This window comes from Photorhabdus caribbeanensis (assembly GCF_018448885.1).
In the GTDB taxonomy this organism is placed as follows: Bacteria; Pseudomonadota; Gammaproteobacteria; order Enterobacterales; family Enterobacteriaceae; genus Photorhabdus; species Photorhabdus caribbeanensis.
Genome location: NZ_RCWB01000014.1, coordinates 1 through 57,671, shown reverse-complemented (window position 1 = coordinate 57,671; position 57,671 = coordinate 1). Strand labels below are relative to the sequence as shown.

Genomic DNA, 57,671 nt, shown 5'->3' with positions numbered 1-57,671 from the left:
CGTGGGGATGGTTTATCTTTTGGTTTATTTAACGATCAACCTAATCCTAACAACCCAAGTGTTAGAAATTTCTGTACCTATTCAGCTCAATCTTTTGGTCTTTTTGCCAAGATGTTAAAAACCCCTTATATATTAAGTGGTCAAAAGGATTTTTCAACCGGCTTAACGGTTTTGGCGGCCGAAAATAAATTAGGTAATAAAATTAATATCCTCGCGGCAAATTATAAAGTGGATAAGGGCTTTTCTGATGGTAGTGTACCACCAGTTCCGGCGGATTTATATCGACAATACTATTTGGATACCAGCCGAACATTAGATCAATTAACGGATACCTGTAGTAGGCATAAATGGTTTGGTGGTGTTGATCCGACAGCCATTCAATCTAATAATGCGGTATTGCAAAAAGATCCGGTACAGCAACTTCCTGAAGATTCTCTTTTGAGACCTAAAACTCGCGATTATACTCATAGTGACCAAGGAGTTACCGTGGTGATTGATCATATAGGCTGCAAGAAAGTTAAAGTTAAAGCATATCGTATTCAAGAAGGCGGATCGCTGGCACAAATAACACCGCCAGAGGTGACTAACCAGATTAATGTGTCTATAGATAATAATAAATTAACGTTGGTAGATAAAGGTGCGAAACCTTCAACGGTAACATTGTATTCATTAGAGCTAATTCATCATTAATTTTATATGCAAAGAAAATATTAGAATGGATTATTTTCTCTTCCCGTTAATAATTGGAGAGTAAAGTTAAACAGGCTCTTATAAGGGCCTGTTTAATCATGGTGAATAATTTATTGGAATAAGGTTGATTCGGAATTAATAGTAATTGTTTTTGCTTGGTTGTAAGGTGATATATATTTTTAATATGTATTATGATTTTATTGAATTAAACTATTTAATAAATACGGCTAAAATTAAGGTGTATTATTAAATTCGGCTTTACTCAGCGTTAATAATTCGTGTATTCAATAAATTTATAAGATTATTCTGGATAAAAAGATTGTTCGGGATACACCCGAGGTTATCTGAGCCCGTGAACGTCTCTATGTACCAAACAAACTGGAGAATATCAGATAAGTAATGTTTGAAAGTAATCATTGTTGATTGCTTTGTTTTGATAGAGTAAAGTCATCGTATATGATTACAAGGATGCTGATATGAAATTTACCGTAACGGTAATTGGCGCCGCCCGTAAGGAGTTAGGAAGACTTCCTGTAGGGTTACAGGTCGCGCTTGTTGATGCAATGGAGGAACTCGAAAATTCAGGACCGGAGCTCAGGGAACCAAGAGTGAGGGATGTAGGCAATGGACTGAAAGAGTTGAGAGTGAGTGCCCGTGAAGGTATTGCTCGTGGATTTTTCTTCTTTCATACGGGCAGATAAATTTTTGTAGTACATGTTTTGCAGAAAAAGACCCAGAAGACACCTAAAACGTCACTGGAACTGTCCCGGGAACGAATGAAAGTGGTAAAGAGGATGCTGGAATGAAAATGAACAGTGATGATTACGATTTCGTTACGCTGTCTGATGTTAAGGCAGAGCTCCTGGCAACAACTGAAGGGCTGGAGGCATGGGATGATCTTCAGGCTCGCAAGGCTCTTGTCCAGCAACTCAAACTGGCGCGCAAAGCCTGCAAAATGACTCAGGAAGATGTTGCCTGTCGGATGGGAACCCAGAAACAGAATATCAGCCGACTGGAAAGAGGGGAGGTTGATCCTCAGTTGGGAACACTCAATCGCTATGCTGCTGTTTTAGGCGGACGATTTGTTTTTCAGGCCGGTTGAATTCACTCACATGCTGGTAAGAGCAACCTGGTGGTTGCTCTCAGATTATTGACAAAATGCTGATTTTTTATCCGGTACTTTGTTTTAATGAAGTTCCGTTCGCCAGAGGGAGCTTGCCGCCATGTTAAGGACACCGGCTCTCCAAACTTTCCTGCCAGAAACCCTCTCGCTTGACGAGCTGGGTATTGCGACCAACTCGTTTTAAATCACGTAATATAGCTTTAATTCTGTTATTTAGTTTTGGAATGCGTCGGTATTATCGCCAGTAAGGTGATACTGAGCAACAGACTGGCGATTGTTACGAGGGTTGTCTGATTATTTCCCTGCCAGCACACCATACATTAATGGCATACGAGGCATTCCTTCCGGCTGTACCATTTTTCCGCCACCGATATTACGCATGCCTTCAAATCCACTCCATCCATTTGAGTAAGGGTATTCATTGAACTGTTCAATTCGTAATCCTGCTTGTATCAGAGCATTGAGTACTTCATTGATTCCCCAGTAAAATTCATAAGTATAGTGAGGGTTCTGGAAATCTTTAACACCTTCTTCTATCACTTCACCTGGATAGAGGGTTTCGACGGATTTAGCGACATAATCGTGAACTCCGCCTTCATCAATGACTGCGCCTTCCCTGAAATAGTCATAATGAGGCTTCCATTGAGCATTAAAATAGAGGGAGAACGGATGAAATTCAATCAATACAAATTTTCCCTCTGGTGTTAATAATTGTGAAATAAGTCGGGCCCAGTTTTTTAGGTCAGAAATCCAAACTAATACACCATAAGAACAGAAAATCCGATCAAATTTCAAATTTTCTGTAATGGCTTGTTCCATCCAATCAAAAATATCAGCTCGGTGGAATAGGGCCGGAATGCCACTATCGCTGGATAGCTGACGGGCGAAATTAATTGCTTCATCAGAAATATCAACCCCAGTTACATTGGCGCCATATTTCACCAGACTTAAAGTATCCTGACCAGAATTACATTGCAGGTGTAAGATATTTAGATCTTTTATATCACCTAGTAGTGATAGTTCCTCTGGATAGAGTGTGTTGCCGCCTTGCCTGAAAAAAGCGGCTTGATCACCTTTATGACTATTATGGGCAACAGTAGCGGCATTCCACGATAAACGATTTGCCTCATGAAATTTTTTATTCATCTGTTTTTACCTGTGTCAGATTGAGGATAAACTCAAGTTTTTCGTCAAGATATCCTGCCTGTGTTAGATGAGGGAGAATTAAGACGTTTTTGACTAAAATGAGAGTTGTATTTCGATATATAATAGTAATGTAACTTCATGTAATTATTTATTTTTATATTAAAGTTTGTTTATTGTCAAAACAATATTGCCATAAAAAAATTAAAATTGTTGTATATATTTTAATAACAATTAAAAAAACTACTTTTGATAAATTATCGGTGAATAATATAACTTTAGTTGCATGTTACATTTAATAATATTGTTTACTATAATTTTTTATAGAGATAAGCGTGGTTAAACGGATAAATCAATATGGAGTTATGGAGGATATACGCTTGGCATGGGAACATAGATCTTAGCTGATAAAGGTTAATTTTTGCGGTAGCTTCGTATTGTACTAGGATGGATGGCGTTTTTTGCTGAAATAACGTTACGTGCTTCCTTTATTTCGTTGATTAGTGCGATGGCTTACTTTCCAATTTTGAATTGATTGTTCTCCAAATGATTTTTTCAGAGTAAATTAAAGAAGATATTGCTGGTAGTATGAAAAGGGGATCTTTTTAAAAAATATCTGGCCTTGAATTGAGGAAGGCATAAAATACCGCTTTGAAAAATAGTTCAAAGCGGCAAATAGCATTAAAGGTTGAGGTTATTTTTCTGCTTCGCCGCCTAGTGCTTCAATGGTGCTTTTAATCAATGCACTTAATTCGCCGGTCATTAGAATAAAGTCAGCATCAAACCGTTGGGCAAAATCTTCCCGATCAATGTCATCATTTTGTTCACGCAGAGTATCACTGAATTTTATGCGTTTGAAAGCGCCATCATCGGACAGCATAAATTGAATACGTTCTTCCCAATCGAGCGCTAGTTTAGTGACGCATTTGCCAGCTTCTATATGGGTGGCGATTTCGTCAGAAACCAAATCTTGTTTTTTACAACGGATCACGCCGCCTTCTTCCAGAATAGCTTTTAATTCAGCTTCATCCATTAAAGCAAAACCTGTCGGTAAATCACCGGAACGCACCCATTCTGTCAGGGTTAATTCTATTGGATCTTTAAATGTCAGGGGAACAACAGGTAAAGAACCCAGGCTTTTTCTCAATAATGCCAAATTATCTTCGGCCCGTTTAGCACTGGCAGCGTCAACAACGATCAGATTATTGGCGATATCGATCCAAATATAAGTTTGGCTGAATCGGCTAAATGCCCGTGGTAGCAGAGTATGCAATATTTCATCTTTCAGAGAGTCTTTCTCTGTTTTTTTAAGTTTGCGATGTTGTTCTCCTTCCAGTTTTTCAATTTTTGCCTGGAGTGCTTGTTTGATAACGGGTGAAGGCAACATCTTTTCTTCTTTACGGGCGCAAATCAGAATTTGATTATTCGCGGCATGGGTGAAGGCGTCACTGTGTGAACCCATTGGCGGCACCCAACCTGTTTTCGCCATATCTTGGCTACCACATGGGGTGAATGCTAACGGACTCAATTGTTTTTCCAGTTCATCCGCAGAAAGTGAAATTTCCCGGTTTAAACGGTAAATCATTAAATTTTTGAACCACAACATAAAATTACCCCATATTTTTGCTCAATGAATCGGTGAGCATGACCAACATAAGGTAGCATGATAGCGAATCACAGGGATAAGCCCTAGTATATTGTGTCAATTATCTTGATTGATGGTTTCGTGATTATATTAAGCGCTAGCTAAGACACGCCGTGCTTATTTGTGGAAAGTACGGCGCTGTCAGGTCATCCGTTGAAGTGAGGACTTACCGGAGTAGTTTAAATTCCAGCTTGAACGCAGTGGCGTTTTTTACCCTTTGGTGTGGGAAGGGGATCAAAAGGTTCAATTAAATAGTGGTATATATCACGCTGTGGCAACGTACTGCCGTTAATCCGATTACCTTCATACCAAAGGCATGAAGCCGCCGGGCCTTGACCACCATAGGGAAGATAACCGTGTTCTTCCAGATGTAAGTCAGTATTATTAAGAATACTATCTGGCAGGTGAAGGCGTTCACTGAGTTGATGATGGATATAGTCACTGGTGCCAAACAAAGATATATACATGGCATTAGCAGAATACAAAGGATCAGAAAAATAATGGATTAGATCTTGATCCTGATAATATCTTTGTAAGAAGAAAACAGGAGCAAAAAATTCTTTATAATTGCCGCCCAACGATAATTCTTTCTCGAAAACCGTCGGTTTTATCATGCCATTAATGGGATTAACTTCTCCTCCATAGGTGCAATAAGGTCTATTTGCTTTAAATACTGAGGCAATTTTTATACTGTGATCGATATCGCTATTGGGACCGACGATATTCTTATAGTCATTATAAGGCCCGACTCTATCTTCAATCTTCTTCAAATCAGAGATTAATCGTTGCTTGAATAAATCGTATATCTCATTGTGTACTAATATGGCGTTTGGACCAGCACAATCCTGCCCTTGATTGTAAAGAACAACTCGTTTTGCACTTTCAACGGCCAGATTAATATCTGCATCTTTTGAGATAATAAGTGGATTATGACCGGCGCCATTAAGAATAAATAGGGTGTTTTTCCTGAAATGTTTACGTACCTTGAGCGCATTCTCCGGTGTTCCCGTAAAGATTACCGCGTCAGTTATTTTTACTCGTTGACTTAAAAATAACTCTTTATCTTCATAAGAAATAGATAATGTCGGAGAAAATTCGGATAAATTAATCACCTCCTCAAGTTTTTTGTAATGTATGTGCATTGCTGTTGGGGGGCGTATGCACACATTTTCTGCCATCAGTGAAGGGATAAAACCAAAACATATCGAAGCATAAATAGGCTGGTTAAGCGGGAGGAATGATGTGACGCCATAAATTTTCTTTTTGAAATATTCTCTGTTGTTCTCAATATTATTCAAGACATCCATTGAACGGAGAATTTCATCTTCGGTGACGTTTTTACATTGATAGCCAGAGAGCGCTTCAACTAGTGCCGCACGATTCTTCTGTAAAGCTGAGCAAAGTTCGTCACATTTTTTCCTGATTTCGGTGAAGTTAATTTTACTGTATAACTTAGTCATATGTATTTTGTCTTCCTCGATGTTATTGTTTATTAATCTCTCTTTTTGAGATCTATTAATTTCATTGTTAACGATATTCTCCTCATTTTTTTGGGATGAGTTTTTATATAGGTTCTTATATGGATTGTTAAAATGGGTTAAAATATGCTGCATACAATTTACATCTAACCATGTTTTAATTCGTGGGCCTTTGGTATCGCCAAATAATCCTCGATAGAGCAGAGACCATATTTGGGATGATTCATCATCTGAAAAATGGTCTTCATATGTACTGATTATACGCTGGAAAAGCTGATCTTTAGCGGATATTTCTCCTGAGCTTATTAAGTTAGCAATGGCTGAGAAATATTTTTCTTCTTTAATGTTTTGCAATCCTTGATTTTCGTTTTTGCATGTCCTGATATAATAATTATAACTTATTTCCAATTCCTGTTCTGAAATGGATTCCCCCGGTTTTTTATAGCGATTTAGAAAATTTTCAGCAGCAAATTTACTCGCCGGTTTTGAAGCGTGTAATATTCTTGCGATCTTCGAAAAAGATAATCGTTTTCTATCTTTTTGCGAAATATTAACTTGATCATTGAGATGTGGCGCCAGCGCGACATAAAATTTAGACGATCTCTGTGGCTCTTTTGAGAGATAAGTGCGAATTGCATCTCGTGTAAGCAGATGGCGAATATCATCCAAAGAGAAACTATTTCCTTTCGACTTCGATATTTTTTTACCTGAATCATCAAGGAAAAGCCCATATTTGTAAAAACGAGGAATTGACCTGTTTAATGTTCTCGCGATCTGGCGAACAACAGCGGCAGAAGCTAGCAAATCTTCACCATGCATTTCAAAATGAATGTTTTTGGCAAGGAGGCGCATACCCCAGTCTGCTTTCCATTGAAGTTTAGATTTACCGTTTAGTACCGAAATAGTTTGCTCTTGATCTAATATCTCATGTTTATAGAATTCCCGAATTTCTACTCCATATTCATAACCGGGTTTATTAATGACTTCATCACCAGGTATGTAATAGGTTATTTCACCTAATGCAGGGTTTACGCCGGTGACTATAATATGTTCGAGTACGGCGCCAGTTCTTTCAGAAATGGGCATGATCATGCTGTAGGTTCTTTGTCTTAAAGATCCCGTCGATTCCTTGCATATTTGGTTTAGCGCTGAGAAATTTTGCAGGAATAGTTTGATTTCGTCATTGTAATCGCCATTTTGATAGGCTAAAGAGTTTCGGACTAGCTGACACTCTATTTCATACTCGGTGGCGAGCTTCATGAGTTGATATTCCGCCATTTCAGAGAATGACGGGAAATTTCCGAAAGGGTCCGGCACCTTACTTATTGGTTGGCCTAGGTAAGGCGTTAATTTTTCAGCATTTGGAATATTCAAAGGTACTTTTCTGAAAGGGTCCAAATCATCTGAAATGAGATAAAAATTAACTGTTCTGCCTGCTTTCTCCAATTCAGTTTTGATGAGATTGGCACGGAGGATTTCACAAAGGGTTCCTATGTGTGGCAGCCCTGTTGGTCCAAAACCCGCTTCGATATTGATTGATTCCTTGTATGGTATAGCCTGATTAATTTCTAGGGCTTCCTTGACATACCATTTCATTTGCAGTTACCTCCATCATAATGTTTTGATTATTTTAGGGTTAATGGTGATGAATAAAGACGGTAGAGGTGTTATCAACTTGTCAGGAAATCCTCAGTAATCCTGATGAGAAAAAATGCTTCAAAATGTTAGATTATTTTATATTTTTTGTTTTGATATCAGCGATTAACCTTAAAACTTCTTTAAGATGAATGGACAGTTAACACTGGCTCTTGCTAATTACTTATTACTATAAACTTATTCTAAGTTCTTTCGGCTCTACTGGAGTGCTGAAATGATAAAGTTTAATGATGTTCTTTATAATGTTAAATAAAATTAATGTAATTGTTGTTTCTGGTCAAGTGGCTAACATAAATTTTTTTATTTTGTCTTCATTGCTGGATTGAGTGAGTAATCGGGCCATTGATGAATGTGTCATGTTGATTGGGAAAATCATTTATAGGAATTATAGTGGCGTCAATTTTATTGAAAATAATTACAATTTTAAAAATATATTTAATATTATTTTTTCTTTTTTATCAATGACATGATTAGGTTTTATGTTTGTTTTTAATTGTGTTTTGTTAAGTTTTTATTTTAATGGTGAAAATAAGTTTTTTTACTTTACATAATATCTTTAATATATGGTGATATTTTATAAATAATAATCTAAATTAAATTTCAAAATTAATTTCATGTAAAATAAATATCATTGTTTTTTTATTATTTTAATATTTTTCTATTTTATTTGTTAAGATAAATTTATATTAAAACTAATTATTAAGGTTTTAATCTGCTAAATAATTATTTTCATAAGTAAGATAATTAATAAAATTCAATTAAAAAGATCAAATTACCTGACAATGTGATTATTATCACAAATAATTGTAATTATCTGTGTATTTAACGATATAATTGTGCATTTTCTCACGAAAATAATTTTTGTTTTATTTATTATATAGTTGCAATAGATTGTATGGCTAAAAATCACATCGAAAAATTGAAATGTTAATAAAGTAACTTTTTTAACTAAAAATTTTCGGTTATTTTGATTATGATTAACAATTATTTTACAATTAAATGCCGTAAGAATTTATATAAGTAGACCTAATATGGATAATAATTAATTGCTTAAAAATATTTTCAATTTGTTAGTAATCTTATTTTATACAGTAATATTATGGGGGTATTTATTAGCATGAATATTTTACCTGGCTAAACAGAATAGCGAGATTTTTGTTCAGAAATAAAGCTAATAATTAAATATAAAGCATTATAGATATTTTATTCTGACTTAATTGAAATAGAACACTATTACAAGTGGCCGGAGGGCAGATTTTATCGTGTTAGTGACAAAAAGGAGGAGTGAGATCCTAGCAAAGTGGTATGCGCGGGTAACTCTCCGCGTGTTAAAAATGAAAAGGCCCTAACTATAAAAAAACAGATTTATCTTGTTGGTTGAGATAAACGTTTAACAATTTCTCAGTACAATAGCCTGCGTTTGTTCGTTGAAACCGCATATGATGATGTGCACAGCGGCAATCCAGCTTATGAAAATAAAAAACAGATGGTTCTGGAAACGGGAGCTTGTCTGTACTTATAAGTTGACAGTGATAAGAGAGCTGATTTTAGTCTCTCTAAACTAGCCTAAAAAAGAGGTGTGAAATGGTTAACGATGTGTTGAAAGTCTCCACATTAACCTTATTGGTCGCATGCAATGTCCATGCTGCAACAGTTGATTTGCGGGTAATGGAAACATCTGATGTCCACAGTAACCTGATTGATTTTGATTATTTTAAGAATAAGCCTACAGAACAATTTGGTTTGGTACGCACTGCGAGCTTAATTAAAGCAGCCAAAGCAGAAGCCTCCAACACCATTTTGGTTGATAACGGTGACTTGATTCAAGGTAGCCCATTGGCGGATTACGTGGCAGCAAAGGGCCTTAAAAAAGGGGAGTCTCATCCAGCACATCAGTTAATGAATACAATGGGTTATACCGTAGGTAACTTTGGTAATCACGAGTTTAACTTTGGTTTGGATTATCTGAAAAAAGCCATTGCCGGTGCGAAGTTCCCCTATATCAATGCCAACATCATGGATGCGAAAACCGGTAAAAACTATTTCACCCCCTATATTATTGTTGATACACCGGTGAAAGACCGGGAGGGTAAAAATCATACCATTAAGATCGGCTATATCGGCTTTGTACCGCCACAGATTGTTATCTGGGATAAGGTCAATCTGGATGGAAAAGTTGTCGTTAACGATATTACTGAAACTGCGAAAAAATTTGTTCCTCAAATGAAACAAGCGGGGGCAGATTTGATTATTGCTATCCCTCACTCCGGCTTTTCCAAGGAGCCTTATAAGGCAATGGCTGAGAATTCGGTTTATTACCTGAGTGAAGTGAAGGGCATTGATGCGATTATGTTTGGTCACTCGCACGGGGTATTCCCCAGTCAGGAATTTGCAGACATTAAAGGCGTTGATGTTGCTAAAGGTACGGTTAACGGTATTCCGGCTGTTATGCCCGGCCAATGGGGTGATCATTTAGGTGTTGTTGATATGGTTATCGACAACGAGGGCGGGACATGGAAAGTGACGCAGGCAACAGCGGAAGCACGCCCGATTTATGACAAAGTGAATAAAAAGGCTCTGGTTGAGCGCGACAGTGAGTTGGCGCACATTGTCGATCAGGCTCATCAGGGAACACAGAGTTTTGTCGGTAAATTTATTGGCAGAGCTTCCGCCAATATGTATAGCTATTTGGCGTTGATTCAAAGTGATCCGACAGTGCAAATCGTGAATGATGCACAAATAGATTACGCGCGGCGTTTTATTCAAGGTGATCCTGATTTAGCGGATATTCCTGTTTTAGCCGCAGCAGCGCCATTCAAAGTTGGTGGACGTAAAAATGCGCCGGCAGAGTTTGTTGAAGTTGAAAAAGGCGATTTAACCTTCCGCAATGCAGCAGATTTGTATCTCTATTCCAATACACTGGCGGTCGTGAAAGTCACCGGCGCTGATGTGATTGAATGGCTGGAGTGTTCGGCTGGCATGTATAACCAGATTGATCCCAATTCAACTCAACCGCAGTATCTGTTGAACTGGAGTGGTTTCCGTACTTATAACTTCGACATGATCAGTGGTGTGAATTATAAGATTGATCTGACTCAACCGGCTAAATATGACGTTGATTGCCAGCTCATCAATCAAGGGGCGAACCGTATCAAAGAACTGACTTACCAGGGTAAACCGATCGATCCTCAAGCTAAATTTCTTATTGCTACCAATAACTACCGTGCCTATGGCGGTAAATTTTCCGGTACAGGCGAAGGGCATATCGCATTCGCTTCACCGGATGAGAACCGCGCTATTTTGGCTGCTTACATTATCAAAATGTCTAAACAGAAAGGGATGGTAGCGACCAAAGCTGAGAATAACTGGTCGATTATGCCAATCAAAACTGACAAGAAACTGGATATCCGTTTTGAAACGTCTCCAAGTGAGAAAGCGGCGAAGTTTATCAAAGCATTTTCTCAATACCCGATGAGATATTTGGAAAACGATGATATTGGTTTTGCGGTATATCAAATTGATCTGACTGAAAAAAAATAATTTTAATAGTCGCCTGCTCTGATTTGGGCAGGTTTTTGTTTGTTTACCATCAACAGGGAAATGATTTCCCATAAGGAATTAAGATGCGTTTTTTTAATTTATTATCAGCAATATTCGTTTTGCTGGTTGTTGGCTGTGCGAAACAACCAGAAGTAACAGCAGTGACTGACTCGTTAGAGTTTCGAACAACATTGGAAGAGGGAGCATCTTGTATCTTACCGGCTACTCCGCCGAAAGATTATGACTTCGTTGCCAAAAATGACCGTTATGGTCAGAATGCAACTGCATCGACAGATTACTTCAAATTGGCTATTAGTTATTCTCCAGCATTTTGTAAGAGCAAAGCAAAAAATATTGAGCGTCTGAAAAGTAGTAACAAACTTGCTGAGGCGCAGCGTGAATATGAAAAATTCGAATTACAATGCTTCTCCGAAAACAAATTTAATTGGGTAATTCACGGCTTATGGGCGCAAACCTGTAACGGTAAATCAATAGCGCAATGCCGTGATTGGTCTGATGTTCGCAAACATCCACGTCTTTGCAAAGGGGATTTGCCACAATTGGATTATCAGGTAATTAAACCTTATCTGTGTGCTTCTCCCGGGGCAGATCTGTTGCAAGCCGAGTGGGAAAAGCATGGTGTTTGCGCGTTTGCAACGCCAGATCAGTTTTTCAGTAAACAACAGGACCTGTTCGATGAGTTGGTATTGCCGAGTAATCGTCCTTCTAATGAACAGTTAATTAAATTCCTCCAGAAAAATAACCCATCGTTAAAGGGAAAAACCATTCAGATCAATCGTGATGAATTGTACATTTGCTACAGCAAAAATTTCGATGTGATTGATTGTCCAAAGCGTGAGTAGTGATGGTTTTCTTTTCTATAAAGGGAAAATCACAGTGATATGCCTGACCTACGGTAGCGTGGGTCAGGTTTACCCTCTCTTTAATAGTCGATATATCCCTTTCAGGAGATATTTTCTTTCTTATCCTTTATAGGGGATAAACTTGAATTTATCCGTCATAGGGGATAATTATGAAGATCACATCACCAGCAATGCTCGCACTTGCAATGAGAGAGGCCCGCAAAAAAGCAAGTTGACTCAACGGGAAACGGCTGATCGGGTCGGTATTAAACAGAGCACTGTATCGGGGTTCGAGAAGTATCCAGAGGGCAGTAAGATGGAGACGTTGTTTAATTTACTCTCTGCGCTGGAACTGGAGCTCCATGTATCAGAGCGCGGGGGTTCACAAAGAACGAGCACTGGTTGGAAAGAGGAGTGGTAATCGATGAAGGCTTTGACGGTTGCGCTTAATGGTTTTGAGGTAGGAACGCTATTTCGTGATGGCACTGGTGCGATGTCATTTCAGTACAAAGATGAGTGGCTGCTCCTAGATGGTGCTCGCGCCATGAAGCTGTTGCTCGGTTCTCTACAACCAACTCAGGACAGAGAAATGTTCTTCAAGTCTCAGATCCTGTTCTGGCTGTTGGCGGCGGTTGATGGTCATGGCAAAAATTTCAGTATATTCATTCAGCCTGAATCAGCGTACAAGATGACACCACTTTACGATGTGTTGTCGGCTTACCCTATTTTTGCGACTAAGGGGATAGCACCGAAAAAGGCCAAGATGGCAATGGCGCTACGAGGAAAGAATCGTCAATATAACTGGGCGTATATCTAGCCACGTCATTTTTCATCTACCGCTCAGCACGTTGGATTTTCTACTGAGACCGCAGAAAGTCTGATGACGCGGATGGGAGAAATGTCAGGAGCTGTAATCGACCAAGTTGCGCGTGAATTGCCCAAAGACTTCCCTAGTCACATTAGCGGTTCGATCTTTGAGGGGCTTGATAAACAGGCTAAAAAACTCCGTGCTGGATAAATCAGTTATTGGAAAGATGGTGTGCTCACCGTAAGATAACGAACAATTTCCCTCTTAGGGGATTGTTTTGAATTTGTATGTAATTCTTACTCTTTCTAGAGGGTGCAATATTAATCTTTTAATGCTAAGGTCATGATTCTACAACCTAAGTTAGGTATACAGCGCGGCTTAGGTAATTTTAACAAAAAGCTAAGATGGTAATTACTTATGTCACATATGATTTATTTGTCGTTAAATGGTAAAAAACAAGGTTTAATTTCTGCTGGTTGTTCAACTCTTGACTCTATAGGAAATCGGTATCAAAAAGGTCACGAAGATTAAATACAAGTATTGAGTTTAAGTCATACTATAACTCGCGAGCAGCATGTAGATCATCATCCAATTCAATTCATAAAACCTGTAGATAAATCATCCCCATTGTTAGGAATGGCAATATCTTCAAACGAACTAATGACTGCGATTTTTTTCTTTTACAGAATAAATCCCGCTGGACAATTAGAGCTTTTTTATGAAATTAAATTTACAGAAGCAAGCATTGTTGATATTTCATGCACATACCCGAACTCAATAAATAACAATAGCATGATGCCATATGAAAAAATTCTTCTCAAATACAAATCTATATCTTGGAATCATAAAATAGCCGGTACATCCGGCTATAGCATATGGGATGATAGAGTTTATTAAAAAACAAGCTAAGCATATATAAATAAATATATATATGCTTAGCTTTTCCTTCTCTCACTTATATACGCAAAGACTATAAAACAAACAACAACAACAATAACGCCAAATAATGTTAACCAACCCCACATATTTGGAAAAAAGAATAAAGCAATAGATGACCATACAACAATAACTACCAAAGGAGCATACGACCACAAAAGATCCTTAAGAAATATAAAAAAAATCTCCTTAAACCACTCCTTACTAAAAAGTTTTTTACTCATATTCATACTCAAATATTAATTATATCCGCAATTGCATGAACAATATCATCTTCACTGCACTGTTTCCCGATAAGGCTAACTCCTCTCGATAACATAGGCTCAACTATAAAATACAACATTTCCAACTCTTTGCTATATAAAGCCCAATAAAAAGGTGGACATTCTCTTTTTAGCTTATTTGATGATACAGCTGCGTTCTCAACGTAACCATATGATTGAAAAGCTACTAAACCGGCATTTATAAATTTTCTCGCAATATTCTTTATAACCACATTCCTTATTAAAGATTGATATATCATTTCTGCTACAGAAATAGATATAGCAAATTTTGTAGCTCTAGATGCTGAGAAGTCGGATGAAACCTTCAATAATTTAATATATATTCTTTCTCTTGCTTCATCATTTTTTTCTTTTAATAATTCTTCGGTAAATATTTCTGCTATTTGTTTATGAAATTCCTTTCTTCTATTACGCTCCGCAGAGCTAAAATCATTCTCCAATCTTCTCTATTTATATTATGATTTACATCACGATAGCCATCGAAGAAATATGATGTTCTCCAGAGTGCTCGTTTTAACCCTAGTCCGATTGTACTTACAGTGTCTTCTGTTACTTCTTTTAATCCACCACCTATTTTCTCCGCATATAACTCTAGAATCCGGTCGGGCTCCATCTTCATTTTCATATAATATTCAATATAGTTTGTCATATTTTATCTACCTAATTACAGGATAATGGAAAGAAACTCATACATTAATGCTTTATATAAAAAATAGTCATATTGACCACATAATAGCAATATTCTCAATCGCATGTCCATTAGAACTACAAGGAACACATGTGAACAAACTACCCAAAATGCTTCAGTGGAAAATGATATTCCTCATTACCCTACAAGTGTAGTGGCTCACAAAATCATGACACTTGCATAGCCTTTTCCCATTAGCTTTTCGTATTCAGTCGGTGAAATTCTCCCATTATAACTATTATGGCGCTGATATCCCGAAATGAACGGCATCTGATGCAGAAAACCGCCCAGAAAAAAATATTGCTTGCAGGCTTATAGCAATTCACGTCAAGCTTCTCTGTTCTCTGTTCTCTGTTCTCTGTTCTCTGTTCTCTGTTCTCTGTTCTCTGTTCTCTGTTCTCTGTTCTCTGTTCTCTGCCACACCTAAGCAACGAATTGATAAAGGGTTTCAAGATCTGATGTTATAGAATATCATCAAATTCAGATCTGAAATTGACCAATTTAGCCGTAACGAGTAACTAACTTAACCAATTTAAACGTGGATCTATCATGACAAATAGAAATGTTATCTGGTTAGTACGGCCTGTAGGCTATCAGGCCATTTTGAAACGTTGCCCTGGCTGTGAAGTAAAAAAGGAGTTTTATCCAGCCGGCACTTTTAGGGTTAATGCGCAAAAAAAAGTTTTAGATGTTTGGAGTATCTATAAATGTGAAAAGTGTGATTACACTTGGAATATTGATATTTTTTCCAGGATTCATGTCAACAAATTGGAAAGCAATTTGTATGAACGGTTTTTGCATAATGATCAAGATGAAATACGGCGGTATGCGTTTGATTATCGCGTATTGGCAAAAAATAGAGCTGAACTCGGCGCTGCGCCTGACTTTATCATCGAAGGTAAAGAGCTTCAGGACATTGCTCAAATTCCAGCGGCAGAGATCACAATCCAGCTTGAATATCCCATTCCTATCAGATTGATCTCAATCTTGACTAAAAAGCTTGCATTGTCACGTAGTCGAGTGGCTAAACTCGTTGATCAAGGTACCATTCAGGGGGTAACAGAAACGGAATTAAACAAGAAGTTGAAACGTGATATCACTCTTAGCATCAACGTTAACGATTTATTGCAAGAGTATGATAACCATTGCGTATAAATGACACCGGATTTCCTGGAGATGACATATATACCCTATGGATTTCAAGATGGATTGCGGCGGCAAGGGAATGAATCCCCAGGAGCATAGATAACTCTGTTACCGGGGGGAGTGAGTGCAGCCAACAAAGAGCCAACTTGGAAGATGACGGGTATAAAAATGGATGAATGAAATGAATATAATAAAGAAATGGTGGGTGCTCACTGCTGTTTCAGTCGCGTTATCGCTGGTTGCTATCGATATGACAGTGTTATATACCGCGTTACCGAGTCTGACCCACAGTTTGGGGGCGAATACAACGGAAAAGTTATGGATAGTGAATATCTATCCTCTTATCGTCTCTGGGTTGTTGCTAGGTGCGGGTACCTTGGGAGATCGCATCGGGCATAAGCGGTTGTTTGTTTACGGTCTCATCATCTTTGGCTTCTCATCCCTGGCGGCGGCCTACTCTTATTCGCCGGAGATGTTGGTTGTTGCTCGGGCGTTGTTAGGGGTTGGGGCGGCAATCATGATGCCTGCCACACTGTCGATTATCGCTTTGACATTCGAAGATGAAGATGAGAAATCATTTGCTATTGGGATCTGGACGGCGGTTGCCTCTGGCGGCGCGGCGATAGGTCCCCTGATTGGCGGCTTATTGCTTGAATATTTTTGGTGGGGATCAGTGTTTCTGATCAACGTTCCTTTGGTGATTTTGACACTCATTCTGTCGTGGTTGTTTGTCCCAACGGCGAAAACAGGTTCGTCTCATCCGTGGGATCTTATTGGCTCATTGCAGATCATGGTTGTCTTGATAAGCTTCGCCTATGCCATCAAGGAATTTGCCAAACGGCAGCCTTCCTATATCGGGATATTGATAACTGCCACCCTGACGATAGGTTTTCTGACGTTGTTCATTCGACGGCAAAAACGCAGTGTGCATCCGTTGATTGATTTTGACCTGTTCAAAAGCCCGGCTTTCTCATCCGCGGTTATTGCCGGGCTGGTGGCTTCCGCCTGTTTGATGGGACTTAATCTGGTGTTAAGCCAGCGTTTGCAACTGGTATTGTCATTAACGCCTTTGCAATCCGGGCTCTATTTTCTGCCATTCTCATTGGGCGCGATTGTTGCAAGTCCGGTGAGTGGTTGGGTTCTTCCTCGTTTGGGCAGTGCACGATTCCTCATAACCTCGTTGTTGATGTACGCCATTGCCATACTGGCGCTCATGGCGAGTTTTTCAGCGCCTCTGCCTGTGCAGGTAGTTTGCTTTTTTGCGCTCGGTATGTGTCTTGGAGCAACAATGACCGCTGCATCCAGTACTATTATGCAGGCTGCACCGCCAAATCGGGCGGGCATGGCGGCGTCCGTTGAAGAGGTTTCCTATGAATTGGGCGGTGGATTGGGCATTGCGATCATGGGGAGCATTATGTCATTCATCTATAGCTACTTCATTGACATTCCGGTGGATTCCCCAATCTACGATGTGGCTAAAGATGGTATTGATGGCGCGTTGATTGCGGCAAAAGATATGGCGCCGGATGCGGGGCAGGCTTTGGTTAGCCTTGCTAAGTCAGCGTTCGACGATGCTGTTTTTTCTGTGATGGGCGCTGCGTCGCTGTTTCTCCTGATAATGGCGGCGTTGGTGTGGTTCAATTTTCGCCGCTCCTCACTGAGTGATGCATCTCATGCCGTGATTCATCGTCAGTGAAATAAATGAGCTGGATTGATTGCACCCGTCGTTTCGTAATCGGAAGTTAATAGTTGAATAAGGGAACCGCATTTTTGCGGGTTCCCTTCCTCATTTAGTTTCATGGGTACGCTTGGGTTTCGCCTTGATATTCAACCCAGTGACCCTTTTTACCAGTGCCCGGATAAAACCCTAAATTGAGATGTTAAAGACGCACTCGAAAGTCGTAAAACCGTTCTAAACTTTCAGGATGTGTTTGATCTTAAAATCACTCATGGGTGTTTTTAACGTACCTAACGGGTATTTTTAGTGTCTAAAATCGTCCGTTTAACATAATGGGTCATGGATATCTGAATTTATAGATAAGATAATTTTTTTATTTTTAATGTTTTATTTGAGTTATTTTTGTAATGTTATTATTTTTCTAAGGAAATTATATGGGGTATAGTGATGGCGAATATTATTTATCTTAAGTTACAAGGAAAGAAGCAGGGCTTAATCTCTGGCGGATGTTCTATTATAGAGTTTATAGGTAATAAATATCAAAAAGGTCATGAAGATGAAATATTAGTTAATGAATTATCTTCTAATTTATCAATGCATCAAAATGTGAATTTTTCTTTTATCGAACTTCGATGAGTGGTGGGCTTGAATTATATTATAAAGTTAAATTAACCGAGGCATCTTTGGTTAATATAAATTTCTTTTGTCCAAACTATATAACACATAATTACGCACAACCAGAAGAATCTCTATCCATTAAATTTAAATCTATTACGTGGGAACATGTGACTGCCGGGACTAGCTCCTATAGTATATGGGAAGAGAGGGTGTACTAATGATAATGCCGTCAATGAAACAGTTTGATTATTATGGTGATGAATTAATTAAAATATCCAGATATTCAGCAGCTTATTTGTTGGAATATGTTGATCTTAAAAATAACTATTTACGTGAAATTAGTCAGGTGGTTAGATTGATAAGGAGTGATTTTCAAATTGCCTTATATAATTATAATCAAGGGCGCCAGGAATACTGGGCTGATATAAAAAGATGCATAGCCGAAATAAAAATGGAATTGGATGCGGAAAGATATGGTTATGAACAAGGAAGAAAAAAAGATAGGAAAACATATTTAAAGACTCAAGAATATTCAGGAAAAGGATTTCTATTTTATGGTAAAAATGGGTTAAAAGTTATTGGCGGTTTTGTACAGTTCGGAGCTGGAATTATAGCTTTTGGCACGAGGGGGGGATGGGTAAGAGGCATGGAGTCTAGAGGCATGGGAGTTCTAGAGATAGCTACAGAGGTTGGCGACGCAGTGGAAGGGGCAAGCGATATCATGTATAAATGGACAGATGGCTATATAAATCCAGGTAATCCAATTAAATTCTTGACAGAAAAGGGGTTTTCTTCTTTTGGTGCTGATGAGGGTTCTGGGGAATTAGCGTATGATACTGTAAACTTTGGCGTTGGTATTTATTTTGGGTTTGCAGCGTTTACTAAATTTAATCCTTCTAAAAGAATTATAAACTTACCTGTGGAAACAAAAAGTGGTCTTGAAAAAGTACCACTTTTACATAGATTGTTCACTGAAAAAGGGGGGGGGGTAGGTTATTCAAATATATGGAAACTGATTATAACAGAAAAATGTTTACCAGTGATAAAGCGATGCTTACTTATAAAACTGGGAATACGGCAATTAAAGCATACTTGCTGTTAGATAAATATCTTTTTAATGAGAAAGATGAAAATAACTGAAAAGGTAAATTATTTTTGCCTTTAAGTATAAAAGGAAACTAATTTTTTTATCTAATGATATTACTATGGGTATATGGATTATAGCAACGAAATATATTGGTGCAAAAATGTAAAACATTACATATGGGTTGTTATTACTTGCGTATATGCTTACGAAATAAAGTAATATGGTTATGGAGTTGAGTGTGATTATTGTGGGTAGATCCCAACGAAACAAATCACTAAGCCACTCATCATATTTATCTGTTGATTTGATTTGTTGCTCATATGCCTCGTTGGAAAGTTTTATTTCCTGCTCATATGAATCGTTTAAATATTGAACTTCCTGCTCATATGCCTCGTTTAACGATTTGATTTTTTCCTCATGATGTTCATCGTTTAACGATGTGATTTTTTTTTCTTGTTTATCTCTTAAAGATTTAATTTTTTTCTCATATTTATTTCTTAAAGATTTATTTACTTTTTCAATCTCATCCCTTATGTATTTCATTTCTCTTTCATAGGCATCTCTTAAGGATTTATTTTCCTTTTGTGATAATTTATTTAATAGGTAAATGTTGTTATTTTTCATTTTCATAATCTTCTTTCTTTTTTATGGGCGATGGTATTTTTTGTCGCCCATCACTAATGTTAGTTATCGGGCTATTTTTATTTGTATTTTTTCATAAGGAGAACTGTCGTTTAAAAACTTAGTATCTATTCTCTCTATAAACACATTTTTAAATTCAAATTTATGTGTTATTTCTCCATTAATATACTGGGATATTGTTAATTCTAAACTTTCATTTTTATCGATAGCATTAAATAATAAGGGGGATGCCCCATCCAAGCTTTTCTCTAAGATTATTTTTTCTATAGCCTTTTAGTCATTAATTCCTTTTGACAACTCTAGGCTTTTAACCTGTATTTTATCCTTTTGGATATCATCATTTGAACAGTTTTTAGACAATAATCCTTGAGCTACTCCTGTAATTTCCATGTAAGTGGTATACTGCATAGCATTTCCTCCTTTGTTACTTATTCCTAAGTAAGCCTTTATTTGAAAATAGTCAATAAAAACTGATGCATCGTTAGATATATCATGTATGACATAAATATTAATGTCTAGATTTATTTAAATAATGCTGACCTGAGTACTAAGCCAAGGATGATAACTTAACACATTAGAAAAACTTGCAATAGGAGCATAAAAACAAAAAAGATCAGTCTGAGATTCTTTTTGGTGTTGGTCGCAAAACAAACAAAAGTAAGAATTTTGTGTAAAAAAGCCTAATGCCCCAATGTGGTATAACCCTGAGAGGAGCGAAGCGACATCATCATCGGGTCCTGTGGAAGTCCCCCCTCCAGATCGATAAACCTTGAGGTAAAACCCTGATCAGTTATCCCGCCAAAAATGCTGTTTCAGGTGAGACTCCAATATCCTCGCCATCGCTTCTACATCGATTTTCCCGTTATTTCTCTTAAAGTTGTATCGCCCCGTGATGGCCTGCCTGGCCAGCAGTATTTCTTTGCTCAGGGTGCGATGTCTTTTGATGTTCCAGGTACAAAACCGGGCACAACCCTCTGGCATCTGGTACGGGAAGCGGCAAGTATGTGGGAATAACAGATTTCCACTGCCTCATAGTTCATGGAGGATAATGATGGAAATTGTAGATGACTTTGCCCAGTTGAAATCACAACTGACCTCTTTTCTTTTTCTCAATGGCGATGGACTTACCGTTTCTCGCTTGGGTCTCTCAATTACCCTGTTTTTTAAACGGGGCTACACTCAGGAGAAAAAACAGCGCATTCTGGCCTGTTACCGGCGCTTTCGGGAGGAGTTCGGCACTCACCTGCGTTTTCACCGTCATGAATTTAAAGGGTTAAGAAAATATTCACCGGAAAATAAGGTGATACCACAACAATCGGAGGCGAGGTTTTAAATGGTTCCGATTTGGTAAACCAACAACTATCGGTTGCCTGTAAAGGCGACTTGGTGTTTTGTCCTGCCTGTAAACAGACCGGCGCGATTGCGGAAGGTTCTAACTTATTCAATATACAAGGAATACCTGTCGCGCTGGAGGGACACTTGGTTAATTGTGGTTGCCCGACAGGCGCTTGTCGATTAAAGGTACGGTCATAAATATCAAAACCCTTAATTAAAATACCCACAACACTGTGATTAAAAGTTATTTTTTTAACTTATCACCCTGTTAAAGGAAATGAATTTCCAATGTCGCCATGCAGAAAGTATCACGTTGATTTTATATAACGTTGATTTGAGATAACTATGGCATTCATAAAAGCCGGAAAGTGAGGATATGGTTAAAGCAAAACGTTAACCAGATTACTTATTTAATAGTAATAATGGATTAATTATTTTGGTCCAGCTCAAATATCTGGATTGATTCGTGGAGGTTTCTTTTTTTATTGCTACTTTTAAAATCGTCACTTTGTTTTTAGTACCTTAATAAATGACGCTAATTATCATTCCATGCGGGGTGGCCGGGCTATCAATTCCCGTTTTTTTACTCTGCATGTTCGCTTTCTCTGGTAGTCAAAAGTAAACGCTGTGTTATTCGACTAGTTGGTATGCAGAAGAGTATGGAGTCTGCACAACGTCTTAATTTCGTTTCTGCCCGCAGGGCTTGCAATGGAAAGGTGAATATTATGCGTGTTCAATTAGGGCAATTATATGATTTGCGATATTCGCTGAACGTTGATCAGTTATGTGTCGGTGAAGTATTAATGCCTTTGGAGCGACTGGAATCGGCACACCTCAAGGTAGCGATTGAATATCTATTAAATAAGTATTCTGTTCTGAGAGCACGGTTTGTTGGTAGCGGGATGGATATGAAGATGGATTTCGTACCGCCTTGCAGCGAATTATTGCATCAGGCTTTTGAAGTCAGAGAGCAAACCGATAGCCCATGTGATCGCCGACGGTTAATATCAAACTACATTGCTGAGGTTAGGGCTGCCATGAATTTGGCAAATCCGCCGTTATTGCGTTACTGCCTGTTTGATGGCAATTGCGCCCGTGATCAAAGATTAGTATTGATATTTAATCACCTGGTTTGTGACGGTATTTCCAGCAGGATCTTATGGCGAGATCTTTCCAAGGCATACCGAATGTCAATGAGTGGTCAACCCCTGGCCCTTGAGAATGCCACAAATTATGAGCAATTTTGTGCTGAGTTGTATGATCGACATCGGCAAATCGTAAAAGCTGTTATCCCTGATGATGAACAACAAGTTGAACAGCCTACCTTGAATATTCTCGGTGGGCGGAGTGTTGAATCACTACCTATTAGCAGATTGTCTGAGGCCGTCACAGAAGTCAGGCAGCTTGATGGCGACGCCTTAAATAGGATACGCCTTTTAGCTAAGCGACATCGTGTCAGTGTTGCGGATTTGTTGTTAGGTAGTTGGTTGAAAGCGCTGGCGGCTGTTTTTGGGAAGGGCAGCCTGAATATGCTGTTGTGGGTCAGTCCCCATTTTGTGGGATATTGGGAAACCTCGGTGGCTCATCTGGTCGGGTCAGTATCATTTCCAATCACAGTTAAGTTTAATATTGATCCAGGATCATCGTTGGATAGCACTCTCCAGCACGCGGTACAAGAATCTAATAACGCGATGGAAAAAGCGGCGGATTATGCTGCGACTTACTTTGTGCCTAATTCCGTCTTTGGATGGCCTGAACTGCCTGCAATTTCTTTCAATTTCGTTGGTGATCAACGACGGTCTCCCAATGTTATTGGTTATGAACTGTCGCCTGAAAAAATACGTATTGGGAAACCTGATCAAGATGCGCAAGAGATACCATTGAGCATGGATATAGAGATCTATGCTGATACGATGGAGGTTACTATTTCTTCCAGACCAGATTGCCATCTACAGATTTTACCACCTCGTTTAATGGATCTTTGGTTAGAAATGATTGGAGAACTTGGAATTGAACAGCCATTTTTCTCTGGTTATTAATAGCATATCTCACCGTTTTTTCGCCTTTTATAGGCATAAAATTTGACGCATAGGGGACGAAAGCCCGATGCGTCTTGATAATGTGCAGCTTAAAGCGGGCTACACGTGTGATGTTTTGTTTCGTGATTTGGAGAAGAGTGGCATGCAACTATTCAATCTGGATTGGGTGAAACGTAATATCGTATTGTCCAATGCTCCGTTATTAACTCAATGTACTGTCATTAGTAGAAACGCCGATTTTACTCACCATGTGAAGGAATTACTTGAAGCGAAGGGAATTGATGTTGTTGGTATTGATTTTGTTGCAGATCCTGCTTCTCAAATTGACTCAATAGGGAACACGGACATCCTGATCTATTTAGCTCGCCACGAGGAATTCTTGAATGCTGCGGATATTGTGGCTAATGAATTACGTGAGCTAGAAAGTTTACGTCTTATTGCTAACCGAATTGCTGAACGTCATCACGAAGCAAAAACGCAACTTTGGGTTCTTACTCAAGGAGTGCAGACGCCCGGCGAGCAATTTAATACGGTAGGTTTGTCTGGTAGTAGTTTATGGGGATTAGGCCGAGTCATTGCCAAAGAGTACCCCTCTATTGAAGTTGGCTTGATTGATTTGCCGGTTAAACAGGTTGGGAACGAAGAGATAACATCGGTTCTTGCCATCATGGCAAATCAGCATGAACAGAGGGAGTTTCTCGTTCGTGATCAATGTACCTGGCAGCGTCAGGTTGGATCGTTAGCGGTTAGCCAAGAAAAGACGGAGATAAAACAGAATGCGAACTATCTTATCACCGGCGGTTTTGGCGATACCGGGCGTATGCTGGCTGAGAATCTGTTTGCCGCCGGGGCGAGGCACGTCACGTTAATGGGGCACTCCGCTCCATCGGCTAATTTAATTACTGAGTCTGAACAGCGAAAAGCGCAGGGTTGCCATCTCCGTTTGTTCCAAGGTGATGTAGCCGATATTGAGGACGTCAAAGCGGTGCTGAGACGTATTGATAGAACGGGTCCCCCTTTACGAGGGATCTACCATTTGGCAAACGTTGTTAAAGACGTCCCGCTTACCACATTAAGCAGCCGTTCGGTTGAAAAAGTTTTCCGCCAGAAAATAGCGGGAATCTGGAACCTACATCTGGCAACTCAAGAGTTAAGTCTGGATGGATTCATTACATTTTCTCCACTGTCAGAGATGATTGGCGTTGCAGGTCAGGGGGCAGATGCTGCCGCGAACGCATTCGTGGATGCTTTGATGAGATATCGGGCCTCGACTGGGTTATCAGGAACGGCGATCGCATGGGAGCTTGAGGGTGATATTAACAATGTCATGGATACCGTCATCAGAGCGGATATTCCTCATTATACCGGGCTGATTGCAGGCAACTTTAGTCAGGTTGCGCTGGAGCGGATGATTTACCAGCAAAAGCCGATGAATGATAGAGAGCCTGCTGCTTTCGGTGCTAAGCAAAGTGATGATGTTATGGTCACGTCTGAGAAACCTTCCCATGAAGAGCAACGTCAGGCAATGACTGAAATCGTGATAGCAGAGCTGAAAAAATTGGTTGCAGGAGGAAACGTGACTGCCGACACGAAGTTGAGTGAGATTGATATGGACTCCATGTCAGCCGTGACGATTGCTCAGCGGCTGCGTGGGATCATTGGGAAATTAGTCCCCATATCGGTCTTTTTTGACGACTGTAGCATTTCTGAGCTGGTTGAAAAGTTGAAACGCTATTTCTGACGGGCCGTTGATTGATGGAGTAACACCAAGCACAAACTTTGCCCTCTCCGTAACGAGGCTGGTTTAGCCAGAGGGTAGGGATACTGTTTAAGTATTTATGGAGCTTGACACGTTATGTATAAAGATTACCCACAGACTGGTGATGAAGAATTGCTGTCCATGCAGCAAAAAGCTTTATGGTTCATTGACAATTATACCCCTGGCGATTCCAAATATAATATTTCCATGGCATTTCGTATTCACGGATCGTTTCAAATCGATGCTTTTCGCTATGCGGTCAACCGGCTTGTTTCCAAGAATGCCACCCTGAGAAGCACTTTCGTTAATGTAAATGGCAATCCAAGGTTGGTCATTAACGAACACTTGCCGCCAACATTGGAGGTTTTCGACGCAACGAACTTGAGCCAGGAGGCGCTTGAGGATGCAGTTCAGAACTTTCATTCCATCCCTTTTCAATTAGAAAAAGCGTCGTGTTTGCGTTTTGGTATCTACGTCGTCAGTGCGGAAGAATACGTTTTACATATGTGTGTTCACCATATTGTGTCGGATTTTACTTCTATGGGGCTGATGTGGGATCAGCTTGAACACTATTATCTGGCTGAACTTGGTGAAGATGAGGATTCCTGGTTGCCGCCTGCTGAGGATTTCAAGGACTATGCCGTCAAAGAACGAGAGTATTACCAAAGTGAAGCGGCGGAGGAATCGAAAGCTTATTGGAGTGAATGTTTAAAGCAGCCGCCAGCCGTGTTGCAGTGGGATAGTTTTTGGCGTAAAGGCCCTAATGACAAGTCATCCATTCTGTTTAGCATTGGTGAAGAGACAACTCAAAGAATCAAGCGGCTTGCATCAAAAATAGGTGGATCAGTCTTTACCGTCATGTTGGCCGCATGGAGTGCTTACATTGCCAGAGAGACAAAAGCTGCCGATATTGTTATGGGGGTACCGGTGTCGATGCGCCACTCGGTTCATCAGCACATTGTCGGCTGTCTGTTTAATACATTGCCCATACGTTTATCCGTCGAGCAGACATTTCGTCACTTCCTATTGACGGCGAAGGAGCGATTGTTATCCGCCCTTGATAATCGAAATTTTTGTCTCAGCCAAATAGTCGAACACTTGGCTGTGGAACGATATGATGATCGTAACCCACTGTTTCAGGTTGCGGTGAATATGTTAGGGCAGGTGGGGCAATCGCGTTGGATGATGCTGGAGATGGCTGACGATTCTGTTCAGGCATCATGGGCGGGACAGGCTATTTCCCCATTCAGGGTTTGTCAGCAGGAAGGCTTGCTTGATATTGAACTGTTGTTTTTAGATGCCGGTTCCCACTTAAGATGTGAGTTTAAAGCGGATAAACATTTTTTCTCACATTTAGGTCTTCGGATATTTGCAGAGCGCTTCGAGCAAGTGCTTGAGATGTTGATAGCAGATCCTGATGAAGAGATGAACACTTTGCTGGCGCCAAAATCAGAGGATTACAATCTGCCATCTGGTCCGATTAATTCTAATGCTCTCCCGGAAGTGTCAAATCAAACCCTCGTTTCGCTTTTTGATCAACGGGTGACGCAACAAGCGGCGTCGGTAGCGATTCGTTATGGCGCCGATACATTAACTTATTCGGATTTGCAGCGTTGGTCGCTGGAGGTCGCGGTTCAGCTGATACAAAATGGGGTTGTGCCCGGCGATCGCGTCGGAATTGCATTGTTGCCGTCACTGGAAGCGGTGGTGGCGATGCTTGCTATTATGCGTGCGGGCGCGGGATACATACCGTTAGATCCCAGATTGCCACAGAACCGTCTGGCGCAGATTGTCGAACAATCAGCGATGAAGCTTATCGTTGTTAATGCTGATGTTGACCCAGATAACGGGTGTGCAGCTAAGTTGATGACCATTACGGCGACGGAATCCTCCTTGGCGGCAGGGCCTGTTGATCATTCGACATTTGATCATGCCACGTTTGATTATTGTACGCCTTCTTCGATCGCATACAGCGTCTTCACTTCGGGGTCCACTGGGGTTCCCAAAGGCATTGATGTTGAACACAACAGTGTTGTTTCCTGTTTTAACGCAATGGACGAATATTTGGCCCCCGCGCCAGGCGAAGTGTGGACGTGGTTCCATGCAGCCAGTTTTGACTTATCTGTGTGGGAGATTTGGGGCGCTCTGTGTTCGGGCGGGGTTTTAGTCATTGTGCCCGATGATATACGCAACCAACCTGACAAATTGCTGGATCTTATCGCGGCAGAGCAGGTAACGATTATCACCCAGACGCCATCCAGTTTGAAAAGCCTGTTATCTGAGTTTCAGGCTCGGCCAAGGGCTTATGCGATAAAACATTGGGTAATTTGTGGGGAAGCGCTGCTCAGTGCCACGATTCGGCCTTATTTGGATGGGCGATGGACATTGTGGAATATGTATGGTCCGGCGGAGGCGACAATTTACACCACTGTCGAGAAAGTAACGGCAGAGCTGACTGACTACAATGTGATCCCCATAGGCAAACCGTTAAACTTTGCAACGGTCTATCTTTTAAATCCTGCGGGGCAAACACCCCCGATAGGTGAGGTTGGCGAAATTTACATTGGCGGTCGTGGCGTTGCCCGTGGTTATGTTGGCCTTGAACAGTTAACAGAACAGCGCTTCATTGCCGATCCCTATATTCATCATGGACGTATCTATAAAACCGGTGATTTAGCCTATTGGGATGGGGAACGAATCCATTTTTGCGGTCGCGTGGATGACCAGGTAAAAGTTTCGGGTTATCGAATTGAAATTGCTGAAATTGAGGATTGCCTCAATCGCCATCATGCCATTGCGGACGCTGCCGTTATTATTGAATCTCACGAAGGGCTTGATCGTTTAGTCGCAATATTCGTCCCTGTCAGTAAGGATAACCTTCCCGAAGAATCCGCTATTCGTGATCATCTCAAAGTTTATCTCCCCATCTACATGTTGCCTGGCAGGATTATGTTGGCTGATGAATTGCCGCGTAATGCTCACAACAAGATCGACAGAAGAGCATTAAGTGGTTTGATTAAAGCGGGACAATTGACAGATATCAGTTCGTTGAGACCGGCGCCGGTGTTACCTGCTGATTCGATTTTCGCTGAAATTTCGAGAATTTGGTGTGAAGTGTTGGGAAGAGCAACAGTCGGGCTGGATGACGCATTTTTTAATATTGGCGGTACTTCATTGGCACTGACGCAAATCCATGCACAGCTCGTGCAATTACCGGGATGTGGCGCTTTGGCGCTTGCAGATTTATTCCGTTTTCCAACTATTCGAAAGTTAGCTAATTATCTTTTAAGCCCTCTGCAATCGATAACACCGGTAGAAGTTGCGGATAAAACAACCCAAACGCGACGTCAGAAAACGTTGAATGCAAGAAAGGCATTGAAGGAGAAACAAACTCATTCGTTGAAAGGAGAACCAGATGTCTGATAATGCGATTGCTATCATTGGCGTAACTTGTCGGTTATCTGTGGCGAATAGCTTAGATGCGCTATGGGAGAACCTTGTGGCAGGCCGAATACTTGCCAAAAGATATAGTCAGGAAGAGCTGATTCGTCGTGGGGTAGCACGGCATATATTCACGGCAAAAAATTATGTTCCTGTCGATTCATGCTTACCGGATATTGATCTGTTCGACCCGGATTTTTTTTCAATCAGCCAGCGAGAGGCTGAATTGCTCGATCCTCAACATCGGATGCTGCTTGAATGCGCATGGGAACTGGCCGAAACGACGGGTTATGGTAATCCTTTCCGACGCCCGCGTATCGGGGTTTTTACCGGCAGTTCGATGAATACCTATTTGCCTAATGTCATTAAATCTGAGTGTGATCTGGTCTCAATAATGGGAACCGAGCTCATGCTGACTAATGATAAGGATTATCTACCAGCCCGGATTTCATACAAACTTGGTTTTGACGGCCCGAGCGTAGCTGTCTCGACTGGCTGTTCGGCATCACTGACAGCGGTGCATATGGCGATACAAAGCCTCTTGCTTGGTGAGTGCGAGATTGCTTTCGCCGGTGGTGTCTCTGTGTGTACCTATCCTCGACCGGGTTATTTTTACCAAAACGATATGATCTTCTCAGAAGATGGCTATTGTAGACCGTTCGATGAGAAAGCATCAGGGACTTTCTTTGGTGATGGCGCGGGGTTGGTGGCGCTACGGCCATTGGATGAAGCTATTAGCAATGGGGATACCATCCATGCGGTGATCCTCGGTTCAGCGGCAAATAATGATGGTTCAGCGCGGGCGGGCTTTGCGGCGCCGGGGGTGGATGGGCAACGAAAACTGATTTTGGATGCTCAGGCGCTGGCGGGTGTTGGGCCGGATGAATTAGGGATGATTGAGGCGCATGGTACCGCAACGCCGCTTGGGGATTCGGTGGAATATGCCGCGCTTTGTCAGGCTTTCCGCCAGAATACGGAGCGTGAGAGATTTTGTGCATTAGGATCGATCAAGGCTAACATAGGCCATTTAGCGGCGGCGGCGGGGGTTGCCGGATTAGCTAAGACGATAATGGCGCTCAAGACCGGCATCATTGCCCCACATCCGACTTTCAACAGGGCTAGCTCTGCTATGAATCTTGAGCAAAGTCCCTTCATTATCAACACGATTCCCATCAACTGGCCGGTGAAAGGAGCACGACGGGCAGGAGTGAGCTCTTTTGGCGCCGGTGGCAGCAATGTTCACATGATTTTGGAGCAAGCGCCGGTACGAAGGACAGATAAAAATAGCGTTGGCTGGCGAGCTATTCCGTTAGGGGGACGTAATGCCGATGCTTTGAACACATTGAGCGCCGATTTGGCAAAAATGCTGGAGGTTGAACCCGATACACATATTGATGAAGTGGCTTTTACTTATGCGGAAGGCCGAGCAGCTCAGCCATATCGAGCCTGTTTGTATGCTAAAGATGTAAAAATGTTGATTGATGGTATTAAAAATGCCGATTTCACCGTTACAGCACAAATCTCTGAACCACAACGTTTGGTGGTTGCGCTTGGCCCGGCTATTCGATCCACTTTATCAACGCAGATACCTGGCTATTGGCAAGAAGTGGATAGGTTGCTGGCTGAATTGCCGACAGATGTTTCCTGTGACATCGGTAAAATCGATATCGCTGAAATGACAGCGAATGATGGCGAAAAGGGAAAGATTGCCAATCTTGTGGCGATGATCGCGGCGATCAATTGTTGGCGGAAGGTAATTTCGACGCCAATATTCATCATATCCGATAGTCGTTACGACTTTGCGGTTGCTTGCTCGTTAGGCATGCTGACTCTGCCTGAAATCGTTGATAAGTTGTCAGGCAATGCGACACCGCATTTTGCTGAGCGCGGTAATTTCGCTGAGTGTGGTATAGCTTTACCCGGAAGTTTTTGGTCTAAACATCACGGCATGATTGATGGCAATAATGTGCAGGCCATCTTAATTAATGGAGCCTCTCCGAGCTTGAGGCAAGAGAGTGAAGTGATATCAGCAAATGAGGTGATATTGGCGTTAGACCATTTGCCTGATAGTTTCTCTAAAATCGTGGCAAAGCCTGAAAATATTATTCGTTTGGATGTTGCCCATGCAGAGCACGATCTGGCTTTAGTCAAACTGGTCGGCAAGCTTTGGCAACGTGGTGTGGTGATAGATTGGTCGATATTGCGAGGCGGGGAGGTTGTTCAACGTATTCCATTACCGGTTCAACCTTTGCAACGTCGGCGCTGCTGGTACACAGATTCAACATTAACCGAGTACAAACCAGAGCCTGATGGTCAATCTATAGCAAGTTCTGAAACTTCCGACCAGTCAGTCGGCGTTTATGTTGAACGCTGGAAACGAACACTGCGCCTGTCGCCGGTATCATCATCGGCGGCTAAGCATAACTGGCTGATTTTCTACGATAACAGCGGTAAAGAAATTAGCCCGATTGCGGATGTACTGCGTGAACTGGGGCAAAATGTGTTTGAAGTGCATGAAGATCGTGCCACTTCTTGCGACGAAACAGCCTTCCATAAGACAGCGTTTAGCGTCAACGTTGACGATCCCATCAATATTCAGCATTTGATGCTAAGGTTGCAGGAGCAACAAGCGCATACGCCAGATCATATCCTCTTCATTTTGGGTGATATCCCGTCAACGGATGACGTGCCGGTAGAGAAAGATCGATTCCCCTTTACGCTATTTAATTGGGTAAAAGCATTTTCCCAAATGGGAAATAAAACCATGTCGTTAACATTGATCGGCCCCGGTTTTGTTGACGTGATGGGCAGTGAACCACGGATTATTGACCGGGCTACGGCGTTAGCATCCATTTCGGCGATTAGACAGGAATTGCCTGGCATGGCAATGAAAGTTATCGACATACCAGCCAAAGAACTTAGCTCTCTTAATGATGCTCAACATATCGTGGCTGAACTTTTCACTGCTCATGATCACAATGTGGTTGCTATGCGTCAGGATTGGCGTTGGGAACGCTATTTTGACGTTGTGAGCCAAACCGTTAGCGAAAATCTTTCATCTGACATGATCTGTTTAGTGACCGGAGGACTAGGAACGGTTGGGTTTGGCATTGCACAATATCTAATCACCAAGTTTAACGCGAAACTTATCCTGCTCGGTCAGACATCCAGAGACCTCACCCAGTCTGATACATTGCAGAGCCAACGGATAGCGCAATTGCGCAATATGGGGGCGGACTTTGCTGTGATTACCGCTGATGTGACAGACAAAGCTTGTGTGCTGGCGGAACTTGCCCGAGTGGAATCCAGACTGGGGGCAGCTAATTGCTTTGTCCATGCCGCTGGGCTTTCTGGTCAGGCAGCGATCCAGTGGCTGCAAAATTCTGACCATCATGCTTGGGAAAAATTGATGCGGCCAAAGTTAAAAGGGGCGGCTGTTTTGCATGAAATATTTGCTGATCGCCCGCTGCGGTTTGGTTGTTTTATCTCATCTCTGTCAGTGTTCGCTGGTGGTTTGGGGCTTGCGCCTTATGCCGCGGCAAACGAAGCTTGTGCTGCATTTGCTTCAACTCACCATGTGGATAAACCCTATTTCTCCATTGATTGGGATGGATGGGAAGGTTGGGATGAATCAAATAGTTTCAAATACAGCGTAAATCGTGCTCGCCCGTTACGTCATGCCGATGTTGTTAATGCATTGGATATTATTTTCTCAGTTTGCCATGCAGAGCCGCGTTTTACCGTCTCCACCGTACCTTTGAATGAGCGGTTGCATGATGTGGTGGAAAATTTACTGCCAGCGGATACGGTGCAACCTGTAACGGCTCCTCCCTCGGCATCAAATAAATCCATTATCGATGAGATGGCAGCCATTTGGCATGGTGTATTGCGCTGCCCTGTTGATCATGAATCGAACTTTTTCGATTTAGGAGGAGATTCACTGGTCGGGGCTGAATTGGTGAGACAGGTTAATGCTCACTTTAATGTTGCGGTATCTATGGTTGATCTTTTCGAATCGAGCACTGTGGCGTCTCTTTCGATGCAAGTCGAGAAAAAACGAGGCAAATAGAAAAACGAGGCAAATAGAAAAAAGCGCAATCAAGGCAGGGCGCTCTAGCGCAAATCATGCTCTAGCGCAGATCAGCAAGACCAACATGTTCGGGAAAGGGAATTAGCATGGAATCAAAAACACAAATGCATTATTCAACAGATATTGCGATTACCAGCATAGCTGGACGTTTTCCTAATGCGGATTCGAGTCAAGATCTTTGGGATGCGATCTTAGGGAAACGAGAACTGATTTCGAGTTATACCAATCAAGAACTTCATGATCGGGGCATTAATATTGATGAAGCTGGATTGCATTACGTTCCGCGTGGCGCGTACCTTCAAGCGCCAGAGGCATTTGATTACAGCTATTTTCAAATGATGCCGAGAGAAGTTTCTAAAATGGACCCTCAGCAACGGATTTGTCTGGAGGTTTGTCATGAGGCGCTTGAACTTAGCGGTTATTCCAGCGGGGCCGACGCAGGGATCTGTTCAGTGTTTGTCGGTTCTCGCCGGAGTACCTGGCAGGCCGATATATCGACGCTGAACCCTTCTCCTACTGACGCCATGCTGCTATTTGGCGGCAGTTCTGTCGATGCTTTGGCAACGCGTGTGGCGTATAAGCTCAATTGCTTAGGGCCTGCTGTCAGTGTTGGCACTTTTTGTTCAGGTTCGCTGGTTGCGGTGCATATGGCTTGCAACAGCTTGTTGCTAGGTGAAAGTGACATGGCGCTGGCAGGGGGTGTTTGCGTCAGGTATCCCGCTCATGTTGGCTATGTTTACCATGCGGGGGGAATATTATCCCCAACAGGACGCGTTTGCGCGTTCGATGAGAAAGCTGACGGTACGATTTTCTCTGATGCCACCGCATTCGTGGTATTACGCCGTCTGGAGGATGCTCTGCTTAATGGCGAGCCGATTTTAGCGGTTATTAAAGGGTCGGCCATCAACAACGATGGGGCTGTCAAAGCGGGTTATAGCGCTCCGGGTGTTTCTGGTCAGGAGCAGGTGATCCGTCGTGCGCTTGCCGCGGCTGATGTTCGGGCTGATCAGATTGGTTTGATTGAAGCGCATGGGACTGGCACCCCCGTTGGTGACGGAATTGAATTACGGGCGCTAGGACGAGTATTTGCTGATGTATCCGCCAGATCCTGTGCTTTAGGCTCGATTAAATCCAATCTTGGTCATGCGGATTGTGCATCAGGTATCGCCGGGCTGATAAAAGCCATCTATGCTGTCAACTTAGGCATTATTCCGCCATCAATGAATTGTGAATCTCCTTGTGCTGAACTGCGGGACCCTGAATCCCCATTTTATGTGCCTACTGAATCCAGAGATTGGGATAACGATAAGGCGGCGAGAATTGCCGGTGTTAGCTCGTTTGGGATCGGCGGCACCAATGTTCATGTTGTCGTTGCCGAACCACCGGCGGCAAAGCCTGACACACCTTCCTCGGCGGCAGCACATCTGATCCCGCTGAGTGCCCGTACCGAGACAGCGTTAGCGCAAAAAATTTTGGATTTAGTGAAATACCTTGAACAGCATCCAGTCGTGAATATTGCTGATGTGGCATTTACCTTACAGCGTGGCCGGCGACATTTACCCATACGCAAGGCGATTGTCGCACGTGATATCCATGAGCTGATATCGGGTTTGCTAGATAAATCTCTGGTGGCAACCCCTCAATTGAGTGAACTGCAAGAGATGTATATTTCGCCTGCCTCTGTTTGGCAGGCAGGGGGAAGTATCAATTGGGATATTTTTTACCAGAGCGAATATCGTAAACGGCTCCCGCTTCCAACTTATCCATTTGAAAGAACGGCAATCTGAGCTGTAAAACCGGTAGAGATCGTCTTCATTTTGAGGAAAGTGAGGTTGATATGAGTAATATTGAAATTATTCAGAGAGAAATAATCTCTATTTTTGCAGAAACATTTGGTTTACCGAAAGAAGAGATAAAACTGGAAATACCGTTAGTTGAATTGGGGGCGGAATCACTTCTATTATTCGAAGCATTGGAACCCATCCATAAACGATTTGGCATAAAACTTTCAGTACGGCAATTTTTCGCAGAATTACAAACAGTTCGTCAACTTAGTGAATATATTTTGCTGGTGGATAAAAGCAATATTATGGCGGATAAAAACAGGGTTGCGGAAGATAACCATGCGGTAATTCGACCGCAACCTATCTTGGCTGATCAAGAAAAAAGACGTGATCAACCCGATACGTCAGATATACCACCGGCTAACAAAGAACGCTTTTTTCAATGGATGTCGAGAAGTGCGCTACCGATTGAATCTGAGGAGAGAAAAAAATATCTGTCTTCATTCATATCTAAATATAACCAGCGAACGATAAAATCCAAAACGCATTCGGTAGCGGTGCGTAAAAATATTGCTGATAGCCGTTCTGGGATTGGCTTTAAACCCTCCATAAAAGAGCTACTTTACCCGATTGTTTGCACTAAGTTTGCCGGACCTATTGTCCAGGATATCGATGGTAATGATTACATTGATATGACGATGGGGTTTGGCGCGCATCTGTTTGGTCATAGCCCACCCTTTGTAGTTAAAGCGCTTACTCAGCAAATAGACAACGGTTTTGGTTTGGGAACTCGGCATGAGATAGGCTTAGAAGTGGCTGAACTGATCAAAGAGATTACTGGCATGGATCGCGTTGCTTTTGTCAACAGTGGAACGGAAGCGGTAATGAATGCGGTGCGGGCGGCTCGGGCGCTTACTCGTCGCAATCATATTGTCCTTTTTTCTAGCAGTTACCACGGGCATTGGGATGCGGTACTGGCGAGAGCCAGTGAATATGATGAAGTTAATACGACAAAACCCGTTTCAGTGGGCATACCTGAAAATATGGTTGCGGATGTTTCGGTGTTTGAGTTTGGTTCCAATGAAGCCATTGAGTTTCTCAAAACGAATAGCACTGATATCGCCGCGGTGCTGGTAGAACCGGTGCCAACTCGTGACCCAGGATTGAGCAATCCAGATTACTTACGGCGTTTGCGTCTAGTGACCAGAGAGTTAGATATTCTGCTGATATTTGACGAAATTGTGACGGGTTTCAGAACCCATCCAGCGGGTATCCAAGGATTATTCGGCATTGAGGCGGATATTGTCACCTATGGCAAAACGATAGGCGGTGGAATGCCATTGGGCGTCATTACCGGCAGGAAGAATATGCTTGATTCGATTGACGGCGGAAACTGGAACTTCAACGATGATAGCTTCCCCGCAGCGGAACCGACATTCTTTGGTGGGACCTATTTTCAACATCCGCTTTGCATGGCCGCCGCGAAAGCCACTTTGTTGGAGATCAAGAGGAGAGGGGAATCTTTTACCAAAGCATTGACTCGGCGTACTGAATGGTTTGTTTCACGTTTGAACCAACTGTTCTTAAGTCGTCGGGTTCCCATCGAAGTAAGATCGTTTTCCTCATTTTTTAGATTAATTCATCGCGACAACATGGATTTGCTTTACTACAACCTGTTAATGAGAGGAGTTTATATCTGGGAATGGCGTTGCTGGTTTATCTCCGATGCACATGATGACACTCATCTGGAAAAAGTTTATTTGGCATTTGTGGATAGCTTGGATGAACTTGAGGAAAACAACCTGCTTCCTCGATATAGCTAGATCAAACTGACCTATTGTGAGTGATAACTTATTGAATGATTAAGCATCCTATCCTCTGGCTGTGCTGATTTCGGTGCTTTGAAACGACGGCTCATAGTCTGTTGGGTAAAGAAAATTAAGGAGAGCGTTATGCCGTTGGCAAACAAAAGCGTTTTCATTGGTGGGCCGATTCAATCCGCAATTTACGATGGTGGTTTTCATGAAGAGTTGAGAATGACCATCCAACTGGCGGTTAAGACGGTAGAGACACTGAATGGCAAGGTATTTTCGGCACATTTAACTGAGAAATTTGGCATTGATACTCCCAATTATACGCCGGAGATGGTATCGAAACGGGATTTCCAATGGATGCAGCAGTGTGATTTTTTCATGCCCATTCTTCCGGTTCATCAGGATGATGAATTATTACGTACTGACGGTACGCATATTGAACTTGGTTGGGCTTCCGCCCTGAAACGGCCCGTCTTATTGATCACTAAACTACCAATTGTGCGTGGCGGTAGTCATTTATTAAAAGGATTGGAGCATATTTGCAATTTGTCGAAATTGGACATTCATGATTTTCGTCATAATCCACGGCAAATTGGCGAGATTTTCAGGAGTTTTGCAGTTGAGTAGCTATTGAGCGCCTTTTGAGGATATACCGCCTCTCTAATTGAGGCGGGTTAATAGCAAGTTTGCTTGAATGGGTAATTTGTGGAGTGAAGATGGAAAATCAAGTTATTGAACCAATTTATAATGTTTTAGGAATGAAGATAAAAAATCCAATTATTGTTGGGTCGGGTCTGCTTTCTGATCAAGCTAAAAATATTCGCCAGTTCATTGCTCACGGCGCAGGGGCAGTCGTGACAAAAACGATTTACCCGCGCTCAGAAAAATTGCATACAGAAAAGACCTACTTATTCAGTACAGGGATGTTGAACAATACGACATATTCGAAGAAGACAGTTGAATATTGGTTAACCCTTCTGCGTGAATTTAAGGAAGAGCAACTTCCGGTAATAGTTTCTATCCATGCTGAATCACCAGAGGCGTTAGCTTCATTGGCTGTTCGTATCTCGGAAGTGACCGATGCTCCTTTGGAGTTGGGCATTTCATGTTTGCATGCGGACGACTTCACGGAAGATACGCCAGAACGTGTATTCAACTACACCAAAGCGGTGAAGGAGCGAACGGATACCCCTTTTGCGGTCAAACTCTCGCTTGGCGATAATTTGTATGGGCGAGTTCAAGCTGCGGTAGAAGGGGGAGCTGATGCGATAACCTTGAGCGATACCATTTCGGGAATTGCATTCGACACAGCGAATGGCGAAGCGCTGCTTAATGGAGTTTGCGGATACTCTGGACCGGGGATCAAGCCGATGGTGCTTGCCGCTATTTATAACCTGCGTAAGCGAGGGGTGACGATTCCAATACTTGGGTCGGGAGGCGTACAGGATGGTAATGATGTTCATGAATACCTACTGGCGGGGGCGAATACGGTGCAGGTTTATACCGCGCTTCATCGGCATATGTATAAAACATTGCAGCGCATTGTTCATGAATATACGCAGGCCATGACGTCAGAAAAAGTATGAGAAAAAGGGATAACATCATGAATAATAATAAAATTAGAACATTTGCGGAACTGACCAGTGAGCAGGTTTTAACCGCGGTTGAAGGTAAAACGTTGATATGGCCGATTGGCGGGATTGAACAGCATGGGCCTCATCTGCCGTTGAATGTGGATTCCGTGATCCCAGAAGCCTTTGCCCGCGTGCTGGCGGAGGATATTGATGGCTTCACCTTGCCGGTACAGCCGGTGTCTGCCAGATCATTGCCACAGAGTGGCGGGGGGCTTGAATTTCCTGGCACGGTTTACTTGGATGGATCAACATTTACCGCTTATATCAGCCGAACCATTAAGAGCTTGTGTTCATTACCCTTTAAACAACTGGTGATCATTAATGGTCATTTTGAGAATGAAGGTTTTATTTTCGAAGCAGTAGACGCATTACGAGCGGAAGGGCATTTTAACGATCGTTCCGTTATCGTATTTAGCTGGTGGAGTTTGGTATCTGATGATTGGACTCGTGAACATTTAGTTGATTTTCCCGGTTGGCATGCTGAGCATGCAGGGTTAACAGAAACGAGTTTAATGTTGCATTTGCGCCCGGATTTAGTGAGAGCGGAGCGACCTGATCACGATAAACCTCCACGTGCCGGGATCTATCAAGTACCGATTAAAAAAGAATTTTCAACGAGAGGCGTTCTTTCGAAAACATCCGGTTCGAGTGCGGAAATAGGCGAACTCATTTTCGAGCATGTCAGGCAGCAAATACTGGAACTGGTTACTGCGGATTAATCAGTCGTAATAACGCTGTGTTTTTTCGATTTTGCCCTGGCTACTGGGGAAAAGTTTATTGCTTTCTATTATCAGGTGCGCCTTAAACCCTTCTCTTTCAGAGGAAGGTTATAAGGCGCAGTTTTCTGTATACCCGCGTTGTTAATATTTGCTGCGACGACTTGTGTAAAGTCGTCATGACAATCAGAGAAAACCACGCCATGATTATCATTGAAGATTTAACGGTGGAAAATATGCTAAAGATTAAATCTAAATATTAACGCCAGCAGATTGTAACTTAAATCTTAATTCAAGCGCTTTTACTATTTTCAAAATAGTTGTAAAAGTTGGATTTCCTTTTCCTGATAAGGCTTTATATAATTCATCCCTGATTATGCCCACTTCTTTTACAAGCTGGCTCATATTTTTGGTTTTGGCAATATCTCCAAATGCAGATAATATCAGGGCTGGATTACCCTCTTTCATCACCTCCTATAAATACAGTTGGATATCTTCTTCTGTTTTCAGGTGTTCCGCAATTTCATAGTTGTTGATTTCGATCCCTTTGTTCATAAATACCTCTCAATTTCTTTAACTATTTTCTTTACTTGTTGTGTATCTTTTGGCTGTGTGCTTTTATCTCCTCCACACAATAATATAATTAATCGTTTTCCATGTGATGTAATACTGTGATTATAGGTGTAAAAAATAGGTATATCAGCTTTAGTTAACGTATTTTACTTTTAAACAGCTTTCCGATTTTAGACTGATTATAATCTTGTGTTTGTGGTATCAGATAGTCAGGGGGGGATCGTTATTTTAAAAGTGAAGTGATATCTGGATAAATTATAAATAAAGTGAAATCTTGCCCTAAGATTGAATATGTTTTATCTGTATGTGATAAAGCAGGTGCATTCATTAATGCCAGATTTAAAAAATACAGAGTGGCTAAAAACGGCTGATTCTCTGTCATATTTAATACATTTATCGACAATGTTATCCTCCGATTATTTTACGTTTATCTAACCTGATACAATATATAAAAGTGATAATACGGGGCTATTAAAACTTTTATATAACTAATAGGTAGATATTAAAATGATTTTCCGTTGTTATTTTACGAGGCAAGATATAAAAATGACGTAATGAAAAATCAGGTAACGTTTAATTTGGTAGGATTTAAAATCTGAAAAATGAGTTGATTATCCGAAAAAATATAAAGGGGTGTATTTATATAAGCAGGGCTTTACTGACTGACTGATTTATCAAGAAAAATAAAGAGTGGCGATTTATTAAAACCACTCAATATTGTCGGTAAAACAGAGTCAGTATTAATGCGAATTCGGAAATAATGGATAAAAAAGAATGAATGATTAAACAGATAAGTGATTATTATGATCAGTAAAAATGAATAGCGAGTATGATTAAACTTAACAGAAATCAGACGTCGAAAGTGGTAAAAATACCATTTAAATTTTATGCCGATTAAAATCCGATGTTAAAACAAGGTGTTTTAATAACAATTTAAACCCTGCCAATCATAAAGCCATTAATGAAAAAACTTGACTCTGTTAATGCTCATATAATCAGGGTAAATAAATGACAATATGAATGGATTAATCAGACAATCTGTTTTCCTAAAGGGACTGGATTTAATAACATTTTCAATCGAAAAATAAATTTGTTTATAAAATAATTAAATAATTTATTATGGTAAATAGGTATAAAAAACCCCAAGAAAATGATTTAAGGGAATACGAGTATGTTTACTTCCGGATTAACGATGTTGCACTTATTATGTGAATCTACCAATAACTTTCATTGAGTAGTTGTTGTAAATATAATGTTTCCTCGTTTTTTCTCTGCTGGTGTTTGATTCTTTAGGCGCTTATATTAATGCATTCAGTAAAGATTTGCCTGAGAAAATCTGGGAAAATGTTTTTTGTAACTTGGTTGCGAGTTTTCCAGATTATAGCTTTTACAATAAGTGGCGATGACTAATAGATAAATAGAGAAACAGATTGTGGCAAAGAAAAAAAAAACGGCCTCACCATGATGTATTATTCAAATATTTTTTAACGCAGCCTGAAACGGCCAGGGAATTCTTATCCCTTTATCTGCCGGAAGAGGTCCAGTCGTTGTGTGATTTAGCCACATTGAAACTGGAACCCGGCAGTTTTGTGGACCGGCATTTACGTCAACTGCACAGTGATGTGCTGTACTCGGTTGAAACAGCTCGGGGACAAGGTTATATCTATTGCCTGATTGAGCATCAGTCCACTCCTGACCCGTTGATGGCCTGGCGGTTGATGGGTTATGCCATGTCAGCTATGACGGCGCACCTGAAAAAAGGCCATACTGAACTCCCTTTGGTGGTGCCTTTGCTGTTTTATCATGGTGAGGTTCGTCCTTATCCTTACTCAAACCGGTGGCTGGATTGTTTTACGTTCCCTGAACAGGCTGCCCGCTTATACTGCCAGGCGTTTCCGTTGGTGGACGTCAGTGTACTCAGCGATGAAGAAATCCTGACGCATAAAGGAGTTGCCCTGATGGAGCTGGTGCAAAAACACATCCGCTGCCGGGATATGCTGGAATGGGTTCCCCAATTGGTGGAACTCTTGAATGCAGGGTATAATACAGCCGAACAGCGCAATGTGGTGTTATACTATATTTTACTGAATGGACATACGCTGGATCTCTCACAATTTGTCCATCAACTGATTGAACAATCTCCGGAGCATAAAACGATGTTGATGACTATTGCAGAAGAGCTTGAACAAAAAGGGCGCGAACAAGGCCGAGTTGAGGGACGGGCTGAAGGTAGAGAAGAAGGTAAACTGGAAACGGCTTGTGCCTTGTTACGGCATGGCGTGAGTTTGGACATTATTGTCACCAGTACCGGCTTGAGCCGGGATAAAATTGAAGCGTTAAAGCATTAAATTATTCTCCTCTTTCACAGTAAAATGCCGATGTTCAAGATCGGCATTTTTGTTCTTATTCAGGATGATAGCTATACGAGGGACTTTTACGTTTGCCCGGCGAAGCTGAAACCGGTCATACTGAAGTAACTTTATAGAAGACGAAATGACACCCTAATAACATGGGGAGCGCGATTAGGTGAGTTGTTTGTGGAAACAAATACTCGTTCTGTTGTAGTAGTTATTATTCCTATTGCATATTCCTTATTACCTGTGAAATTAATCTATACCCAATGGATTTCAAGATGGATCGTGACGGCAAGGGAGCGAATCCCCAGGAGCATAGATAACTCTGTTACCGGGGTGAGTGAGTGCAGCCAACAAAGAGGCAACTTGAAAGATGACGGGTATAAATAGTTGTAAGTGACTTATTACATGGCTTTTAATCTATTAAACCATTAAAATTAAATCGTTAAATCGTTAAATCGTTAAATCGTTAAATCGTTAAATCGTTAAATCGTTAATTGTCTGTCAGTATAGTTTTAAAATCAGAAAAAAAGTGGCAAACGTATTATGAAAAAATAGGTAAAAACTTTAACCATCAAAGGTAAAATAAGTGGTAAAGGTTCTTTTTAAGCGGATAAAAATTCTATTCTATATTAGCATTGGAAGAGAAAAAAACAGGAAAATCAGGTTTTAAGTTTATTTTACAGGGCCGTAAGAAGTTTATGGAAAATCAGAGATAATCGTTAAAGAAAGCAGATAACCTTTTAGGTTAACCAGATTGACAGCATTAAAGATGATTAAAGAAATATGCGTTGATTTTAATGCCAGTAACACACCATTTACTCTCTCTGTTTTTTAAGGATATAAAAAGGAACATAGAATTATTAAAGTGAAAATGAAAAAAACAAGTATCAGTTTAATAAAAATGGCATCGTTAAATACGAGGTGTAAAATAGAATTATTTACCGATTACAGATTTGGTTTATCATCTTGTTAACATGGTTCAGATTATCTTTTTACTTGCATTTTCACTTCTGGATAATTGCAAACTGCTTTTTATCGGTGATTAGTTAGCTAAGGATTGAAAAAAACAGGTGCATTCATTAATGCCAGATTTAAAAAATACAGAGTGGCTAAAAACGGCTGATTCTCTGTCATATTTAATACATTTATCTGCGATACTATCCTCCGATTATTTTACGTTTATCTAACCTGATACAATATTTAAAAGTGATAATACGGGGCTATTAAAACTTTTATAAATAAGATTCTAAAATAGTGCTACATCTTATATCACTAATAATCCCATATATAACAATGGGTTGAAGAGAGTCATGTGTGGCAGAATTATGAAAAGCTATTTATAACTAATAGGTAGATATTAAAATGATTTTCCGTTGTTATTTTACGAGGCAAGCTATAAAAATAACGTAATGAAAAATTAGGTAACGTTTAATTTGGTAGGATTTAAAATCTGAAAAATGAGTTGATTATCCGAAAAAATATAAAGGGGTGTATTTATATAAGCAGGATTTTACTGACTGATTTATTAAGAAAAATAAAGAGTGGCGATTTATTAAAACCACTCAAGATTGTCGGTAAAATAGAGTCAGTATTAATGCCCATTCGGAAATAATGGATAAAAAAGAATTAATGATTAAACAGATAAGTGATTATTATGATCAATAAAAATGAATAGCGAGTATGATTAAACTTAACAGAAAGCGGCCGTCGAAAGTGGTAAAAATACCATTTAATATTTTATGCCGCTTAAAATTCGATGTTAAAATAATGCGTTTTAATAACAGTTTAACACCTGTCCATCATAAAATCATCAGTGAAAAAACTTGACTCTGTTAATGCTCATATAATCATGGAAAATAAATAACAATATGAATAGATTAATCAAACAATCTGTTTTCCTAAAGGGACTGGATTTAATAACGTTTTCAATCGGAAAGTAAACTTTTTTATAAAGTAATTAAATAATTGGTCATGAAAAATTGGCATAAAGTCTCAAAATAAATGATTTAACAGAATACGAATTTGGTTATTTACAGTATCATATTGGTATTGTTATTTTTATAATCTATTTTTGTTTTTGTTTTTGTTTTTGTTTTTGTTTTTGTTTTTGTTTTTGTTTTTGTTTTTGTTTTTGTTTTTGTTTTTGTTTTTGTTTTTGTTTTTGTTTTTGTTTTTGTTTTTGTTTTCGCTTTCGCTTAAATACTCGATTAACCATTATCACCTTTCTGGATGATTAATCTAACAAACCTTTTACTATTGATGATGAAAATAAGGCGTTATCAGAAAAAGTCAATCAATAGACAATAAGTTACCTGAGATTTTATATGATGAAAGAAACTTTATTTTTAAAAAAGGGTTGTCAACAGCTTATGATTTATTAACCTGTTAAACCTGTTAAACCTGTTAAACCTGTTAAACCTGTTAAACCTGTTAAACCTGTTAAACCTGTTAAACCTGTTAAACCTGTTAAACCTGTTAAACCTGTTAAACCTGTTAAACCTGTTAAACCTGTTAAACCCATTGTCTTTAATAAAACCTGCGGACTTCTCCCTCCTGAATGCTAATTGTGAGTAAAACGAACTTTTAACATTAGGGGAAAGAGGAATAGAAAACAGCTCTAAGCGTTGTCATTTCGTTGGGTGTTCTTGCTTCTTGATGTATGTTGGCGAGAGTAAGTCACGCAGTACATTCAAAACCAGCAAGTAATACCTTGTTGAAATTTCCTTCCCGCCTTAATGTTGGCGGGAGTACCTTTCGAGAAAAAAATGGCGGTATTCAATATTCAATTCACTTTGGGAATACTGTTTATTGCTTTCCGCTATTGTTTATCATAACGAAACTCTGGTGAGAGTTTACTTATCCCAAGCCCATTAATTTTTTTAACCTTAATCTGCACAGGTATCCGTTCTTTCATGGCTTCAATGTGGCTGATAACACCAATGGTTTTACCGGAAGCATTTAAATGATCCAGTGCGTCAAGGGCAATATCAAGGGTTTCTTGATCAAGTGTGCCAAAGCCTTCATCCAGGAAGAGTGAATCAATACTGGTTTTATTGCTGACTAAATCAGATAGCGCTAAAGCCAGAGCAAGGCTGACCAGAAAACTTTCACCACCAGAAAGCGTTTTGGTATCGCGAATAGCATCAGCTTGCCAGGTATCAACCACTTGCAGTTCAAGACCATCACTATTTTTACGTTGCAAGTCGTAGCGTCCGTGCAACTTTTTCAGCCGTTGATTGGCGAGATGAACCAAATGATCCAGTGTTAATCCTTGAGCAAAGCGACGGAATTTAGCGCCATCAGCCGAACCAATCAGGTTATTAAGATAACTCCAGTCATCATAATTTTGTCGGCAATGACTGATCTCTTCCAATAAGGATTTTTGCTGTTGACGGCGTATTGCATCATTACCAAGCAGGTTTTTCAGTTCTCCTTGTTGTAAGGTGTTTCTTTTTAGCTCATCAATAAGGCTGTCCAACTGTTCGGCCAATTGTGATTTTGTATATTGATCAAGTAACTCAGGGCGATTTTTTCGGTGTTGTTGCAGGGCTTCTGCTGCTTTCTGGCATAAGGCGTTGGCTTGTATCTGCTGTTGTTCAAGTTGTTCTTTAAGTTGTCGCAATTCTTTACGTTGTTCTTGCGATAACAGGGCCGTTTCAAGGGCATGTTGATCGGTAAATGGGCTTTTAGCTAATGCAACATTGAAGTTCTGTTCTGCCTGCTGTTTTTGTTGTTCAGATTGATGACAGTTTTTTTCTGTCTCATGGATGGCGCCGGTTAGTTGGTTGATACTGGATTGTGCTTGTTGCAGATGTGACAATGCCTGTTTGTGCATTTCCTCCAGCTTTTGAGATTGTTGTTGTAATGCTTGAGTAATTTCCGTAACGGATTGTTCACCAAAGAGTTGTTGGCGCTGTTGTTGTGTTTCTGCGAGTTGCTGTTTCTGTTGCTGTGCTGTTTGGTTAAGGCCATTTAAGCGGCATACATATTCTTCTTTCTGTTTATGCAATGATTCAATCTGATTTTGGATAACCGCCTCTTCTTTTTGGATCTGTTGCCAGTTTTCATGACAGTTTTGATATACCTGCCACTCTTTTCTACGTTGTTGCAGCCAGTTTTCACTCTCATTCAGCATTGGCAGTGATAAATCATATTGCTGTAATTCTGATGTCATTTTTTCGATGGCATCAGTCAGTTTACGCTGCTGCTGTTGTATCTCTGGTTGTCGTTCAGATAAGAGTTTTTTCTGTGTGTTGTATCGATGTTTACTTATTTCAATATCTTGCTCAATTTTTTTAATGCGTTCTTGATGAACGGTCACTGTTTTTTCTGTTTTCTGGTACGTTTTTTCTGCTAGTTCAAGTTCGGTTAATTGAGTCTGGCAAAGCTGGTGAGCAGATTGATTTTGTTGCACAAATAGTTCGAGAGCGGGTTTATCTGAAAGAGAAATGTCGATCTGTAATATTGCGCAAGTTTCCTGCCATTGTTGAGTTAATACATTCAATCGTGGTTCAACATCAGCAATTTCTTGCAAAATATGGTCGTATTGTTGCTGTTGGAACTCTTTTTTATTGACCAATGATATTTGGGTGGCTTGTAACTCGTCGAATTGCAGACGTAAATCTTTTAACCGTTGTTCTGATTTTGGCAGTTCAATATTTTGATAAGCCTGAATTGCAGGATGGTGTTCAGAGCCGCACAATGGGCAAGGGGAACCTTCCTTGAGTTGTGCCCGCTCTTTTTCCAGACTGACAATCTTTTGTTCTAACTGAATACGTTGAGTAAGATCGGTTAAATGTTGCTGTTTGTCTGAGAGTTGTTTATTAATGACTTCAATTTGAACAGGAAGTTCCTTTAATAATTTTTCCGGTTGTTGTAAGCGAATATGATGACTGGCAATAGCGGCTTGTAATTGCAGGATTTGCGGCGACAGGATTTCCAGTTTATATTGCAGCGGTAACTGTTCCTGATATTGAGTTAATTGTTTTTTTAATTTTTCCGGTGAATATTGCTTTTGCAGAGTAAAAAATAGTTGCCTGGCCTGCTCAAATGCCAGTTCCAGCGGTTGGTTATTTTCAATCTGTTGTTTTAAGTCTTCTTCTTGTTTGTTCAGATTATCGTTAAGTTGCGCGATTTCGGCGGTGAGCTCGCCAACTCTTTGCATTTGGTGATCGATTTGTTGTTGCTGCTCTTGCCACCAAGAGAATTGGTGTTGCCAAAAATCCAGCTTTTCACCGAAATATTGATGATAAGGTTGTTGTTCGAAATAGTTTTCCAGTTGTTTTCTTTGATTGGTGAATGATAGGGCGCGATGATTTGCTGTGTCATATTGCTGGCAACGATTTTCAAGCGCGGTTTTCTGTTCGTTGATTTGTTGCTGAGTAAGATTAAGCTCTTTAGTCTGCACCGCAATTTGATGATCTAATGGGATCACCTGTTCTGTTATCAGTTTTTCTTGTTGTTGCCGGTGTTGTTGATGTGCTGTTTTGGCAGAATCTACCTGAGTCACGTTTTGCTGTATCGGCGTGAGCGTCTGTTGTTGATGATGAAGTTGCTGACGCATCTCTGTCAACTGTTTGCCGATTCTCTGGTGTTCATATTGTATTCTGTTTTTATCATCCAGCAATGGGCGCACTGTTTCTGCGGGTTCACTGCTAGCCAGTTTTTGCAGTTGCGGCGTTGCATGAGTCAGCGCTTTTTCTGCCTGCTGTAGGGAAGCGTTGTTTTCAGTAACAAGTTGCTCAAGTTCTTCTTCACGTGTCAGCCATTGCGCCGAATGTTGCATTGTTTTTATCTGCTGATTGAGCTGTGATTCCGCATGAGTCAGTTGTTGCTGTTGTTCCAGATATTGTTGATGCTGCTCTGCGGTTAGTAAATCAATGGCGGATGCTTTGGCTTGCAGAATATCCAGCTCTGACTGTGCTTGTTTATGTTGTTGGTAAATTTGTTGGGATAGAATGCCGTAAATTTCAGTGCCGGTTAACTCTTCCAATAAATCAGCCCGTTCGTTTGGTTTGGCATTGAGGAAAGCGGCGAAGTCCCCTTGGGATAACAACATGGATTTGGTGAAACGGTCGTAATCTAATCCAGTTATTTCAATGATTTTCTCTTTCGTATCTTGGGGCTTATCTGCCAGAATTTTACCGCTGTGACTGAGTGCGAGCTCCGCTTTAGGGGATTGCAGATTGCCATTTGGTTGATTACGTGCTCGCCGTTGGCTCCAGAAAGCACGGTAAGCGACACCTTTCACTTCAAACTCAACTTCAGCCAATGATTCCGAGGTGTGTCGGGTCATCAGCTCATTTTGTGAGGTAGAAATCGTCAAGCGTGGAGTTTCGTGATAAAGCGCAAGGCAGATCGCGTCCAGTAAGGTAGTTTTACCCGCTCCGGTAGGGCCGGTTATGGCGAACAGACCACTGCTGGCAAACGGCTCTGCTGTGAAATCAATTTTCCATTCACCTTGTAATGAATTAATGTTCTTTAGCCGTAGACTCAAAATTTTCATGCCTGCTCCTCCTTGTTTTTAGCCTGATAGATATCGTTCAGTGTTTGTTCGAAAAGAGTGGTCAGACGTTTTTTATGTTCTTCATTTTCGAGTGCTGATTGGGCAAGCCGTCGAGCAAAAACTTCGTTGACGCTAAGTTCTGTCAGGGTTTCTCGGTTTTCTTGCGCTAGCTTATTTTGCTGCTGTGTTTTACTGCGCCGTAGCAGAATGACTTCGACTGGAAGTTCTGCAACCATTGATTGAACCCTTTTTTGGATATCATGGAGGTAATCTTGGGTGGCAACTTCAATATCCAGCCAGACAGGTTGCTCTCCTTGATAGCCATGAAAAGTTTGTAACTGTTGCTCAATTTGTTGTAGGTTGCCCTTGATAAGTTGCATGGGCTGATATTGCGGAATGGGTAAAAGCTTAATAGATTCCAGTTTGCCTTGGGTAAATTCCACCAAGCAGACACTTTTCTCTTGCCCGACTTCATCGAAACTAAGAGGAATCGGGGAGCCGCTGTAGCGAATATGTTCAGATTTAGCCACGATTTGTGGCCGGTGAATATGCCCAAGCGCAATATAATCTACCGGCGGGAAAGCTTGCGCCGGGAAGGCATCCAAGGTGCCAATATAAATATCCCGCACTGAATCTGTAACCGCGGCGCCAATGGTCGTCAGATGCCCGGTGGCAATGATAGGTAAAGGCAAATTTAATTCATCACGCAATTCACACGCTTGCTGATAGAGTCGATGATAATGTTCTGCAATGGCTTCTTGTAATACGAGTTGTTTTTGTTCTCCTGACTGACCAGCCTGGCTGAGCATAATATCTCTTGGCCGCAGAAAAGGGGTTGCACAAAGAATTGCTCCGGCATTGCCTTGTTTGGTGGTGAGTACTTTTATCTGTTTTTGTGGATCTTTTTCTGCATGAGCAATAACGGTGGTATTCAGGCAGGAGAGGAGTTCTTTTGATTCATTTAATGTTGCGACTGAATCATGGTTGCCGCTAAGGATAATTAACTGGCAACCGGTAGGCTGTAGTTCAACGATAAAGCGATTATAGAGCTGACGGGCGTAGCTAGGCGGTGAGCCGGTATCAAATACATCTCCGGCAACAATTAATGCATCGGCTTGGTGATGTTCGATCTGTTTAATCAGCCAACGCAGAAAATGTTGATGTTCAGCAGCCCGGCTTTTGGTAAAAAAATATTGGCCGAGATGCCAGTCCGAAGTGTGAATAATACGCATAGTTTCGCCGTCATTGGTTAAAGTGAAGCATGATTATAATCGCTGTATTCTGAATGTCGCTTTTAAATTCGAACTCTTGAATATATCTCCGAGCGGCTTCGCATTCATTATGAAATATGACAATTGTTAAATTAATTCTTGCGAAATAGATTGCAGATAGAGGATAACCAAGGCAGGATTTCATAAATTTGTCATAAAACTGACGCATAATGCTTTTTCAAATTAGGCTGTTATCAGGTGCGCCGTAAAACCTCGTTCTTTAGGGCGTAGTGGATGTCAACTCAATATATTAACGGGATTAATCATGGCAAGACGCATTCTGGTAGTTGAAGATGAAGCTCCGATTCGTGAGATGGTCTGTTTTGTTCTGGAGAAAAACGGGTATCAACCGATAGAAGCAGAGGATTATGATTCTGCGTTGGCATGTTTATCTGAGCCATATCCTGATTTAGTGTTATTGGATTGGATGCTTCCCGGCGGCTCTGGTTTGCAGATAATTAAGCAGATGAAACGGAATAATAATATTCGTGATATTCCGGTGATGATGCTAACGGCCCGTGGTGAAGAGGAAGATCGGGTGCGTGGCCTCGAAGTTGGGGCAGATGACTATATCACCAAGCCTTTCTCTCCTAAAGAGCTGGTTGCCAGAGTTAAAGCGGTATTACGGCGTATTTCACCGATGGTCATGGAAGATATTATTGAAATGAATGGCTTGATTTTGGATTCAACCTCCCATCGGGTGACTAGCCAGGATAAAGCTCTGGATATGGGGCCGACGGAGTTTAAATTACTGCATTTCTTTATGACCCACCCTGAACGAGTCTATAGCCGTGAACAGTTGCTTAATTATGTTTGGGGCGCAAATGTTTATGTTGAAGATAGAACTGTTGATGTCCATATCCGCCGTTTACGTAAAGTATTAGAGATTGGCGGCCATGATAAAATGGTGCAGACCGTTCGTGGTACGGGGTACCGTTTTTCTACCCGTTACTAAGCTCACGTACCGGAGAATCTAATGTGTTAGAACGTTTATCCTGGAAGAAACTGGTTTCAGAACTGTTTCTCTTTTGTTTGCCTGCGCTAATTCTGTCGATATTTATTGGTCATTTATCCTGGTGTTTATTTGTTTCGGTGTTTTTGGTGCTGATATGGCATGGCTATAACTTGCTGAAACTGTCGAATTGGCTATGGTTGGATCGCAGTATGTTGCCGCCGTCGGGGAGAGGAGGGTGGGAGCCAATTTTCTATGGTATTCACCAGATGCAGCAACGGAATCGAAAACGGCGCCGTGAACTGGCGCTGTTGATCAAACGGTTCCGTAGCGGAGCGGAATCATTGCCCGACGCCATTGTGATGATGACAACAGAAGGTAATATTTTCTGGTGTAACCGCTTGGCGCAACATTTACTCGGTTTCCGTTGGCCTGAAGACAATGGACAGCATATTTTTAATTTACTCCGTTACCCTGATTTTAGCCGATATATCCTTTCCAGAGATTTTTCACGTCCTTTATCCATTGAATTAAATAATGGTTTCACTGTTGAGTTCCGGGTGATGCCTTATACTGAGGGGCAGTTCTTAATGGTTGCCAGAGATGTGACTCAGAAGCGAACACTGGAAAATGCCCGTCGTGACTTTTTTGCCAATGTCAGCCATGAAATGCGTACTCCTTTAACCGTCTTGCAGGGTTATTTGGAAATGATGCAGGATCAGGCAGAAGATAATCCGCTAAATAAGAAAGCGCTGCATACGATGCAGGAGCAAACCCGAAGGTTGGACAGTTTGGTGAAGCAATTGTTGCAACTGTCTAAAATTGAAGTCGCTCCCCAGATTGATATGAATGAAGTGGTTGATGTGCCTTTGATGCTTAAAATATTGCGTCAGGAAGCTACAGCACTGGGTAATGAATGTTATAAGATTAATTTTGATATTGGTGAAGGGCTTAGAGTGTTCGGCAATGAAGAGCAGCTTCGCAGTGCAATGTCGAATTTGGTTTATAATGCGGTTAACCATACCCCTAAAGGGACTCAGATTGATGTCAGCTGGAAAAAGAGTTCCCACGGCGCTGAATTTACCGTGAAAGATAATGGGCAAGGCATCAGTGCTGAACATCTACCTCGTTTGACCGAACGTTTTTATCGGGTGGATAAAGCGCGCTCCAGACAAACTGGAGGAAGTGGTCTCGGTCTTGCGATTGTGAAACATGCCTTACATCATCACCATTCTCATCTTGAAATTTCCAGCGAAATAGGGAAAGGGGCGGTCTTTAGTTTTACTTTACCGTCAGGATTGATTGTACCTGTCAAAATGACCAGTAAAAGAGATAGGAATAGTTTGATTAACAGTAATGATTAATCTTCGCAATTGATTATTATTTTTTCAGGTTAAAAAAAACGCAAATCATATAGTGTTTATTCAATGATAGCTAACAGCAATCACTAGTTTTGAAAAAGAGTACGGCATATACTTCTACATTTTGGTTTATCTATTGCCTTCTGGCGCTATAAAAGTTTTACTTGTGGGCAGTTGTTGGCGATTCTATCTATAATGACCACTATAATCTGTCTTCGGTGAATATTATTTTGATAATAAATCGTTAAATTAGGGGGTCAATATTGTCAATATGGGCTTAGATATTGGCAGTATTTATATTATTCAGGCCATAAATATGGTAACAAAATATTAATAATCATTATGACACATCGTTTATCATCTAAAGATATTTGGGCATTAGGGTTTATGACTTTTGCTCTGTTTGTGGGGGCGGGAAATATTATTTTTCCTCCTATGGTGGGGTTACAATCAGGCGAATATGTTTGGTTAGCAGCACTAGGCTTTCTGGTTACTGCGGTTGGTTTACCCGTCATTACCATCATCGCATTGGCAAAAGTTGGCGGCGGTATTGAAGAGCTAAGTTCACCTATTGGTAAAGTTGCTGGTTTGCTGCTGGCGACAGTTTGTTATTTGGCTGTTGGTCCTTTATTTGCTATCCCACGGACCGCAACTGTCTCTTTTGAAGTAGGTATTGCCCCGCTTACCAGTACCGGCGAGTTGCCCCTGTTTATCTACAGTCTTATTTATTTTGTGCTGGTAATGGCGGTTTCCCTTTACCCAGGCCGTCTGCTTGATACTGTCGGGCATGTGTTAGCGCCTATTAAGATGTTGGCGCTAGGTATACTTGGTGTTGCTGCTTTACTGTGGCCAGCCGGTAATTCAATTCCAGCGATTGATGTTTATCAGAAAATCCCATTCTCCAGTGGTTTCGTCAATGGTTATCTGACGATGGATACGCTGGCGGCAATGGTGTTTGGGATTGTTATTGTTAACGCTGCGCGTTCAAGAGGCGTTGCTGCATCTTCATTATTAACCCGTTATGCAATGTGGGCAGGTTTTATCGCCGGTCTCGGCCTGATACTGGTTTATCTATCGCTGTTCAGATTAGGCGCTGGTAGTGGATCATTAGTGCCTCATGCAGAAAATGGCGCGGTTATTTTGCATGCCTATGTTCATCATACTTTTGGTGGTATTGGCAGTATTTTCCTGGCTGTGCTGATTTTTGTCGCCTGTATGGTGACTGCGGTTGGATTAACCTGTGCATGTGCTGAGTTTTTCAGCCGCTATTTGCCCCTGTCTTATCGTTCATTGGTTTTGATCCTTGGAGGATTCTCCATGTTGGCCTCTAACCTTGGGTTGAGTCATTTGATTAAGATTTCCATACCGGTACTGACAGCTATTTATCCACCTTGCATCGTTTTGATTGTGTTGAGTTTTACGCTGTACTGGTGGCACAATTTTACCCGTGTTCTAGCTCCAGCAATGTTAATAAGTCTGATGTTTGGTATTTTGGATGCGATTAAGTCGTCCGAAGCATTAGTTTATTTGTTGCCAAACTGGGCAACACATTTACCACTGGCGGATCAAGGGTTGGCTTGGTTAGCGCCATCCCTGTTGATTTTAGTTATGGCTGGTATTTATGACCGTGTTTTAGGGCGTTCTGGTACCCGCGAGACTCAAATACATCAGTGAGATGTCTGTTTCTCTGACTGTTTGCCATCGTCAGATATTCAGGGAAAGTATGGGATGGGGTTCCTGAAAAAAGGATATCCCATCCCGATATTGCCTACACAGATTAGCTATTTTTTAGTTGTTGGTCATTAGTAACCAATAGCCGCACCGGCTGGACGTCGGACATCATTGGCACCATAAAAATAGCTCTCACGAACTTTACCAGATACGGCGGCATCATTGCCGGAAGAATTAGCAGCGGCGTTGGTGGTTTTAGGTAAACCAACCATAATCACTTCAGCAGCGCCCCACGGTATCTGTTCCACCATCTTGTATCCCATTTTTTCTAGCAAGTTTAACGAGTCTTTAGAAATACCACGCTGCTCATAATAAACCTCATCGGGTAGCCATTGATGATGAATGCGGGGGCTATTGACTGCTTCTTGAGGAGGCATTCCGTGCTCAATGATGTTTAAGGCAGTTTGCAGGGTGATAGAGATAATACGGGAGCCGCCGGGTGAACCCAAGACGAGGAATATTTTGTTGTCTTTTGTGACAAGTGTCGGACTCATTGAGGATAGTGGGCGCTTACCCGGGGCAATAGAGTTAGTCGCGCCTTGAATGAGACCATAAAGATTCTTTTCGCCAATTTTAGTGGTGAAATCATCCATCTCATCATTGAGGAAGAAACCTGTTCCGGGGGCAATAACGACAGCGCCAAAAAGCCCGTTGATCGTATAGGTGGTTGAAACCGCATTACCTTCTTTATCGACAATAGAATAGTGCGTGGTTTCTGGTTTCTCATGGGGGCCAATACCGGGCTGAACATTCTCTGATAATGTGGCTTTGCCAGGCTCTATTTTTTTACGTAGAGATTCGGCATAACTCTTACTCAGTAAACGGTCGATGGGATTTTTGACAAATTCTGGATCACCAAGGTAAGTATTTCTGTCCATGTAAGCATGACGCATGGCTTCTGTCAGTGTGTGAATATAATCAGCCGAGTTGAATCCCATTTCCTTAAGATTGTAGCCTTCCAAGATATTCAGAATTTCACACATGGTGACTCCTCCTGAACTCGGTGGCGGTGAAGAGATAAATTTATAACCGCGATAGTGACAGGTGACGGGGGTTGTTTCTGAGATTTTATAGTTGGCAAAATCAGCTTCGGTAATGATACCACCGGATTTTTTAGCCGCTTCGGCGACCAGTTTAGGAATATTTCCGTGATAGAACGCTTCCTGCCCTTTTTTGGCAATTAACTCCAACGTATTCGCCAGATCGGTTTGTATCAGCCTGTCGCCCGGTTGATAAGGAGAGCCATCTTTGCGTAGGAAGATACGGGCTGCTTCTGGATCTTTGCGGAAGCGTTTGATTGAGGTGTCCAGAATATCAGTGTCTGCACGGGTCAGTATAAAACCTTCTCGTGCCAGCTTAATTGCAGGCGCCATGACTTGTTTACGGCTTAATTTGCCATATTTTTTTAGGGCGTTGTCTAACCCCATCACGGTTCCGGGCACACCGGCAGCACGGTACCCATATAGACTGGCTTCCTTAATAACATTGCCCTCTTTATCCAGATACATATCGGCACTTGCTGCACTTGGCGCGGTTTCACGGAAATTAATAAAAGTATTGGTACCATCAGCCAAATGAATTGTCATAAAACCACCGCCACCGATATTTCCACAACATGGATTAACAACGGCTTGGGCATAGCCAACGGCAACGGCTGCATCAACTGCGTTTCCACCCATTTTGAGGATATCGACACCAACTTGTGAAGCAAGATGTTGGGCTGAAACGACCATACCATTTTTAGCTTCAACAGCCGGTTGCGAAGCGGCATAAAGATGGGATGAGATAAGCAAAGATATGATTGCCAGTGGTGTTTTCCATGTTTTCAACATATTTTGGGCTCCTGTCTTTTGGTGAGGTTATTTGTGTCAGTTGTAATAAGTTGTTTTATTTACACTGATTTTAATGTTAAACAATTGTAAATTTAATTATAAATGGCGATGGTTATCAGGAAGAGGGAGTTTTTGTGCGCAAGGCGGCAAAACGAGGAATTTCAGCAATAAAAAAACCAGCCGGAATAACCGACTGGTCTGAATATGGGTAATAACTAAGATTATAGTTTAGCGGCGTTTTGAGACAGATATTTAGCTACGCCATCTGGAGAGGCGCTCATGCCTTCTTTACCTTTTTCCCACTGTGCAGGGCAGACATCACCGTGCTCTTCGTGGAATTGCAGTGCGTCAACCATACGCAGCATTTCGTCAATGTTACGGCCCAGCGGCAGATCGTTAACGACTTGATGACGAACTACGCCGTTTTTGTCGATCAGGAAAGAACCGCGCAGAGCGACACCCGCTTCTGGATGTTCAATACCGTATGCTTTTTGAATGTCACGTTTAGTATCGGCGACCATTACATATTTGACTTCGCCAATACCACCTTGATCGATAGGAGTTTTACGCCATGCGTTATGGACGAATTCAGAATCAAAAGAAACACCTATAACTTCAACACCGCGTTTTTTGAACTCTTCGTAGCGGTGATCAAATGCGATCAGCTCAGAAGGGCATACGAAAGTAAAGTCCATTGGCCAGAAAAAGATAACCGCAGGTTTACCATTCAGGTGTTTTTTCAGGTTGAAATTCCCAACTATTTCGCCGTTGCCGAGGACCGCTGCTGCTGTAAAGTCAGGGGCTTGACGAGTTACCAGAACCATGAGTTACTCCTGTAGTTTTGCGAGGTTTATGTAAAAATTGGATATAGAATAAAGAATTAGCGTACACCAATAAAGGATAAAATACTAATCTTTGCAATAGATTTTACCTATTAATACTTTATTTTTATTTTCTTTACCTTAATAAGTTAGGGGATTTTTGCAAAGGTTTATTCGGATTTAACTAAGAGACTATCTCAATTAGACTATTTTTTCGTTATAGAGCAAATCTGGTTTTTTTTGAACCATTCCTAATACAACCCTCAGCGTGAGCGAAGAGCGTTATTCTCACCTATTACTTACCTACATTTACTCACATGCCGATTTCTGTGTTTATCATTTATTCTCCAGCATAGACTGGCAATTAGGGGTTATTGGAATAAGAACTTACTGAAATAAGTTAAATAATTATGTTACTTAAACATTTATAAAATTTATATTATTGACTGTTTTGAGCAAAAATTTACATTTACTTAAACTATCAACTTTGATATCTATTGGGGATAAATATAAATTTATATTAACTTTCTAACGTGAAAAACAGAGGCAGAAATGAGAAATCTTAAAGACGCCAATAGGGAAAAATTTTTACAAATAAAACATAATGTGAATGAGTTGACGCGAGAAAACCCACATTTTTCCCTTCTGATTTCTCCCGTTTCAAGCAATATCCGGCTCATACTTTTGTATCCTATCCCTCCAAACGGCTTTTTGAAATGCTGTTAAATCATTTGCGTAAGTTCACCGCCTGAACAATGAGCTTATTCAGGATTGTAACCAGTGAAAATATTCTCAGCTTTTGGTTGTATGAATTTTTTTTGAACAATTGAAAGTAGCTGCGGTGTATCCATGACATCCTTAGATTAACAACCAAGGAAATATTATGACCACTGACATTCAGGAACGTTTCGACAAATTAATAGAAAAAGCTTACGAAATGTTCCCACAAAATCTTGAAGCAGATACTTATATTCAGCCCTGTGACTGCGATGTTAAACCGATTTACCCGGTTCGCTATGCTTATGTGAACTTTTTCGGCAAAGAATTGGAAAAACCGGAAGCACCCCCGGATATCCACACCCTGATGTTCTCCTCATCACTCCAGCAAACCAAAGGCTATGCCGCCCGCCTTCTGCGTCCCGGCTGGATATATATTAAGGAAGAAGACCCGCTTACCGCTCGCGGCAGCAAGGCCCGGGGCTATCTGCATATCTTTAAATACTGCGTGTCAGAGAAAGAGGTTAACGGCAAAAAACAGCGGGTAGAGAAATTTAAAAAATATATGTTCCTTAACCGCAGAGATGCCAGTGAAGGGCTTATCCCTGAGCCGGGCATTCGGGGCGAAGGTCATCCATTCCTGTTTGTCGCCAAAGATGTCATCAATATCAGTATCGCCTACAGTGAACACCCGTGGCACTCCTCGGTACTGGCTAAGATTGACAACAGTCTTGAACTGCGGCAGAAAACCATGCAGTTCATCAATCTCGAACAGAAGCAATCTCCCTTTGCGGTTAACGCCTCAGACAAATATTTTCGAAAACTGATTGTCGATTACAAAATCCGGCAGGAACAGTTTGCCAATATCAAAGCCATCATTGAAAAAGACATCAATGAACTGGATTTGGCTGATG

Annotated in this window: 40 protein-coding genes and 4 pseudogenes (1 of these 44 running past the window's edge); 29 read left to right on the top strand and 15 right to left on the bottom strand. The window is 41.1% G+C overall.

Annotated features, from left to right (window positions below):
- The 3 genes and pseudogenes from EAE90_RS11390 to EAE90_RS11380 form a co-directional block, all read left to right on the top strand.
- Positions 1–690 carry the end of a GH39 family glycosyl hydrolase gene (locus EAE90_RS11390; RefSeq protein ID WP_214053596.1) on the top strand. Its footprint begins 1,065 nt before the window's first position, so the window shows 690 of its 1,755 coding nt (coding positions 1,066–1,755); its start codon lies off the left edge, out of view; it ends in the stop codon at positions 688–690.
- A gap of 476 nt (positions 691–1,166) precedes the next feature.
- A pseudogene (locus EAE90_RS11385) lies at positions 1,167–1,496 on the top strand (type II toxin-antitoxin system RelE/ParE family toxin).
- Positions 1,497–1,498: 2 nt separating this feature from the next.
- Positions 1,499–1,792 carry a helix-turn-helix domain-containing protein gene (locus EAE90_RS11380; protein ID WP_088776123.1) on the top strand — a complete coding sequence of 98 codons (294 nt, stop codon included), beginning with the start codon at positions 1,499–1,501 and terminating at the stop codon, positions 1,790–1,792.
- Positions 1,793–2,107: 315 nt separating this feature from the next.
- Here EAE90_RS11380 and EAE90_RS11375 read toward each other — a convergent pair whose 3' ends face one another.
- The 3 genes from EAE90_RS11375 to EAE90_RS11365 all read right to left on the bottom strand — a co-directional run bounded on the left by EAE90_RS11375 (position 2,108) and on the right by EAE90_RS11365 (position 7,675).
- Entirely contained in the window at positions 2,108–2,959 is an 852-nt protein-coding gene (locus tag EAE90_RS11375) for a class I SAM-dependent methyltransferase (RefSeq protein WP_036808718.1), read from the bottom strand.
- Positions 2,960–3,650: 691 nt separating this feature from the next.
- Positions 3,651–4,562: a recombination-associated protein RdgC gene (gene rdgC, locus EAE90_RS11370; RefSeq protein ID WP_214053595.1), complete on the bottom strand. Its 912-nt coding sequence runs from the start codon at positions 4,560–4,562 to the stop codon at positions 3,651–3,653.
- A gap of 218 nt (positions 4,563–4,780) precedes the next feature.
- Complete coding sequence (locus EAE90_RS11365) at positions 4,781–7,675, bottom strand: aldehyde dehydrogenase family protein (protein WP_214053594.1); 2,895 nt, start codon at positions 7,673–7,675, stop codon at positions 4,781–4,783.
- Positions 7,676–9,319: 1,644 nt separating this feature from the next.
- On the opposite strand from EAE90_RS11365, the gene EAE90_RS11360 reads away from it, so the two are divergent.
- From EAE90_RS11360 to EAE90_RS11340, 5 genes and pseudogenes are all read left to right on the top strand, one after another.
- The gene (locus tag EAE90_RS11360) at positions 9,320–11,275 is read left to right on the top strand and encodes a bifunctional 2',3'-cyclic-nucleotide 2'-phosphodiesterase/3'-nucleotidase (protein ID WP_214053593.1); all 1,956 of its coding nucleotides are present in this window, start codon (positions 9,320–9,322) and stop codon (positions 11,273–11,275) included.
- 83 nt (positions 11,276–11,358) lie between these two features.
- Positions 11,359–12,138, top strand: a complete 780-nt coding sequence (locus EAE90_RS11355) for a ribonuclease T2 family protein (RefSeq protein WP_214053592.1) — start codon at positions 11,359–11,361, stop codon at positions 12,136–12,138.
- A 142-nt stretch (positions 12,139–12,280) separates the two neighbouring features.
- A complete protein-coding gene (locus tag EAE90_RS11350; protein ID WP_339921273.1) occupies positions 12,281–12,559 on the top strand; it encodes a helix-turn-helix domain-containing protein in 279 nt (92 codons plus the stop codon).
- A gap of 3 nt (positions 12,560–12,562) precedes the next feature.
- The gene (locus EAE90_RS11345; protein ID WP_246550628.1) at positions 12,563–12,955 is read left to right on the top strand and encodes a HipA domain-containing protein; all 393 of its coding nucleotides are present in this window, start codon (positions 12,563–12,565) and stop codon (positions 12,953–12,955) included.
- Between the two features lie 408 nt (positions 12,956–13,363).
- A pseudogene (locus EAE90_RS11340) lies at positions 13,364–13,843 on the top strand (Hcp family type VI secretion system effector).
- Positions 13,844–14,114: 271 nt separating this feature from the next.
- On the opposite strand, the gene EAE90_RS11335 reads toward EAE90_RS11340, so the two are convergent.
- Entirely contained in the window at positions 14,115–14,606 is a 492-nt protein-coding gene (locus EAE90_RS11335; protein WP_214053591.1) for a hypothetical protein, read from the bottom strand.
- Positions 14,607–15,403: 797 nt separating this feature from the next.
- On the opposite strand from EAE90_RS11335, the gene EAE90_RS11330 reads away from it, so the two are divergent.
- The 4 genes and pseudogenes from EAE90_RS11330 (at position 15,404) to EAE90_RS11315 (ending at position 19,398) form a co-directional block, all read left to right on the top strand.
- On the top strand, positions 15,404–16,009 hold the full coding sequence (locus EAE90_RS11330; RefSeq protein ID WP_214053590.1) for a DUF1062 domain-containing protein: 606 nt from the start codon (positions 15,404–15,406) through the stop codon (positions 16,007–16,009).
- Positions 16,010–16,181: 172 nt separating this feature from the next.
- Positions 16,182–17,696, top strand: a complete 1,515-nt coding sequence (locus tag EAE90_RS11325) for an MFS transporter (RefSeq protein ID WP_214053589.1) — start codon at positions 16,182–16,184, stop codon at positions 17,694–17,696.
- A gap of 429 nt (positions 17,697–18,125) precedes the next feature.
- Positions 18,126–18,445, top strand: a pseudogene (gene tssD, locus EAE90_RS11320) (type VI secretion system tube protein TssD); the annotation flags it as partial.
- A gap of 83 nt (positions 18,446–18,528) precedes the next feature.
- The gene (locus EAE90_RS11315) at positions 18,529–19,398 is read left to right on the top strand and encodes a DUF4225 domain-containing protein (protein WP_214053588.1); all 870 of its coding nucleotides are present in this window, start codon (positions 18,529–18,531) and stop codon (positions 19,396–19,398) included.
- A 12-nt stretch (positions 19,399–19,410) separates the two neighbouring features.
- Here the strand turns inward: EAE90_RS11315 and EAE90_RS11310 are convergent, their stop codons facing one another.
- From EAE90_RS11310 to EAE90_RS24245, 3 genes are read right to left on the bottom strand one after another with little or no spacing between them, the layout of a single operon-like run.
- Positions 19,411–20,013: a hypothetical protein gene (locus EAE90_RS11310; protein ID WP_214053587.1), complete on the bottom strand. Its 603-nt coding sequence runs from the start codon at positions 20,011–20,013 to the stop codon at positions 19,411–19,413.
- Between the two features lie 57 nt (positions 20,014–20,070).
- Complete coding sequence (locus EAE90_RS11305; protein WP_339921303.1) at positions 20,071–20,280, bottom strand: Hcp family type VI secretion system effector; 210 nt, start codon at positions 20,278–20,280, stop codon at positions 20,071–20,073.
- A gap of 18 nt (positions 20,281–20,298) precedes the next feature.
- Positions 20,299–20,433, bottom strand: a complete 135-nt coding sequence (locus tag EAE90_RS24245; RefSeq protein WP_281422331.1) for a hypothetical protein — start codon at positions 20,431–20,433, stop codon at positions 20,299–20,301.
- 408 nt (positions 20,434–20,841) lie between these two features.
- Between EAE90_RS24245 and EAE90_RS11300 the strand changes: the two genes are divergently transcribed.
- From EAE90_RS11300 to EAE90_RS11245, 12 genes and pseudogenes are all read left to right on the top strand, one after another.
- Complete coding sequence (locus EAE90_RS11300) at positions 20,842–21,039, top strand: hypothetical protein (RefSeq protein ID WP_214053647.1); 198 nt, start codon at positions 20,842–20,844, stop codon at positions 21,037–21,039.
- A 37-nt stretch (positions 21,040–21,076) separates the two neighbouring features.
- A pseudogene (locus tag EAE90_RS11295) lies at positions 21,077–21,322 on the top strand (hypothetical protein); the annotation flags it as partial.
- Between the two features lie 17 nt (positions 21,323–21,339).
- Positions 21,340–21,558, top strand: coding sequence for a PAAR domain-containing protein (locus EAE90_RS11290; protein ID WP_214053643.1), 219 nt, complete (start codon positions 21,340–21,342; stop codon positions 21,556–21,558).
- Positions 21,559–22,085: 527 nt separating this feature from the next.
- Positions 22,086–23,399, top strand: coding sequence for a condensation domain-containing protein (locus EAE90_RS11285; protein WP_214053585.1), 1,314 nt, complete (start codon positions 22,086–22,088; stop codon positions 23,397–23,399).
- 67 nt (positions 23,400–23,466) lie between these two features.
- Positions 23,467–25,140, top strand: coding sequence for a beta-ketoacyl reductase (locus EAE90_RS11280; protein WP_214053584.1), 1,674 nt, complete (start codon positions 23,467–23,469; stop codon positions 25,138–25,140).
- A 114-nt stretch (positions 25,141–25,254) separates the two neighbouring features.
- Positions 25,255–28,581 carry a non-ribosomal peptide synthetase gene (locus EAE90_RS11275; protein WP_214053583.1) on the top strand — a complete coding sequence of 1,109 codons (3,327 nt, stop codon included), beginning with the start codon at positions 25,255–25,257 and terminating at the stop codon, positions 28,579–28,581.
- Positions 28,574–32,668 (top strand): SDR family NAD(P)-dependent oxidoreductase, encoded by a 4,095-nt coding sequence (locus EAE90_RS11270; RefSeq protein ID WP_214053582.1) that lies wholly within the window; start codon positions 28,574–28,576, stop codon positions 32,666–32,668. The genes EAE90_RS11275 and EAE90_RS11270 overlap by 8 nt, the downstream gene beginning before the upstream one ends.
- 107 nt (positions 32,669–32,775) lie before the next feature.
- On the top strand, positions 32,776–34,476 hold the full coding sequence (locus EAE90_RS11265; protein WP_246550626.1) for a beta-ketoacyl synthase N-terminal-like domain-containing protein: 1,701 nt from the start codon (positions 32,776–32,778) through the stop codon (positions 34,474–34,476).
- A gap of 50 nt (positions 34,477–34,526) precedes the next feature.
- Positions 34,527–36,296 (top strand): aminotransferase class III-fold pyridoxal phosphate-dependent enzyme, encoded by a 1,770-nt coding sequence (locus EAE90_RS11260; protein ID WP_214053581.1) that lies wholly within the window; start codon positions 34,527–34,529, stop codon positions 36,294–36,296.
- 129 nt (positions 36,297–36,425) lie between these two features.
- Positions 36,426–36,914: a hypothetical protein gene (locus tag EAE90_RS11255; RefSeq protein WP_214053580.1), complete on the top strand. Its 489-nt coding sequence runs from the start codon at positions 36,426–36,428 to the stop codon at positions 36,912–36,914.
- Positions 36,915–37,003: 89 nt separating this feature from the next.
- Positions 37,004–37,873: a beta/alpha barrel domain-containing protein gene (locus tag EAE90_RS11250; protein WP_214053579.1), complete on the top strand. Its 870-nt coding sequence runs from the start codon at positions 37,004–37,006 to the stop codon at positions 37,871–37,873.
- 17 nt (positions 37,874–37,890) lie between these two features.
- Positions 37,891–38,640 (top strand): creatininase family protein, encoded by a 750-nt coding sequence (locus tag EAE90_RS11245; RefSeq protein ID WP_214053578.1) that lies wholly within the window; start codon positions 37,891–37,893, stop codon positions 38,638–38,640.
- Positions 38,641–38,889: 249 nt separating this feature from the next.
- On the opposite strand, the gene EAE90_RS11240 is transcribed toward EAE90_RS11245, so the two are convergent.
- Positions 38,890–39,105 (bottom strand): addiction module antidote protein, encoded by a 216-nt coding sequence (locus EAE90_RS11240; protein ID WP_214053577.1) that lies wholly within the window; start codon positions 39,103–39,105, stop codon positions 38,890–38,892.
- 328 nt (positions 39,106–39,433) lie between these two features.
- Positions 39,434–39,613 carry a hypothetical protein gene (locus tag EAE90_RS11235; protein ID WP_214053576.1) on the bottom strand — a complete coding sequence of 60 codons (180 nt, stop codon included), beginning with the start codon at positions 39,611–39,613 and terminating at the stop codon, positions 39,434–39,436.
- A 1,027-nt stretch (positions 39,614–40,640) separates the two neighbouring features.
- On the opposite strand from EAE90_RS11235, the gene EAE90_RS11230 reads away from it, so the two are divergent.
- The gene (locus EAE90_RS11230) at positions 40,641–41,558 is read left to right on the top strand and encodes an Rpn family recombination-promoting nuclease/putative transposase (RefSeq protein WP_214053575.1); all 918 of its coding nucleotides are present in this window, start codon (positions 40,641–40,643) and stop codon (positions 41,556–41,558) included.
- Between the two features lie 2,074 nt (positions 41,559–43,632).
- Here EAE90_RS11230 and EAE90_RS11225 read toward each other — a convergent pair.
- The 4 genes from EAE90_RS11225 to sbcD all read right to left on the bottom strand — a co-directional run bounded on the left by EAE90_RS11225 (position 43,633) and on the right by sbcD (position 49,304).
- Positions 43,633–43,782: a hypothetical protein gene (locus EAE90_RS11225; RefSeq protein ID WP_214053574.1), complete on the bottom strand. Its 150-nt coding sequence runs from the start codon at positions 43,780–43,782 to the stop codon at positions 43,633–43,635.
- 162 nt (positions 43,783–43,944) lie between these two features.
- The gene (locus EAE90_RS11220) at positions 43,945–44,088 is read right to left on the bottom strand and encodes a hypothetical protein (protein ID WP_214053573.1); all 144 of its coding nucleotides are present in this window, start codon (positions 44,086–44,088) and stop codon (positions 43,945–43,947) included.
- A gap of 297 nt (positions 44,089–44,385) precedes the next feature.
- Positions 44,386–48,072, bottom strand: coding sequence for an AAA family ATPase (locus EAE90_RS11215; RefSeq protein WP_214053572.1), 3,687 nt, complete (start codon positions 48,070–48,072; stop codon positions 44,386–44,388).
- On the bottom strand, positions 48,069–49,304 hold the full coding sequence (sbcD, locus tag EAE90_RS11210; RefSeq protein ID WP_214053571.1) for an exonuclease subunit SbcD: 1,236 nt from the start codon (positions 49,302–49,304) through the stop codon (positions 48,069–48,071). The genes EAE90_RS11215 and sbcD overlap by 4 nt, the downstream gene beginning before the upstream one ends.
- Positions 49,305–49,608: 304 nt before the next feature.
- Here sbcD and phoB point away from each other — a divergent pair, with 304 nt between their 5' ends.
- The 3 genes from phoB to brnQ all read left to right on the top strand — a co-directional run bounded on the left by phoB (position 49,609) and on the right by brnQ (position 53,330).
- The gene (gene phoB / locus EAE90_RS11205; protein WP_214053570.1) at positions 49,609–50,298 is read left to right on the top strand and encodes a phosphate regulon transcriptional regulator PhoB; all 690 of its coding nucleotides are present in this window, start codon (positions 49,609–49,611) and stop codon (positions 50,296–50,298) included.
- Between the two features lie 23 nt (positions 50,299–50,321).
- Positions 50,322–51,659, top strand: coding sequence for a phosphate regulon sensor histidine kinase PhoR (gene phoR / locus EAE90_RS11200; protein WP_214053569.1), 1,338 nt, complete (start codon positions 50,322–50,324; stop codon positions 51,657–51,659).
- Between the two features lie 339 nt (positions 51,660–51,998).
- Positions 51,999–53,330, top strand: a complete 1,332-nt coding sequence (brnQ, locus tag EAE90_RS11195; RefSeq protein ID WP_214053568.1) for a branched-chain amino acid transport system II carrier protein — start codon at positions 51,999–52,001, stop codon at positions 53,328–53,330.
- 128 nt (positions 53,331–53,458) lie between these two features.
- Here brnQ and ggt read toward each other — a convergent pair whose 3' ends face one another.
- Together ggt and EAE90_RS11185 are read right to left on the bottom strand one after the other, a co-directional pair.
- Positions 53,459–55,219 carry a gamma-glutamyltransferase gene (gene ggt, locus EAE90_RS11190; RefSeq protein WP_214053567.1) on the bottom strand — a complete coding sequence of 587 codons (1,761 nt, stop codon included), beginning with the start codon at positions 55,217–55,219 and terminating at the stop codon, positions 53,459–53,461.
- Positions 55,220–55,440: 221 nt separating this feature from the next.
- A complete protein-coding gene (locus tag EAE90_RS11185) occupies positions 55,441–56,043 on the bottom strand; it encodes a peroxiredoxin C (RefSeq protein WP_214053566.1) in 603 nt (200 codons plus the stop codon).
- 880 nt (positions 56,044–56,923) lie between these two features.
- Here EAE90_RS11185 and EAE90_RS11180 point away from each other — a divergent pair.
- The coding region (locus EAE90_RS11180; protein WP_339921255.1) for a toxin VasX at positions 56,924–57,671 on the top strand (748 nt) is incomplete at its 3' end.

Coding starts and splice junctions, on each gene's coding strand:
- EAE90_RS11380 (WP_088776123.1), top strand. CDS start 1,499: ATGAACAGTGATGATTACGATTTCGTTACGCTGTCTGATGTTAAGGCA.
- EAE90_RS11375 (WP_036808718.1), bottom strand. CDS start 2,959: ATGAATAAAAAATTTCATGAGGCAAATCGTTTATCGTGGAATGCCGCT.
- rdgC (WP_214053595.1), bottom strand. CDS start 4,562: ATGTTGTGGTTCAAAAATTTAATGATTTACCGTTTAAACCGGGAAATT.
- EAE90_RS11365 (WP_214053594.1), bottom strand. CDS start 7,675: ATGAAATGGTATGTCAAGGAAGCCCTAGAAATTAATCAGGCTATACCA.
- EAE90_RS11360 (WP_214053593.1), top strand. CDS start 9,320: ATGGTTAACGATGTGTTGAAAGTCTCCACATTAACCTTATTGGTCGCA.
- EAE90_RS11355 (WP_214053592.1), top strand. CDS start 11,359: ATGCGTTTTTTTAATTTATTATCAGCAATATTCGTTTTGCTGGTTGTT.
- EAE90_RS11345 (WP_246550628.1), top strand. CDS start 12,563: ATGAAGGCTTTGACGGTTGCGCTTAATGGTTTTGAGGTAGGAACGCTA.
- EAE90_RS11330 (WP_214053590.1), top strand. CDS start 15,404: ATGACAAATAGAAATGTTATCTGGTTAGTACGGCCTGTAGGCTATCAG.
- EAE90_RS11325 (WP_214053589.1), top strand. CDS start 16,182: ATGAATATAATAAAGAAATGGTGGGTGCTCACTGCTGTTTCAGTCGCG.
- EAE90_RS11315 (WP_214053588.1), top strand. CDS start 18,529: ATGAAACAGTTTGATTATTATGGTGATGAATTAATTAAAATATCCAGA.
- EAE90_RS11310 (WP_214053587.1), bottom strand. CDS start 20,013: ATGAAAATGAAAAATAACAACATTTACCTATTAAATAAATTATCACAA.
- EAE90_RS24245 (WP_281422331.1), bottom strand. CDS start 20,433: ATGCAGTATACCACTTACATGGAAATTACAGGAGTAGCTCAAGGATTA.
- EAE90_RS11285 (WP_214053585.1), top strand. CDS start 22,086: ATGCGTGTTCAATTAGGGCAATTATATGATTTGCGATATTCGCTGAAC.
- EAE90_RS11280 (WP_214053584.1), top strand. CDS start 23,467: ATGCGTCTTGATAATGTGCAGCTTAAAGCGGGCTACACGTGTGATGTT.
- EAE90_RS11275 (WP_214053583.1), top strand. CDS start 25,255: ATGTATAAAGATTACCCACAGACTGGTGATGAAGAATTGCTGTCCATG.
- EAE90_RS11270 (WP_214053582.1), top strand. CDS start 28,574: ATGTCTGATAATGCGATTGCTATCATTGGCGTAACTTGTCGGTTATCT.
- EAE90_RS11265 (WP_246550626.1), top strand. CDS start 32,776: ATGGAATCAAAAACACAAATGCATTATTCAACAGATATTGCGATTACC.
- EAE90_RS11260 (WP_214053581.1), top strand. CDS start 34,527: ATGAGTAATATTGAAATTATTCAGAGAGAAATAATCTCTATTTTTGCA.
- EAE90_RS11255 (WP_214053580.1), top strand. CDS start 36,426: ATGCCGTTGGCAAACAAAAGCGTTTTCATTGGTGGGCCGATTCAATCC.
- EAE90_RS11250 (WP_214053579.1), top strand. CDS start 37,004: ATGGAAAATCAAGTTATTGAACCAATTTATAATGTTTTAGGAATGAAG.
- EAE90_RS11245 (WP_214053578.1), top strand. CDS start 37,891: ATGAATAATAATAAAATTAGAACATTTGCGGAACTGACCAGTGAGCAG.
- EAE90_RS11240 (WP_214053577.1), bottom strand. CDS start 39,105: ATGAAAGAGGGTAATCCAGCCCTGATATTATCTGCATTTGGAGATATT.
- EAE90_RS11225 (WP_214053574.1), bottom strand. CDS start 43,782: ATGGTTAATCGAGTATTTAAGCGAAAGCGAAAACAAAAACAAAAACAA.
- EAE90_RS11220 (WP_214053573.1), bottom strand. CDS start 44,088: ATGGGTTTAACAGGTTTAACAGGTTTAACAGGTTTAACAGGTTTAACA.
- EAE90_RS11215 (WP_214053572.1), bottom strand. CDS start 48,072: ATGAAAATTTTGAGTCTACGGCTAAAGAACATTAATTCATTACAAGGT.
- sbcD (WP_214053571.1), bottom strand. CDS start 49,304: ATGCGTATTATTCACACTTCGGACTGGCATCTCGGCCAATATTTTTTT.
- phoB (WP_214053570.1), top strand. CDS start 49,609: ATGGCAAGACGCATTCTGGTAGTTGAAGATGAAGCTCCGATTCGTGAG.
- brnQ (WP_214053568.1), top strand. CDS start 51,999: ATGACACATCGTTTATCATCTAAAGATATTTGGGCATTAGGGTTTATG.
- ggt (WP_214053567.1), bottom strand. CDS start 55,219: ATGTTGAAAACATGGAAAACACCACTGGCAATCATATCTTTGCTTATC.
- EAE90_RS11185 (WP_214053566.1), bottom strand. CDS start 56,043: ATGGTTCTGGTAACTCGTCAAGCCCCTGACTTTACAGCAGCAGCGGTC.